Below are 57,671 nucleotides of genomic sequence, written 5' to 3'. Positions count from 1 at the left end.
ACGACGCCCGAGCCGTACAGATCGGCCGTCAGTTCGACCGGCTGGCCGATGCGCATGTGCTTGAGCTGCACTTCCTTGAAGTTCGCGTCGACCCACACGCCGTTAAGCGGCACGATGGCCATCAGCGGATTGCCCGGCGCGACGCGCTGGCCGACCTGCACCGAACGCTTCGCGACGTAGCCCGTGACCGGCGCGGGCAACGTGTTGCGCGCGTAGTTGATGTACGAGTCGCGCACCTTGGCGGCAGCGGCGAGCACGTTCGGATGGTCCGCGATAGTCGTGTTCGCCGTCAGCGACCGGTTCGAGGCCAGTTCCTGCTGGGCGGCGTCGAGCGCGGCCTGCGCGCTGCGCACGGCGTCGCGTGCGTGCGAGATTTCTTCCTGCGACACCGCGCCCGTCTGCGCAACCGTCAGGCGGCGGCGCAGGTCGTCTTGCGCGCGGGACAAGTCCGACTTGCGCAGCGCGACTTGCGCTTCGTACTGGTTGTTGTTGACGAAGAACGTGCGGACCTGCCGCACCGTCTGCGCGAGATTCGCTTCCGCCTGATCGAGCGCGACTTTGGAATCCGCCGGATCGAGCGCGACGAGCGGATCGCCGACCTTCACGGTCTGCGTGTCGTCGGCGTTCACGGACACCACGGTGCCGACCACTTGCGGCGTGATCTGCACGACGTTTCCGTTGACGTACGCGTCGTCCGTCGACTCGTGGAAGCGGGCGACGAGGAAGTAGTACAGGCCGTATGCGATGGCGGCGATGAGAATGACGAGAACGATCAGCGTCATCAGCATGCGGCGCTTGCCACTGCTCTGCTTCGGTGCGGGCGCGGCGGCGGTTTGTTGAGGGTCGCTCATGAAGGGCTCCGAAAATTCCGTATTGGTCTTGATGCGTGTTCTTTTGAGTCGCTCAGTGCGACGGCGCGGCTTGGTCTGCAGCCTGCCGTTGCCCGCTGCCGTCGATGGCGAGATTCGTGCTCGTGGCGTCGAAACCGCCGCCGAGCGAACGAATCAGCGCGATTTGCAGATCCGAGCGCTTCAGGCGCAGGTTCGTCACCGTCTGCTCGTTGGCGAGGCGGTTTTCGTCCGCCGTGAGCACTTGCAGTTGCGGCGAGAGGCCGGCCTTGTAGCGGATCACCGCCAACTGATAGGCGCTGGTCGCAGCAGCGAGCGCGCGTTGCGCGTCGGCCATTTGCCTGTCGAGCGAGCGGATCGACGAGATGTTGGTCGCTACGTCGTTCAGCGCGTTCACGAGCGTCTGATTGTAGTTGGCGACGACATTGTCGAAATCGGCGTAACGGCCTTTGAGCTGCGCGCGCAGCGCGCCGGCGTCGAAGATCGGCAGGTGAATGGCCGGTCCCGCCTGAATCTGCCGGCTGCTCGCCATCAGGAAGCGGCTCCAGCCGAACGCGTCGAAACCGAAACTCGCCGCGAGATTGATGTCGGGGAAGAACTCGGCCTTCGCCTCCGCGATGTCATGCGTGGCCGCTTCGACCTGCCAGCGCGCCGCGACGATGTCCGGGCGGCGCGAGATGAGGTCGGCCGGCACGTTGTCCGGCAGCGTCACGTTGACGTTGGGATCGATCACCGGATTGGCGATCTGCAAGCCGCGGTCCGGGCCCTTGCCGAGCAGCGCCGCCAATTGATAGCGCACCGACTGGATCTGCCCGTCGAGTTCGCTCAGGTTCGTCTGGCTCGTCGCCACGTTGCCTTCGGCCGTGCGGCGTTCGACGTTCGTATCGAGGCCCGCGGTCACGCGTCCGCTCGTGATGCGGCCGACGTCCTGGCGATTGGCGATCTCCCGCTGCGTGACGTCGCGCAGCGCGTAGAGCAGGGCGAGCTGGTTATACGTGCGCGCCACGGACGCCGCGAGCGTCACGCGCGCCTGCTGCATGTCCGCCTCGGCTGCCTTCTGCTGCGAGACGGCCATGTTCAGCCGCGAGCGGTTCTTTCCCCACAGGTCCAGGTCCCACGACGCGCTGGCGAGCACGTTGTTCTCGCTGAACCAGGTGCCGCCGTACGGCGGCGGAAAGAGCGCGTTGCCCGAATAGAGCTCGCGCGTCCATGAATACTGGGCGTTCACGTGCGGATAGAGCGTCGAGCGCGAGCTTTCGATATACGACGATGCCTTCGCGATGCGCGCCTGAGCCTGCGCGATGCTCGGATTGTCCGCGACGGCTTCGTCGATCAGTTGCGGCAACTGCGGATCGCCGAACTGCTTCGCCCAGTCGAGATTCGGCCACTGGCCGCCTTGCCCCGGCACGCTCTCAGTCGACTGCAAGGCGTCGGGCGTGGTGATCTGCTTGTCGCTCGAGATGCCCGCGTAATTCGCGCAGCCGGCGACCGCGAGCGCGGCCACGGCGGCCGCCACGGCGCTCTTCGCGCCGCGCAGCGCGCTTTTCGGCCTGCACGCGGACAAGGAAAGGTGTTTCATCGCTCGTCTCTTGAGATGAGTGTTAAAGATGGACGTTGCAACCAATTCTTGGGTGGTCAAGCTGGATTCCCCGGTCCATTTGCTTGTCAGCGCAATGGCATACCAGGCTTATCATTGCCGCCTGCGGGACACGCGGCAGGATCGCACGTATTGGCGAGAATGCGGCGGAGCATGCTCTTCAGAAAGCCGACTTCCTCGGGCGTGAAGCCCGCAAGCAACGCATCCAGCACACGCGTGAAGATGGCCGGCACCTTCTCCGCCATCGCGCGGCCGTCGGCTGTCAGCGCGAGACGCACGACGCGCCGGTCTTCCTCGCTGCGCACGCGCGAGAGCAGTCCGCGCTTTTCCAGACGGTCGATGAGGCGCGTGACCGCGCTCGCGTCGATGCCGTATTCCCGCGCAATATCCGCCGCCGTCAGGCACTTGCCGACCGCCAGCATGAAGACGATGCTCGCCTGCGTGCTCGTGATGCCGAGTTCGGACGTGGTGTGCTGCGTCACCATGTTCCACAGCGTCGAGCGCACGCGGCTCAGCAAATAGCCGACGCTTTCGCTCAACACGTAGTTGTCGATCGCCGTGGGTTTCGGAGCGTCGCTCATGAAAAATTTTGTGCGAGTGCAATAGTTGACTAGGCAGGATTATAGGGGCGTCAATCCGCCGCTGCAACAGTCTTTTCTGAGAATGCTTAACAACCGGCGCGGGAGCGCAGTGCTCTATCGATGCACTTCGATGCTGACACGTGCGCGTGCTATAATTTTCGGTTCTCACCGCGCCGGGCCCGAAGAGTCATTCCAGGCAGTCACGAAGCAGTCATGCGAATCGAAAGCGTGACGTGACGCTTATCCGAGGGTCTGCCGAGCCATCAGCCATTGAGCGTTCTGCTTGGCGGCCCTCGCTCCGACGGCGCACAACCAAGATACTCTTATGACTCGCGCCCTCCGCAATATCGCCATCATTGCCCACGTCGACCACGGCAAGACCACGCTCGTCGACCAGTTGCTCCGTCAGTCGGGCACGTTCCGGGAAAATCAACAAGTCGCCGAGCGAGTCATGGACTCGAACGACATCGAAAAGGAACGCGGCATCACGATTCTCGCGAAGAACTGCGCGGTCGAATACGAAGGCACGCACATCAATATCGTCGACACGCCGGGACACGCCGACTTCGGCGGCGAAGTGGAGCGCGTGCTGTCGATGGTCGATTCCGTGCTGCTGCTCGTCGATGCCGTCGAAGGCCCGATGCCGCAAACGCGCTTTGTCACGAAGAAAGCGCTGGCGCTCGGTCTCAAGCCGATCGTCGTGATCAACAAGGTGGACCGTCCGGGCGCGCGTATCGACTGGGTGATCAACCAGACGTTCGATCTGTTCGACAAGCTCGGCGCCACCGAAGAACAGCTCGACTTCCCGGTCGTCTATGCGTCGGGCCTGAACGGCTACGCGAGCCTCGATCCGGACACGCGCGAAGGCACCATGCGTCCGCTCTTCGAAGCCATCCTCGAACACGTGCCGGTGCGCCCGGCCGATCCGGACGGCCCGCTGCAGTTGCAAATCACTTCGCTCGACTACAACACGTACGTCGGCCGTATCGGCGTGGGCCGCATCGCACGCGGGCGTATTCGCCCCGGCATGCAGGTCGCGGTGCGCTCGGGGCCGGACGGCGCGATCCTGAATCGCAAGATCAATCAGGTGCTGTCGTTCCACGGTCTCGAGCGCGTGCAAGTCGAGGAAGCGCAGGCCGGCGACATCGTGCTGATCAACGGCATCGAGGAAATCGGCATCGGCGTGACGATCTGCTCGCCGGAGAATCCCGAGGCGTTGCCGATGATCACCGTCGACGAGCCGACGCTCACGATGAACTTCCTCGTGAACTCGTCGCCGCTCGCGGGCAAGGAAGGCAAGTTCGTGACGAGCCGCCAGATTCGCGACCGCCTCACGAAGGAGCTGAACCACAACGTCGCGCTGCGCGTGAAGGACACCGGCGACGAAACGACGTTCGAAGTCTCGGGCCGCGGCGAACTGCATCTGACGATTCTCGTCGAGAACATGCGCCGCGAAGGCTACGAGCTTGCCGTGTCGCGTCCGCGCGTCGTGCTGCAGGAAATCGACGGCGTGAAGTGCGAGCCGTATGAAAACCTGACGGTCGATATCGAAGACCAGCATCAGGGTGGCGTGATGGAAGAGCTCGGCCGTCGCAAGGGCGAAATGCTCGACATGACGTCCGACGGCCGCGGCCGCACGCGCCTCGAATACAAGATTTCGGCGCGCGGTCTGATCGGCTTCCAGAGCGAGTTCCTGACGCTTACGCGCGGCACGGGCCTGATGAGCCATACGTTCGATTCGTATGCGCCCGTCAAGGAAGGCTCGGTCGGCGAGCGCCGCAACGGCGTACTGATCTCGCAGGACGACGGCGCGGCTGTCGCCTACGCGCTGTGGAAGCTGCAGGATCGCGGCCGCATGTTCGTGTCGCCGGGCGATGCGCTCTATGAAGGCATGATCATCGGCATTCACAGCCGCGACAACGACCTCGTCGTGAATCCGATCAAGGGCAAGCAGCTGACCAACGTGCGTGCCTCCGGCACCGACGAAGCCGTGCGCCTCGTGCCGCCGATCCAGCTTTCGCTGGAATACGCGGTCGAATTCATCGACGACGACGAACTCGTCGAAGTGACGCCGCAGTCCATTCGCCTGCGCAAGCGTCACCTGAAGGAACACGAGCGTCGTCGCGCGAGCCGCGAATCGGCGGAGTAAATCGCCTCAGACGTTGCAGTCCAAAAAGCCGCCTTCGGGCGGCTTTTTGCATTCTCCGCGCCCGTTGCGTTAAAGAATGGCAAGCCGAGGCCGACAACGATGCATGGCACGCGCTCTTGCATCGGCCGGAAACGCCCGCACATGCCCGTTGCAGAAGGGCGAATGCGTGCGCAACGGTGCGACGTCCGGTCATATGACGAATGCATGTGTGCTATGCTATTCGGATTAGCTGTCGCTTTTTAGGTCCTTCCAAGCAGACTTGATTCGCGCAATCCGCTAAACGGTCAGGCCGTGTCGCGGAAGGTTTTGTAACCCGCACTTCCTCGAGAAACTCGAAGAAAGGTGAGCGTAAAATGATGAAGCAATTCCAGTCGAACTCTTATCTGTTCGGCGGTAATGCTCCGTACGTCGAAGAGTTGTACGAGGCATATCTCGATAATCCCGCGTCAGTGCCCGAGACCTGGCGAGCCTATTTCGACGCGTTGCAGAACGTGCCCGCGTCGGACGGCACGAACCACAACGACGTGGCCCACGGCCCGATCGTCGAGTCGTTTGCCCAGCGCGCGAAGTCCAACGGCTTCGTTCAGCGTGAAGGCGCCACCGAAGATCTCGCCACCGCGCGAAAGCAAGTCTACGTTCAGTCCCTCATCGGCGCGTATCGCTTCCTCGGCTCGCAATGGGCCAACCTCGATCCGCTCAAGCGCCGCGAGCGTCCGCATATTCCCGAACTCGAGCCTGCGTTCTACGACTTCACTGAAGCCGACATGGACCAGACGTTCAGCGCCACGAACCTGTATTTCGGTTTCGAGCGCGCAACGCTGCGCGAGATCGTCAAGGCATTGCGTGACACGTACTGCGGCACGATCGGCGCCGAGTACATGTACATCAGCGATCCGGAACAGAAGCGCTGGTGGAAGGAGCGTCTCGAGTCCATCCGCTCGACGCCGAACTTCTCGAACGACAAGAAAAAGCACATCCTGAACCGCCTGACGGCCGCCGAAGGCCTCGAGCGTTTCCTGCACACCAAGTACGTCGGCCAGAAGCGTTTCTCGCTGGAAGGCGGCGAGAGCTTCATCGCGTCGATGGACGAAGTCGTGCGTCACGCGGGCAAGAACGGCGTGCAGGAAATCGTCATCGGCATGGCGCACCGTGGCCGTCTGAACGTGCTGGTCAACACGCTCGGCAAGATGCCGGCGGACCTCTTCGCCGAATTCGAAGGCAAGCACGTGGACGACCTGCCGGCCGGCGACGTGAAGTACCACAAGGGTTTCTCGTCGGACGTCGCGACCGAAGGCGGCCCGGTTCACCTGTCGCTCGCGTTCAACCCGTCGCACCTGGAAATCGTCAACCCGGTGGTCGAGGGCTCGGCGAAGGCGCGCATGGATCGCCGCGGCGATGAAGAAGGCCTGCAAGTCCTGCCGGTGCAGATTCACGGCGACGCGGCCTTCGCGGGCCAGGGCGTCGTGATGGAAACGCTGAACCTCGCGCAAACGCGCGGCTACGGCACGCACGGCACGCTGCATATCGTCATCAACAACCAGATCGGTTTCACGACGTCGGACCCGCGCGATTCGCGCTCGACGCTGTATTGCTCGGACGTCGTCAAGATGATCGAAGCGCCGGTGCTGCACGTGAACGGCGACGATCCCGAAGCAGTCGTGCTCGCCACGCAGCTCGCGATCGACTTCCGCATGAAGTTCCACAAGGACGTGGTGGTGGACATCGTCTGCTTCCGCAAGCTCGGCCACAACGAGCAGGACACGCCGGCGGTCACGCAGCCGCTGATGTACAAGACCATCGCGAAGCATCCCGGCACGCGCGCGCTGTACGCGGAGAAGTTGGTGCAGCAAGGCGTGATCACCGCCGAAGACGCCGACAACTACGTGAAGGCGTACCGTCAGGCGATGGACGAAGGCCATCACACCATCGACCCGGTGCTCTCGAACTACAAGAGCAAGTACGCGGTCGACTGGGTGCCGTTCCTGAACCGCAAGTGGACCGACGCCGCCGACACCGCCGTGCCGCTCGCCGAACTGAAGCGTCTCGCTGAGCGCATCACGACGATTCCGGAGAACTTCAAGCTGCATCCGCTCGTCGAGCGCGTGATCAACGATCGTCGCGCGATGGGCCGTGGCGAAGCGAAGCTCGACTGGGGCATGGGCGAGCATCTCGCGTTCGCGTCGCTGGTGGCATCCGGCTATGCCGTGCGTCTGACGGGCCAGGACTCCGGCCGCGGCACGTTCACGCACCGCCACGCGGTGCTGCACGATCAGAACCGTGAACGCTGGAACGACGGCACGTACATTCCGCTGCAGAACATCGCGGACAACCAGGCGAAGTTCACGGTCATCGACTCGGTGCTGTCGGAAGAGGCGGTGCTCGGCTTCGAGTACGGCTATTCGACCGCCGAACCGAACACGTTCGTCGCGTGGGAAGCGCAGTTCGGCGACTTCGTGAACGGCGCGCAAGTGGTGATCGACCAGTTCATCTCGTCGGGCGAAGTGAAGTGGGGCCGCGTCTCCGGCCTCACGATGATGCTGCCGCACGGCTACGAAGGCCAGGGTCCGGAGCACTCGTCGGCGCGCATCGAGCGTTTCCTGCAACTGTGCGCGGACCACAACATGCAAGTGGTTCAGCCGACGACGCCGGCGCAGATCTTCCATCTGCTGCGCCGTCAGATGATCCGCCTGTTCCGCAAGCCGCTCATCATCGCCACGCCGAAGTCGCTGCTGCGTCACAAGGAAGCGGTGTCGGACCTGTCGGAGCTGGCGAAGGGCTCGTTCCAGCCGGTCATCGGCGAAGTGGACGAAAGCATCGACGCGAAGAAGGTCAAGCGCGTGATCTGCTGCTCGGGCCGCGTGTATTACGACCTCGTCGCGCATCGCCGCGAAGCGAAGGCGAACGACATTGCCATCGTGCGTATCGAGCAGTTGTATCCGTTCGCGCACAAGCAGTTCGACGCGGAACTCAAGAAGTACGAAAACGCGACCGAAGTGGTCTGGGTGCAGGACGAGCCGCAGAACCAGGGTGCCTGGTTCTACATCGAGCACCATCTGCGTGAAGGCATGAAGGAAGGGATGAAGCTGGCCTATAGCGGCCGTCCCGCTTCCGCCTCGCCCGCGGTCGGCTACTACGCGAAGCACTACGAGCAGCAGAAGGCGCTGGTTGAAGGCGCGTTCGGCCGCCTGAAGGGTGCGCAGACCATCGCGAAGTAATCGTTGCCTGATCGGACCGGCGTGCGGGAAGCGCGCCGGTTCCGACGCTCGTACACACAGAACGCATTAGGACAATACAGAAATGGCTATCGTAGAAGTCAAGGTTCCCCAGCTTTCCGAGTCGGTCTCGGAAGCCACCATGCTGCAATGGAAGAAGAAGCCGGGCGAGGCAGTCGCCCAGGACGAAATCCTGATCGAAATCGAAACCGACAAGGTCGTGCTCGAAGTGCCCGCGCCGTCGGCTGGCGTGCTCGCGCAGGTCATCAAGCATGACGGCGATATCGTCACCGCTGACGAGATCATCGCGAAGATCGACACGGAAGCGAAAGCAGGCGAAGCGCCCGCAGCCGCAGCCGCTGGCGACGCCGAAGTGAAGCCCGCGCCGCAAGCCGAGCCGGCCGTGGCGTCGTCGTCGGCGACCGCGCAAGCGACCGCCTCCGCGACGGGCGGTTCGGTCACGGGCGGCGCGGCATCGCCCGCCGCGACGAAGATTCTGGCCGAGAAGGGCGTGTCCGCCGACCAGGTGTCGGGCTCGGGCCGCGACGGCCGCATCACGAAGGGCGACGCGCTCGCCGCGCAAGCCGGCGCGCCCGCCGCCGCGAAGGCCCCGGCTCCGGCTGCCGCGCCCGCGAAGGCGGCGAAGCCTTCGCTGCCGCAAGTCAACGCGCCCGCATCGGCTGACCAGTGGCTGAAGGATCGCCCGGAACAGCGCGTGCCGATGTCGCGTTTGCGCGCGCGTATCGCCGAGCGTCTGCTCGAATCGCAGCAAACCAACGCCATTCTGACGACGTTCAACGAAGTCAACATGGCGCCGGTCATGGATCTGCGCAACAAGTACAAGGACCGCTTCGAGAAGGAACACGGCGTGAAGCTCGGCTTCATGTCGTTCTTCGTGAAGGCCGCCGTGCACGCGCTGAAGAAGTTCCCGCTCGTAAACGCGTCGATCGACGGTAACGACATCGTTTATCACGGCTACTTCGACATCGGTATCGCGGTCGGTTCGCCGCGCGGTCTGGTCGTGCCGATTCTGCGCAACGCGGATCAGATGAGCCTCGCCGACATCGAGAAGAAGATTGCCGAATTCGGCGCGAAGGCGCGCGACGGCAAGCTGTCGATCGAAGAAATGACCGGCGGCACGTTCTCCATCTCGAATGGCGGCGTGTTCGGCTCCATGCTCTCGACGCCGATCATCAACCCGCCGCAGTCCGCCATTCTCGGCGTGCACGCGACGAAGGAACGCGCTGTGGTCGAAAACGGCCAGATCGTGATCCGCCCGATGAACTACCTTGCGCTGTCGTACGACCACCGCATCATCGACGGCCGCGAAGCCGTGCTGTCGCTCGTCGCCATGAAGGACGCGCTGGAAGATCCGGCCCGTCTGCTGCTGGACCTGTAAGAACACCGTGCCTTCGGTGCGCGCGATAGGCTCGCGCGCACCGCTCGAAGGCGTCTCCGCAAGAGCGGGGTCTACTCAAGGAAAGTCATGTCCAAGGAATTTGATGTCGTCGTGATCGGCGCGGGCCCGGGCGGCTATATCGCGGCGATTCGCGCAGCGCAACTCGGCAAGACGGTTGCGTGTATCGAGAAGTGGAAGAACCCCGCCGGCGCGCTGAAGCTCGGCGGCACCTGCCTGAACGTGGGCTGCATTCCGTCGAAGGCGCTGCTCGCGTCTTCCGAAGAATTCGAAAATACGTCGAAGCATCTGGCCGATCACGGCATCAGCGTGTCCGACGTGAAGCTCGATGTGTCGAAGATGCTGGCGCGCAAAGACGGCATCGTCGAAAAGATGACGAAGGGCATCGAGTTCCTGTTCCGCAAGAACAAGATCACGTGGCTCAAGGGTCACGGCAAGTTCACCGGCAAGAATGCTGCGGGCGTGCAGATCGAAGTGTCGGGCGAAGGCGAAACGGAAACCGTCACGGCGAAGAACGTGATCATCGCGACGGGTTCGAAGGCGCGTCATCTGCCGGGCATTCCGGTCGACAACAAGCTGATCGCCGACAACGAAGGCGCGCTCTCGTTCGATTCCGTGCCGAAGAAGCTCGCCGTGATCGGCGCGGGCGTGATCGGTCTGGAACTCGGCTCGGTGTGGCGTCGTCTGGGCGCTGAAGTGACGGTGCTCGAAGCGCTGCCGCAATTCCTCGCCGCAGCGGATGAATCGCTCGCGAAGGAAGCCGCCAAGCAGTTCAAGAAGCAAGGTCTCGACATTCGCCTCGGCGTGAAGATCGGCGAAGTGGAGACGACCGGCAACGGCGTGTCGATCGCGTACACGGACAATCAGGGCAACCCGCAAACGCTGGAAGCGGACCGCCTGATCGTCTCCGTCGGACGCGTGCCGAACACGGACAACCTCGGTCTGGAAAGCATCGGCCTGAAGGCGAACGAGCGCGGCTTCATCGACGTGGACGATCACTGCGCGACGAGCGTGCCGGGCGTGTACGCGATCGGCGACGTCGTGCGCGGTCCGATGCTCGCGCACAAGGCGGAAGACGAAGGCGTGGCGGTGGCGGAAATCATCGACGGACAAAAGCCGCATATCGACTACAACTGCGTGCCGTGGGTCATCTACACGGAACCGGAAATCGCGTGGGTCGGCAAGACCGAGCAGCAACTCAAGGCCGAAGGCCGCGAGATCAAGACCGGTCAGTTCCCGATGATGGCCAATGGCCGCGCGCTGGGCATCGGCCGGGCGGAAGGCTTCGTCAAGATGATCGCGGACGCGAAGACCGACGAGATTCTCGGCGTGCATATCATCGCAGCGGACGCGTCGGATCTGATCGCGGAAGCGGTCGTCGCGATGGAGTTCAAGGCGGCGTCGGAAGACATCGGCCGCATTTGCCATCCGCATCCTTCGCTCTCTGAAGTGATGCGCGAAGCGGCGCTCGCCGTCGACAAGCGCGCGTTGAACATGTAATTCGGCTCGACTTCGGGCAACAAGCAGGGCATCGCACACGAAGGCGAGCGGATCAAACCGCTCGCCTTCGTCACATCGAACGGCAGAAGATGAACGTCACCGAATACTACGAAAACGAACTGCGCACGCGGGGCTACCAGTCCGACGAAGCGCAGCTGGCGGCGGTCGCGCGCCTGCAACGCTGCTACGAAGAATGGGTCGCGTACAAGGCGCGCCGCTCGAACGCGATCCGGAAGTTTCTCGTGCATCCGGAACTGCCGCGCGGTGTGTATATGTGGGGCGGCGTCGGGCGCGGCAAAAGTTTTCTGATGGACAGCTTCTATGCCGTCGTGCCGGTGCAGCGCAAAACGCGCCTGCATTTTCACGAGTTCATGCGCGAAGTGCATCGGGAACTCGAGGAACTGAAGGGCCAGGCCGATCCGCTCGACGAACTGGCGCGGCGCATCGCGAAGCGTTACCGGCTGATCTGCTTCGACGAATTCCACGTCTCGGATATCGCCGACGCGATGATCCTGTATCGGTTGCTGGACCGCCTGTTCAACAACGGCGTGCAGTTCGTGATGACGTCCAATTACCAGCCGGACACGCTGTATCCGGAAGGTTTGCACCGCGACCGGTTGCTGCCCGCCATCGAGTTGCTCAAGAAGAATCTCGACGTGCTGAATGTCGACGCGGGCACCGATTATCGCAAGCGCACGCTGTCGCAAGTGCAGGCGTATCACACGCCGCTCGGCGCGGCGGCGGACAAGGCGCTGCGCGCGGATTACGCGAAGCTCGCCGCCGTTCCTGACGAAAGCCCGATCCTGCATATCGAAAAGCGCGAGATCAAGGCGCTGCGCAAAGCGGATGGCGTAGTGTGGTTCGACTTCGCGACGCTTTGCGGCGGCCCGCGCTCGCAGAACGACTATCTGGAGATCGCGAACCGCTTCCACGCGGTCATCCTTTCGGACGTGCCGCAGATGTCGCCACGCATGGCGTCGGAAGCGCGCCGCTTCACGTGGCTCATCGACGTCTTCTACGACCACAAGGTCAAGCTGCTGATGTCGGCGGCGGTGCCGGCGGAGGACTTGTACGTGGAAGGGCCGATGGCGAACGAGTTCGCGCGCACGGTGTCTCGCATCGTCGAAATGCAGTCGCAAGAGTATCTGGAGGCGCCGCGGCGGCTCGCGAACATTTCGCTTACGTGAGCTAATACGAGAATCAAAAACAGGCGTCTAGCCAAACGGCATAAGGCTTTCGCCGGTTTTTCAAGATTAGGACCTCTCTGATTTGCCGGTTGAAGGGCACTCGGTATCGTTCTGCCAATTAATCAGCAGTTAATTGGAGAGAATGCCGTGAAACCCTACCGCGATATGTCCGACGAAGAATGGCAGATGGTCGCGCCGCTGCTTCCGGAATTGCGTCCGCGCTCGGAGCTGCGCGGCCGTCCGCTGGCCAACACGCGCGCTGTGCTGAACGGCGTGCTGTGGGTCATGTATAGCGGCGCGTCGTGGTCCACGCTGCCGCGCAAATATCCGTCGTATCAGACGTGCCATCGGCGCTTCAAGGCGTGGCATGAATCGGGCGTGCTGCTGCGCGTGATGACGCAGCTCTTCGGCCCAGCCGGTGAATCGCTGTACGGGCTCATGACGTCGCGCATGCGCGTGCCGGCCGAATTGCCGGTTGTGACAGCGCAAGCCTTGGAGCCGATGCGCGCCATCGCGGCGGCGCGCTCGCCGCAGGACGACGAGGCGGTTCGTCACGCTGCCTGAACTGCGCGCTGAACCAAAAGAAACGGGCGGAAGACACGCAGTCTTCCGCCCGTTTTTCTTTGCGCATTGCGAAGTGTTACTGCTGCCGCACCCAAGTCTGCGAGCGCCCGAGCAGCGACACGCCGATATAACCGCGCACCACCAGCTTCTGCCCGCCGTCTTCCAGCTTCATCTTGCACTTGTACAGCTTGCCGTTTTCCGGGTCCAGAATCTGGCCGCCTTCCCACGTATCGCCGTTCTGTTTCATGCCCGTGATGATGGTCATGCCTTTGACCAGTTGATCCTTCCGATCGTCGGTGCACGCGGTGCAGCGCCGGTCCGGATGATCGAATTCGCCGATGCCACGCACCACCTTGCCGGAGAGCTGCCCGCTACCGTCGTCGATGATCTGAATGATCGCCTTCGGCTTGCCGGTGGCGTCATCGATGGTTTGCCAGGTACCCGCGGGCGACGACGCCTGCGCGAACGCGCCCGCCGCCGACATCGCGATAAGCGCGCCAGCCGCGATGCGGACGAAGTGCTTCATAGTGCCTCCTTGTTTTTGTGATCGTGGCGCCCGGAGCCGTTGCCGGGCGCGTTGCCGACGCAGGATACGAGAAACCGTCCGTGGCGTCTGGGAGGAAAGGCTCTAGGCTCGCGCGCCGCCGCGCAGACCGGCTTCGAGCGTGGCGAACGTGCGCGAATCGGTGCGATCGAAATGCAGCGGCGTCACCGAGATGCGCTTGCTCGCGACCACGGCGGTCTCGCTGTCGGGCGCGTTCTTGCGCTGACCGCGCTGGAATCTCAGCCAGAAGTAGTCGATGCCGCGCGGATCGGTCTCATCGACCACGTCGATGCCTTCCACGAGCCCGACGCCTTGCCGCGTCACCGTGAGCGGACCCGCCGCGGATGCATCGCAGTCCGGGAAGTTGACGTTGAGACACGTCGGCGCGTCGTGCGAGATGGCCAGCAACTGACGGATCACGCCGGGCGCGAGCGCGCGCGCCGTATCCCAGCGCACGCTTTCACGGTCGGAGAACGTCTGACTGAGCGCAATGGAGGGCAGGCCGAGCAAAAGGCCCGTCATCGCCGCGCCTACGGTGCCCGAGAACATCGTCTCGACGCCGAGGTTCGCGCCGCGATTGATGCCCGACAACACGAGCGTCGGCGGCGCGTCTTTCATGAGATGCCGCGCGGCCATCACGACGCAATCGCCGGGCGTGCCCTGAACGCCGAAGCGCCGCTCGCCCTGACGCGAGATGCGCAGCGGCGAATGCAGGCTGATGGAGTGCGAAGTACCGCTCTGATCGTGCTCGGGCGCGACGACCCAGACTTCGTGCGCGAGCTCAGCGGCGACGGCTTCGAGCACGGCGAGGCCGGGCGCGTCGATGCCGTCGTCGTTGGTCAGCAGCACACGTTGAACGATGGGTTCCATGGCGGGCATCGCGAATCACTCCTCGGTCGGTTAAGAAGGTCGACCGATTATTACAGAGATCGCGACGGGAAGACGGGCGCTTACCTGACGCCCAAGCCGCGCAGAACGGCGTTGCCGTCTTCGGTGAGGCGCACCTTGGGACCGTCGGCGCCGGGCGAGACGATTTCCACGTAGCCGTACTCCTGCAGCGAGGTCACATCGGGCGGTGCGGCCATCGCGTCGATCGGCGCGTGCATCAGCAAGAGCAGCGTGGCGATTTCGTGATGACTCAAGAGCCGTTTGATGGCTCGCACGGGAGCCGAAGCAGAGCGGAGGTTCATGCGCGAACTCCTTGGTTACATGACGATTCGCGCCGCGGACAGGGCGGCGTCGTGGATGTCGATGATGAAGTGCGGCAAGCGTATCGGCCGAAACTTAGGCGAGACTTAAACGCGGCACGTCGGCAGGGATGCGCGTGTTACAGCGTGTGTCACGCAGTCAGCGCGCGCCTCAGAAGCGGTAGTCGGGGTTGCGTGGATCGAATGTCAGGCCGTCGAACGGCTTCGGCTCGATGTGCTCGAAGACGACGCTTTCGAACACTGTGCCTTCGTTGTCGAAGGATTCGACCGCGCGGATGAGCGGCGCTTCGAGATCGAGGTCGATCACTTCGCGCTTCGCATAGAAGTCGGGCTGCCCGGCCGGCGCGACATACGTCAACGCGACGACGCGCACGCCATTGACGGTCGCCACCGCGATATCCGACGGCTGCGTGATGCCGGCGTCGGCGAACTTCTTGCCTTCGTCGATAAACCGCTGCGTCACGGCATCGATGCCGAGTTCGCGGATCGAATGGTTCGATTGCGCGCGGGCGAGCGGTCCGTTCAGCGATGTCCACATCGGCACGACACCGAGCAAGCCGCCGGCATGGCCGTATAGCTCGTCGGGGCGCTTGGACTCGTCGTAGATGACTTCCTGGCCCGCATGGGCGCCATCGGGCAGCCATCTGGCGTAGATGCGCAGCGGCTCGCGCGTGACGCGTACGAGCATGTGGTCGGGCCGCTTCGGCCATTTTCCGCCGATGCGCTCGCGTCGAAGGATGGTGAATTCGCAGGACGCATAGCGGACCAAGCCGTCGCGCAGGTAGCGCGGCAGCGTCGCGAGATCGAGCGCGCGGAAGAGGGCGACGAGTTCGTCGTCGCTCAGGCGCGCGAGCGTGCCGTCGGCGGCGGCGCGTGCGAGCGATTGGGCTTGTTGGTCGGCGGTTTGCGTGGCGATTTCGTTGACTGCCGGCTGGGGAGTCGATCGCGCGGGTGCCGGGCTAGCGGTGATCGCCGCTGAGAGGGCGCACGCGAGCGTCGAGTAGAGGAGGCGACGGACGTGCGCTTGCGTCATGACTTGTCTTCCCGTTTGGCGGTGCCGGAGTGGTCAGGTGTAAACGGGGAATCGCGGGCATTCTTCCGTTCAGCGCAAGCGTGAGTCGTCGGTTGAGGCGTCCAACAGGTTTGCCGGACGCCCGCTAGCGAGACGCCAAGCCCTATCCCGTCGCCCCCACTTCCTCCGCCGACCGGGTCATATCGATCCCCCTGCGCTCGCGGCTAAAGAAAATCAACGCCGCAATGACCACCGCAACCGTACCCGCGACGATCGCCATCGCCATGCCGTAGTTGTTTCCGTGAGAAGTGGCAATCGACGCCTGCATCGTCGCATTGATTGCGGCCAGCAAATTGCCGAGTTGATACACGAGCCCCGGAAAAGTGGCGCGAATTTCATCGGGCGATATCTCGTTCAAATGCACCGGAATCACGCCCCACGCGCCTTGCACCGATATCTGCATCAAAAACGCGCCGATTGCCAGCGCAACCGGAGTCACCGAAAACGCCCACAGATAAAGCACCGGCAGCGCAATCAGTGCCGCGATAAAAATAGTCACACGCCGCCCGATTCGCTCAGACAACGACCCGAAAAACAATCCGCCGACAATCGCGCCGATATTCAGCACGATGGTAATGATGGACACCGTATGCGGATCGAAGTGATGCTGTTCGCGCAGAAACGTCGGATAAAGATCCTGTGTTCCGTGCGAGAAGAAATTGAATGCGGTCATCAGAACGATCGCATAGAGGGAGAGGGTCCAGTTCTGTTTGAGCGTCGAAAGCAGGCCGGGACGCTTGCGCTTTTCCATCGCTCGCCATGCGGGCGATTCGGGCACATGCGCGCGAACATAGAGCACGAGCAGCGCAGGCGCCACGCCGACGAAAAACATCCCGCGCCAGCCGACGAACTGGTACAGCACGCCGAATACGATCGATGCGAGCAGATAACCGCTCGGATAACCGGCTTGTAGCAAGCCGGACACGAAGCCGCGCGCCTTGGGCGGCACCGTTTCCATCGTGAGCGCCGAGCCGACGCCCCATTCACCGCCCATCGCGATGCCGAAAAGCGAGCGCAAGATGAGAAGCGTCGTCAGATTGGGAGAGAGGCCGGATAGTAACTCCAGCAACGAATAACACGCGATATTGACCATCAGCGTCGGACGGCGGCCGAACTTGTCCGCGAGCCGGCCGAATATCAGCGCGCCGATAGGGCGCATGGCGAGCGTGAGCGTAATGGCAAAGGCGACTTCGGGAATCTTCGTGTTGAATTCCGCGGCAATGTCCTTCAGGACGAAAACCATCAGGAAAAAATCGAATGCGTCCAGCGTCCAGCCGAGATACGCGGCAATCGTTACGTTTCTTTGTTCTCGCGTCCAACTCATCGCCTCGGTCTCCGAATCAGTGTTGATCAGCTTGATATGCAATGCGATTGCACGCGGCGGTCATGCGGCCACGCGGGCAGGACGAGTGTACGCCGCCGTTTAAGAGCGTGCTGATCGTTACTGATGGAGAAAAGACGATAACGCGGCCGATCCATTCATTTGGCTTTAATCCGAGTCATACGTCGAATAAAACCGAAAGCAAAGCGAAGCCGCTTATAAGCAGAAAAATCGCACGCAGAAAACAAAAAGCCCCACGTGCATGTGCGTGGGGCTCTTCGCGAGAAAGGGACCTTGGTGCCCAGGAGAGGACTCGAACCTCCACGGTGTTGCCACCGCTAGGACCTGAACCTAGTGCGTCTACCAATTCCGCCACCTGGGCCAAGGGGTACAGCGAGCCCGCTATTTTAGCGGGAAGCCGAGCCGTGTCAACTGCGCTTCACGACCGGCAGGAGCCGAAAAGCACGGTCTCCGCATAAAAAGAAAACGCCACCCGAAGGTGGCGTTTCCTGACATCTGGTGCCCAAGAGAGGACTCGAACCTCCACGGTGTTGCCACCGCTAGGACCTGAACCTAGTGCGTCTACCAATTCCGCCACCTGGGCAAGGGTGCGTTACTGCGTGGTTCTTTGCGTGCGTTCAGCAGCAAAGAACGCCATTATAGCGACTCGGGAACCGCTGTCAAGTATTTCGACGCGTCGCGAGGCGGGGCTGCGGTTTGCTTCCGTGTAAGGCGCGAGCGCCGGCCTGGCAGCCGGAGTCCACAATAGGCAGTGTTAGAATGATTTCAACGATTGCCGCTCGACTAACGGCAAAACACGGCGAAGTCCAGTCCAACGAGAAGAACTCTATTAAGCCCTTGAGCAAATATCCGTATCCGATTCCCAGCCGCGAAGAGATTCTCGGCGTGCTGCGCACGAGCGAAACGCCTCACTCCGCGAACGACATCGCCGAGGCCCTGTCGATCAAGCGCCAGGAGCGCGAAGGATTTTTCAAGCGACTGGCGGCCATGGAACGCGACGGGCAAATCCGGCTCGACAAGCGCGGCCATTATCAGCTCACGCATCCGTCGAACTTCGTCGCGGGGCGCGTGCAAGGTCATCGCGACGGCTTCGGTTTTCTGATCCGCGATGACGGCCAGGACGATCTCTTCCTGCCCAACGGCGAAATGCAGAAGGTCATGCACAACGACCGCGTGCTCGCGCGCATCGTCGGCTATGACCGGCGCGGGCGGCCCGAAGGGCATATCGTCGAAGTGACCGACCGCGCGAACAAGCGCATCATCGGGCGGCTGGTGAATGAAAACGGCGCGCTGATCCTCGTGCCGGAAGACAAGCGCATCGGCCACGACATTCTCATCACGCAGAACCCGAAGAAGGCGAAAGTCGGGCAGGTCGTGTCCGTCGATCTGACGGACTTTCCGAGCCGCCATTCGCAGCCGCTCGGGCGCGTGGTCGAAGTGATCGGCGATATCGACGATCCCGGCATGGAAATCGAGATCGCGGTGCGCAAGTACGGCGTGCCGCATCAGTTCAGCGACGCCGCGCTCGCCGCGGCCGCGAAGCTGCCCGACGAAGTGCGGCCGGTGGACATCCGTCATCGCGTGGATCTGCGCGACGTGCCGCTCGTCACGATCGATGGGGAAGACGCTCGCGACTTCGACGACGCCGTATATTGCGAGCCCGTCGCCGTCGGCCGCGGACAAGGCTTCCGTCTGCTCGTGGCGATCGCCGACGTGTCGCATTACGTGCGTCCGAACGAGCCGCTCGATGTCGACGCGCTGGACCGCAGCACGTCGGTGTACTTCCCGCGCCGCGTCATTCCGATGCTGCCCGAGAAGCTTTCGAACGGGCTGTGCTCGCTGAATCCGGACGTCGACCGCTGCGTGCTCGTGTGCGACATGATCATCACGGCGCGCGGCGAGATCAAGGCGTATCAGTTCTATCCGGGCGTGATGCACTCGGCGGCGCGGCTTACCTACACCGAAGTCGCGGCCGTGCTCGCCAACACCAAGGGCCCGGAAGCCGCGCGGCGCGCGGAACTGGTGCCGCAGTTGCAGAATCTGTATGGCGTCTTCAAGGCGCTGCACGCGGCACGGCAGAAGCGCGGCGCGATCGACTTCGACACGACCGAGACGTATATCGTCGTGAACTCGCAGGGCAAGATCGAGCAGATTCTGCCGCGCCATCGCAACGACGCGCATCGGCTCATCGAAGAGTGCATGCTCGCGGCCAACGTCTGCGCGGCGGACTTTCTGAAGCGCAACAAGCATCCGGGCCTGTACCGCGTGCACGCGGGGCCGACCGAGGAAAAGCTCGAGAACCTGCGGCAGTTTCTGCGCGGCGTCGGCCTGACGCTGACAGGCGGCGACAAACCGCACGCGAGCGACTATGCGGCGCTCATCGCCCAAATCCGCGACCGGCCCGATGCGCAGATGCTTCAGTCGATGGTGCTGCGCTCGATGCAGCAGGCCGTCTACAGCCCGGACAACATCGGTCACTTCGGGCTCGCGTACGAAGCGTACGCCCACTTCACGAGCCCGATTCGCCGCTATCCCGACCTGCTCACGCATCGCGCCATCTACGCGATTCTGCAGGGCAAGAAATACGTGCCGGATATTGGCCACGACGTTTCGCTGAGCACGGGCTTGACGAAAGCCGCGCGCGAAATGCAACTGGCCGACGACAGCGCGCGCAGCCGGTCGCGCAACAGCGTCGCGGTGTGGGAAGAACTCGGCCTGCATTGCTCGTCGAACGAGCGTCGCGCCGACGAAGCGTCACGCGATGTCGAAGCCTGGCTCAAGTGCTATTTCATGCGCGACAAGCTCGGCGAGGAATACGGCGGCATGGTGAACGGCGTGACGTCGTTCGGCATCTTCGTGCAACTCGATTCGCTCTTTATCGAAGGGCTCGTGCATGTGACCGAACTCGGCTCGGACTACTTCCAGTACGACGAGATCAAGAACGAGCTGCGCGGCGAGCGCACCGGTATCCGCTATCGCATGTTCGATCGCGTGCGCGTGCAGGTGGGCCGCGTCGATCTCGATGCGCGCAAGATCGACTTCCGTCTGGTGCGCGATACGCCGGTGAAGCCGTCGCCGCGTTCGTCGTCGGGCGCGGCCGATCACGGCGCCTCGGGCGCGAATGGCGCAACGGGTCCGCGCATTCGTCCGCTGAACGACGACGCGCCAAGCACGCGTCAGCGCGGCGGCACGAAGAAGGGCGCGTCGCCGGCGGCGCGCGGCGGCGCGGCGAAGAAACGCGGAGGGACGTCCAACTCGGCGTCGAAGTCGTCGGCGCAGGGGCGGCCGGCGCGCAAGAAACGCTAGCCGACGCTCATCGCGTCAACGAATACGCGCGGTCCGGTGCGCTTTGCACCGGGCCGCGTCGTGCTTTTCATGGTTATCACGAAGGTTCGAATCAGTCATGTCACGTCTCAAGGTTCTTTACGGTTTCCACGCGGTGACGGCGCGCGTGCGGGCGGATGCCTCGTCTATCGAGGAAGTGTTGTACGACCCCACGCGCAAGGACCGCCGCATGCAGGACTTCCTGCGTGCCGCGAAGGACGCGGGCGTGCGTCTGATCGCCGCCGACGAAGGGCGTCTTTGGGGCCTCGCGGGCAATATCCAGCATCAGGGCGTCGTGGCCCGCGCGCACGACTTGCCGCTCGCGCAGAACCTCGCCGAACTGCTTGACGGCATCTCGGGAACCCCCTTGCTGCTCGTGCTCGACGGCGTCACCGACCCGCATAATCTTGGCGCATGCCTGCGCGTCGCGGACGCGGCGGGCGCGCATGCGGTCATCGCGCCGCGCGATCGTTCGGCGGGCCTCAACGCGACCGCCGCGAAAGTGGCGAGCGGCGCGGCCGAAAGCGTGCCGTACATCACGGTGACGAATCTGGCGCGCGCGCTGCGCGAACTGAAGGATGCCGGCGTCTGGGTGATCGGCACGGCGGGCGAAGCGACGGCGAGCGTCTATGAGACGAAGCTCGACGGCCCGGTGGCGATCGTCGTGGGCGCGGAAGGCGAGGGCATGCGCCGCCTCACGCGCGAGACGTGCGACGAGATCATGCATATTCCGATGGCGGGCGCGGTGGAGAGCCTCAACGTGTCGGTGGCGAGCGGGGTGTGCCTGTTCGAGGCCGTGCGGCAGAGGATGGTGAAGAAGTAAGCGTGTCCAGCATGTTTCGCTTCGTCTTTATTGCGCTTGCCTGCGCAGTCATCACCGCCTGCACCCCCACCATGCAAAACCGCGGCACCTACATCGCCGACACGCAACACCACGCGAAAAACGCCGATTCGCGCGTGCGTTTCCTCGTCATGCACTACACGGAAATCGACGAAGCGCGTTCGCTCGCCGTCCTCACCGGCGATGAGGTCAGCGTCCACTACGTCGTGCCGGACGCGCCGCGCATCGAGAACGGCGAGCCGGTCGTCTATCAGCTCGTGCCGGAAGACAAGCGCGCGTGGCATGCCGGCCAGAGCTACTGGCAGGGCGCGACGGAGCTGAACGCGTCGTCGATCGGCATCGAGAACGTGAATCTCGGACCGATCAATACCCCCGCCGGACGCACCTGGCAGCCGTATCCGCCCGCGCAGGTCGATGCGCTCGTGAAGCTCTCGCGCGACATCGTCGAGCGTTACGGCATTCCGCCGACGCGCGTGGTCGGCCATAGCGACATCGCTCCGCAGCGCAAGATCGATCCGGGTCCGCTCTTTCCGTGGCGCACGCTGTACGAGGCGGGCATCGGCGCATGGCCCGACGACGCGACCGTCGCCGCGCATCTCGCCGGCCGCGATCCCAGGGCGCCGTGCGACGTGCGCGCGTTGCAGGAAAAGCTGAAGCGCTACGGCTACGACGTCGCCACCGACGGCATGCTCGACGAGAAGACGCGCCGCGTCTTCGGCGCGTTCCAGATGCACTTCCGGCCGTCGGACTACGCAGGCGACGCCGATGCGCAAACAGACGCCATCGCGCAAGCCTTGCTGGACAAATACTTCCCCTGACCGTTGCGTTAGACAAAAGAAGAAATGGGCGACTACTTCCTGCCGCTGCGCGCGCTCCATATGACGTGCGCGGGCCTGAGCATCGCTGGCTTCGTTGTGCGCTGGATCTGGATGCTGACGGACTCGCGCCTGCTCGCCACACGTGCGAGCAAGATCGTGCCGCATATCGTCGATACGCTCCTGCTCGCGAGCGCGATTGCGCTCGTCGCGATCATCGGCTTCGGGCCGAACGCGGCGTGGCTGGGCGCGAAGATCGCGGGCCTCGTCGTCTACATCGCGCTCGGCACCTTCGCCCTCAAGCGCGGCCGGACGAAGGGCGCACGCGCCGTCTTCGGCGTGCTGGCGATCATCGTGTTCGCGTTTATCGCGTCCGTCGCGCGCACGCACGATCCGCTCGGATTCCTGCACGGCATCCTCTGACCGCACGCGCAAAAAGCGCGGGAAGGCGGCGCGCGCTCCGATAAAATCGCGTTTTACCCTCACGCGCAGCACCATTTCCATGACTCAGGACGAACTCAAGCAGCGCGTCGGCCAGGCGGCGGCCGACTACGTGAACGCGCACGTGCCCGAAGGATCGATCATCGGCGTCGGCACCGGATCGACGGCGAATTGCTTCATCGACGCTCTGGCCGCCTCGAAAGGGCGTTATCGCGGGGCCGTATCGAGTTCGCTCGCGACGACGGCGCGGCTCGAATCGCACGGCTTCAAGGTGTTCGACCTGAACGACGTGGACACGCTGCCGGTGTATGTCGACGGCGCCGACGAAATCGACGCGAGCGGCGCGATGATCAAAGGCGGCGGCGGGGCGCTCACGCGCGAGAAGATCGTGGCGTCGGTGGCCGAGGTATTCGTGTGCATCGCGGATGCGAGCAAGCGCGTCGACGTGATGGGCACGTTCCCGCTGCCCATCGAAGTCGTGCCGATGGCGCGCACCGCGATCGGCCGCAAGGTCACCGCGCTCGGCGGCGTGCCGATCGTGCGCGTGACGCAGGACGGCATGCCGTTCATCACCGACAACGGCAACGAGATCATCGACGTGAAGGGTCTCTCCATCACGGACCCGCGCGGACTCGAAGCGCAGATCAACGCGTGGCCGGGCGTGGTGACGGTGGGTCTTTTCGCGGCGCGCGGAGCGGACCTGTGCCTGCTCGGCACGGAGCAGGGCGTCGGCCGCATCGACTACTGAAGCGCGTCGCCATAAGCACAACGGGCCCGGCAACGCGAGTCGCCGGGCCCGTTTTCGTTGCATGCAGCGCTCAGCGCTTAGTATGCGTTTCGTCCGATGAAGCCCTTGAACAGCGTCATCGCGACGATCTTGATGTCGAACCAGAACGACCAGTTGTGAATGTAGAACAGGTCGAATTTCACGCGGTTCTGCATCTTCTCGACCTTCTCGGTCGCGCCGCGATAGCCGTTCACCTGCGCCCAGCCGGTAATGCCCGGCTTGATGCGATAGCGGAACATGTAGCCGTAGACGAGATCCTTGTACAGATCGTCGTGTTCGATCGCATGCGGACGCGGCCCGACCACCGACATGTCGCCGAACAGCACGTTGATGAACTGCGGCAGTTCGTCGAGGCTCGTGCGGCGCAGGAACGCGCCGATCTTCGTCACGCGCGGGTCGTTGCGCGTCGCCTGCGTCACGTGACCCTTGGTTTCGCGATGCACGGCCATCGAACGGAACTTGTAGATCTTGAACGGCCGTCCGTCCGCGCCCTTGCGGTTCTGCGTGAAGAACACCGGCCCTTCCGATGTCGCCTTGATCGCAATTGCAATGGTGATCATGATCGGCGACAGCGCGAGCAGCGCGGCCGCGGCAAAGCAGCGGTCGAACAGCTGCTTCGGCCACATCTGTAAGGTGCTGACAGGCGATGTCGTCAGGTTGATGGTCGCGAGCCCCGCGACATCGGTCATCGAATGGTTGAAGAGCGAGATGCTGCGCGTGTCCGGAATCAGCCGCAGATTCACGAAGTCGTGCCGCAGCGCATGCACGAAGCGATAGATCGTGTGTTCCTGCGAAAGCGGCAGCGCGAGCCACACTTCGTTGATGTCCTCGGCGCGCACTTTTTCGACGAGTTCGTCGAAGTCGTTGAGCACCGGCAGGCGCATGGACGCGCCGGGCCGGCTGCCGAGGCCGCTTGCATGGAGTTCTTCGTCGCCCGTCGTGTCGAGCAGACAGACGGGCGTGAAGCCTTGCTCGGGCGTGCTGGACAGATGCGCGAGCAGCGTGCGCGCGAAGCCCTGCGCGCCGACGATCGCCACCGTGCGCTGATTGAAGCCGCGGCCGCGCATGATGCGCAGGCTCGCGTACACCGCGCATTTCGCGAGCACGATGAGCGCGCCGGAGATGAGCGTCGAATACGCGAACCAGAGCCGCGACACGGCGTCCATGCGATGCAGCGTGAAGGCGAGCAGAAGCGCCGCGGCGGCCACCGTCATCCAGGCGAGCGTGACGCGCGCCAGCATCATCGGAAGCGGCTTGCCGCGCCAGGCTTCGTACACGCCGAACGTCGGGAACAACAGCAATGCCAGCACGCTATTGAATGCGATCAGGAGCTTCTCGATATCGCTGAATTCGAGCGAGGAAAAGCGCATGGAATGCGCGATCACCCCGCCCGCGATAACGAAGAACACGTCCAGACAGCGCGCCGTCCAGCCGAACATATCGTGACTTTTATTGTGCATCCGCATCTCAGACACTGGAGGCCGAAGCCGTCTCCTGCGCGCGCAGACGCGGCAGCAGGCGGTCGAACTCACGTTTGACGAGGCCGTAGCATTCGCACGCGCGCGCTTCCAGCCCTTCGCGATCCACCACTTTGATGCAGCCGCGGCTATGGTGGATGAGGCCCGCATCGTGCAGCTTGCCGGCCGCTTCGGTCACGCCTTCGCGACGCACGCCGAGCATGTCCGCGATCAGTTGCTGCGTGACTTGCAGTTCGTTCGACGCGGTGCGGTCGATTTCGATCAACAGCCAGCGGCAAAGCTGCTTGTTCAGCGAATGATGACGATTACACGCTGCGGTCTGCGCGACTTGCGTGAGCAGCGCCTGCATGTACAGGAGCATCAGGCGGCGCAGAAAGTCCGAACGTCCGAACTGTTCGCGCAGCGCCTGGGCGCTCATGCGGTACGCGAAGCCCGGGCACTGCACCTGGACACGCGTGGGCATGGTTTCGCCGCCGGTCAGGACCGGCACGCCGGTCATGCCTTCACGGCCGACTGCGGCGATTTCGACCGAGCCGCCGTCTTCCATCGTATGCAACAGAGAGATGATGGCGGTCGTCGGGAAGTACACGTGATGAATACGTTGGCCCGAATCGCAGAGCAGTTGCTCGGTGCGGAGTTGAACCAGTTCGAGATGCGGAGTCAGAGCTTGCCACTCATGTGCCGGAAGGGCGCCGAGGAGGTGGTTGCCGTGCAGGTCGGACTGAAGGGTCAGCATGTTTGTTCTCTCGTAACTTCGCGCGTTGCGCTTCACTTTTTTCTTTACTGGTGTGATCGTTCTCGGGTCGCGTCTTTCGCGGCTATGAAAACGTCTCACACCAGCCCCGTTAGCAGCCCGTGCTCGCTTGAGTTGATTTAGTAGATCGCGTCGCTTCGGGTTGCGCGACTCTTTTAGCGAGGACTGTGCCAATGCGGCGAACGTCAATGCTGGTGGGGCCTCACTGCTCGAACCCCTGCTGTGATGCGGCGCAGCGTCGCTATTTTGTTTCAGTCTTGAACATTGCTGGTCTTAGGAATCCCCATACGCCCGGAGGGGTATCGTCAGCGCAAACGGCTCGCGGACGGGGCCGAGCTTCGACGATCACCGTGCGATAAGCCTCAGAGGCCCGCGTCACACTGCGAGAACCCCTCCTTTTGTAGGGACATTGAAAATTGATTCATCTGTGTTCCATCATGTTCGTGGCCTAACGAACGTGCTGCCGGCGCGAGACCTCTTGCTTCCCGCCAAAGCCTTGCCGCATAAGGCTTTGCGCGGAGTGAAGAATGTGTTCCATGGCAATTTCGCAAACGGCTAAACGTTGCGCCTGCTGCACGAAACGGCTCGTCTGTGGGCCATGCCGCGCCCGAATGCGTGAATCGTGCCCGCGAGAAGGCGTGAGTTGCCCCACATAGGGCGCGCGAGCGATTCGTTTTTCCCCCGAAAACCGCGATCGACGTGTCAAACGTTTGCGCTGCGCACGGCGATGCCGAGGTTCGACGCGATACCGGAAGGTCCCCGCCGAACGTATGGAACGCGCCATTACGCGGTGCGGAAATGTTTCATCGGGGACAATAGGGTGCATGCCGCACGTCGCATCTCACCATGCGAGCGTGAAATGCGCATGACGCGACGTGCGATCATCGCGATGTCATACGCGCATGCATTGCGCATGCATTGGGCATGCATCGCGCACCACGCATTGGAATGATCAACAGACGATAGCCGCGAGCGTGGGCACCACGCGCTCGTACGCGGCTTCCATGATGTCGAACGAGGCGTCGCAGAGATCCGCCTGCCCGTCTGCGAGCGCCCGCGCGAGCCGGCATTGCAGCGCCATCGCTTCGCTTGCTATCGCGCGAGCGGCCACGTGCGTCGTCACGGGAATATCGAAGCCGTGTTCGCGCATCCATTCGAGGTAATGCGCGAGCAGTTCGAAGTTCGCGCCCAACTGACGCATCACATGACACCCATAGGGCCGCGCATACGCTTCTTTGCGCTCGAGCATCGTATCGACGTGCGCGGGAAACGCGCTGCGCCAGCGCGATATCGGGTTGTGCATCGGACGGCGCAGCAGATGCGCGCATAAGAGGTCCGCCGATCCTTCCGCAAGCGCTGTCCCGCCGAGCGATTCGCCCACGCGTTTGATGAACTCCACATGCGGGAATAGTGCTTGCCCATGCGTTGTGCCCGCTGCACCGGATAACGTCGTATCGTGCGCGGCCTTGGTTCCGAGCACGCCGTCGTAGTCGTCGCCGTGAAGCAGGTGATAACCGCTGTGATGAAAGTAACCGAGCCGTCGCGCGTTGGGATCGATCACATCAATGCCGATGGTGGTCTTCACATGCTCGCGTCGATAGTGCGTCGCGCGCATGTCGGGCAGAAAGAACGCATCGACTTCGACGAGGACCGTATTGCCGCGGCGCGTTTGCACGAGCGCGCGTTCTTCGAGCGAGCCGAACAGAGCGAGTTCATGCACCTGCAAGCCGTAGAGCTTTTCGATGTCTTCACAAGGCGGACGGCCGAGCGTGAACTGATCGTCTTCGAAGTCCTGCGTGACCGTGTAGGCCAGCATCGCATGCGGTTCGAGTCCGTTGCCATGCAAGAGCTCGATCCACAGGTCGACGGGGCCTGCGCCATCGCGCCAGATGCGTTCGGCGCGATGCAGCGCATGCGCGCGATGACGTTTCGCGCGCATGCGCAAGGGATCGAGTGAAACGACGCGTGAACGACTGACGCCGGAACTCGTCATACCGCTGGTATGAAACGCGCTCATGGGCTTACCTCGGGCCTGAAAAGCCGGCAACCGATACCGCGTGCGCGCCGAAGCATTCGTTGTTTTTACCTGCGTTTTTATCGCTTGCGCTTTTATCGCTTTCTAAGGCGCCGCGTTCAATGGCGGGTTGCATTGTGATTTTCCCATGAAGGTGCGCAACGACGCGAGTGCTATCGCGGCACGTGCACGAGCCTTCCGCGCGTGGCGCAGGACTCGGGTGACATGTCGTGATGGATCTCGTGAAGGCGTCCTTTTCCCCGAAGACGCCTTCTTGTGTGGTTGGCCTTATTTGACGGGGCTGCAAGCCCTGGAGTCGGTGCGCCCCCGCACTGAAAGCTTGTTTCGCGGGACGTAACGTTCAATCGTCGCAACGCCGGTGAGAAACCGGCAGCAAGGAGAACAACCAATGAATTGGAAGACCCTGGATTTCGAACAGCTCACTGCGCGCGAGCTTTATCTGATTCTGCGTGCGCGCAGTGCGGTGTTCGTCGTCGAGCAATCGCATGTGCATCTCGATGCGGACGGCCGCGATGAAACCGGCGTGCACGTCTTCGCCACGGATGACATGACGCGCCCGATGCCGGTGCTCGCTTACGCCCGCATTCACGAAGGCGATCTCGAAGATCCCGAAGTCGTCGTAGACAAAATCCTGACGAGTCCGCTGCGTCGTGGCGATGGCACCGCGCACGCGCTCATCGAACGCGTGCTCAACGTGTGCGCCGAACGTTGGCCCGGCCGCGCCGTGCGGCTCACGGCGCCCGTGAGTCTGCGCGCGTTTTACGAAGCGTTCGGTTTTCGCAAGACGGAAGGACCGTTCCTCGAACACGGCATGCCTTATATCGGTCTGACAAGAAAAGGCCGCACGACGCGCGAAACGAGCGCAAGCAAGTTGCAGCAAGCGGGCGTCAACGCGTTCGCCAATACGTACGAACTGCTTTGAAGCGCGACGCGCGCCGCATGTCTTCGGCGCGCGCGTGTCTGCGATACCCATAGCTCTTCTTCATAACGATAACGAACCGCGCGGCCGGCGTAATCACGCATGCCGGCACGCGCGCAACCGGCACCCTCATGCGAATAGTCCATCTCGCCAACCACGCGCAGATCATCGGCAACGGCACCGTCAACATGATGGTCGATCTCGCATGCATGGAGGCGCGCATGGGACACGACGTGGTCGTCGCTTCATCGGGCGGCGGCTTCGAGCCGCTGTTGCGGCGTCATGGCATCACGCACATTCCGTTGCAACAGTCGAGGCAGCCCTGGCGCGTGCCGTCGATGATCGCGGGCTTCAATCGTCTCATCGATCGTTTCGATCCCGACATCGTTCACGCGCACATGATGACGGGCGCGCTCATCTCGCGATTCGGCAGCATGCGCCGCCGCTTCGCGCTCGTGACCACCGTGCATCACGAATTGCAGAAGAGCGCGTCGCTCGTGCGCGCGGGCGATCGCATGGTCGCCGTGAGCGATGCCGTTGCACGCACGCTGGAGGAGCGCGGCATCGGGCGCGAGCGCGTGTCGGTCGTGCTCAACGGCGCGGTCGGCGCGCCGCGCCTCACGTGTCGTCCTGCGGCGCGTCCGGTGCACATGAAGCGGCCGAGCGTCGTCTGCGTCGCGGGAATGTATCGGAGAAAAGGCATTGCGGATCTTCTGAAAGCCTTCGCGATCGTGCGGGAACAAACGGCGCATCAGCGCGACTTCATCGCGGAGCCGCACCTGTATTTGATCGGCGATGGTCCCGAGCGCGAGTCGATGGAAGCGCTCGCCGCGGAACTCGGTCTGCAATCGGCTGTTCATTTCACGGGCTTCGTGACCGACCCGCGCCCTTATCTCGCGAACGCCGACGTCTTTGCGCTCCTGTCGCATCAGGACCCGTGTCCGCTTGTGATCGCCGAGGCGCGCGAGGCGGGCTGCGCGATTCTCGCGACGCGCGTGGGCGGTATCCCCGAACTGCTCGATGGCGGCGGCGCGGGCGTGCTCGTCGCGCCGGGCGATCCGGCGCAGGCCGCCGCGAAGTTGCGCTGGCTGCTGCTCGATTCGCAAGCGCGCAGTCAGTATGCGGCGCGCGCGCGGGAAGACATTCAGCGGCTTTCGGTCGAAAGAGTCGGCAGCGACTACGTCGCCATCTACCAGCAGACGCTTGCGGAGCGCGAGGCGCTGCAACGCCGCGATCAACGCATGCATGCGAGGCGTCCGCGCGCCTCCGACGGTGCCATGTAAGCGCCCCAATACGCCGCGCAAAACGATGCGACGGCGTTTGAAAGCCGCATTCTCATGAACTAAGCACTGCATGAGAATTTCGGTAATCGCGTCATACAATAGCCGCCCCCGCGCGGGCGAGCGTTCGCGTTCGCACAGAAAGCCTACGAGATGCTTGCTCAAATGAGTGCATGAACGGCTGACGATTTCCGGCCGAAAAATCACACAATAAAACGCCGCGCTGCGACGCTGTCATTCATCAGTTTCCCTGATGAACGACGGCGCCCGCGCGGCGCGAGCGCAGGAATTGAGCGTACGAATACTCAATCGATAGGGCAATTAATAGGGCAACGAATGGTAACGGCGGCCAACGAAGGCGGCTCGTGTGCGGCGATCAGAGGGAATACCCTGTCAGGAAATTCCTCACTGGTTTTCAGCGCGACGAAGACGCAACGTGTAGTGCGACGAATGGATGTTCGCAAATTCCTCGCCCTGGCCGCCGCAGGGCGCGTGAGAGAACGCGCGCAGACACACATGGGCTACGGACAGGCGGATAGGGGAGAAGCGTGATGGATGAAAACAAAGAGCGGTCGCTGGTGGCGAAGGTCATGGACGGGCTGGTCTCGGGGATCGTCGAGCAGAAGTACGGCGCGATACTGCCGCCGCAAGACATCCTTTCGAAAGAGTTCGACGTGAGCCGCACCGTCATGCGCGAAGCGCTCTCGATGCTGCTCGCCCGTCATATGCTGGACGTGCGGCCGAAAACCGGCACGCGCATCCGGCCGATGAGCGACTGGCGTCTCATCGACGAAGACGTGGTGTCGTGGCGTTTTCGCGCGAAGCCGGACCAGACTTTCTTGCGGGATGTAATCGAATTCCGCATGTTGATCGAGCCGCGCGCCGCCGCGCTCGCCGCCGCGCGCGCGACGCCCGATGAGATCGCCGGCATCCGCGACGCGTTCGATACGCTCTCGCGCCTTCAGGTTGGCGAGCCCGAGTATCAGGCAGCGGACGAAGTGCTGCATACGCGCATCGTCGCCGCCAGCGGCAACCAGTTCTTCCGGCAGATGACGGCCATCGTGCGCGGCGCGCTCGTGACGGTGAATCCGATCGTGGATGGCATCGAGTCCGTGCGCGAGGCGACGCTCGCGGCGCAGCGCAGCGTCGTCGAGGCGATCGAGGCGAAAGACCCGGCAGCCGCCGAACGCGCGACGCGCTCGCTCGTCGATCTCGCGGCGGAGGAAGTTGGGCGCGCGTTCTCGCTCGAACGCATGATTCAGCCGAGCCAGCCGGTCTCGCCCCCGGACGTGAACGCGTCGGCCGGAGCCTGAGCGGTCTCTAGCGCTGCCGCTGTCGGTGCGAAGGCGCGGCGCGATCGCATCGTCCGATGAAAGCCGGGCCTCGTGCCCGGCTTTGTCTTTTTCGCGCGGCGCATTCAGGCACAATCCCCGCACGACCCAATATCCGGAGGCAAACTGCATGGAATCGATACGCTGGGGCATCGTCGGCGCGGGGCGCATCGCGCGGCGCTTTGCCGAGAGCCTGCAACACGTCGAGGGCGCGACGCTCGCGGGCGTGTCTTCGCGTCGGCCGGAGTCGGCGCGCGCGCTCGCCGAGCCGTTCGGCGCGACCGCATTCGATGACTTCGATACCTTGCTCGCCAACATCGACGCGCTCTACGTCGCGACGATGCAGGACAGCCATCCGCACTATGCGTTGCGCGCGTTCGCCGCGGGCAAGCCGGTGCTATGCGAGAAGCCCGCCGCCGTGAACGCGCGCATTTTGCAGCAGATGATCGACGCAGCGCGTGGCGCGAAGGTCCTCTTCATGGAGGCGATGAAGCCGCCGTTCTACCCGCTGTATCGGCGCTTGCGCGAGCATCTGCAGGCCGATCCGATCGGCGATATCGGCCTCGTGCGCGCGGGCTGCTCGATGGCGAACGTGCCGGCGGATCATCCGTCCTTTTCACTCGAAGCGGGCGGCGGCGCGTTGCTCGATATCGGCATCTACGAGGCGTTTCTCGCCGTCGACTGGCTCGGCGAGGCGCTCGATGTGCAGACGATCGGCCGCGTCGGCGCGACGGGCGTCGATGTCTTCGCGAGTCTCAACGTGCGGCACGAGCGCGGCATCGCGCAGCTCTTCTGCGGAATGGACCTGCAAGGACGCGGCGACGCGCTCATCGGCGGCACGAAAGGCACCGTGGTGATTCACGAGAACTGGTGGAACCCGTCTCGCGCGACCATCGCCTATACGGACGGCCGCAAGGTGGAACTCGACGAGCCGTTTTCAGGCGGCGGCCTCAACTACGAGACCGCGCACTTCTGCGAGCTGCTGCGCGCGGGTGTAACCGAAAGTCCGGTGATGCCGCATGTCATGTCCATGCGGATGATGGCGATCATGGACGCCGCGCGGCGCGATCTGCGCGTGCGCTTCCCGTTCGAGGAAGACTGAACGAGGCGCGCGCGTTAGTGCCGGCCGGGCAGCGCGAGCCGCCGCTCGAACACGCGCTGCACGACTTCCAGCACGCTGCACAGCAGCCAGTAGACGAAGGCCGCCGCCAGATAGAGCGGCAGCGGCTGATACGTCGCCGCGATCACTTCCTGCGCGCTACGCAAAAGCTCCGTCACCGTGATGACGGAAACGAGCGACGTGTCCTTGATAAGGCTGATGAGGCTGTTCGAAAGACTCGGCACCGCGATGCGCAGCGCTTGCGGCCCGATCACGTAGCGCAGCGTCTGCGTGCGCGACAGGCCGAGGCTGTACGCCGCGAGCCATTGTCCGCTGTGAATGCCGAGAATCGCGCCGCGCATGCTTTCTGACAGATACGCCGCCACGTTCGCCGATAACGCGATGACGCCCGCGGGCGTCGGTTCGAGCGAAATGCCGAGGCTCGGCAAGCCGTAATAGATCACGAAGATCTGCACGAGGAGCGGCGTGCCGCGCATCACGCTGACGTAGACGCGGCCGATGCCGACGAGCGCGCGGTTGCGGCTGATGCCCATCAGCGCCAGCACCGTGGCCGCGATGAGGCCGAAGAACATCGAGTACAGCGCGAACTTGATCGTCAGCAGCGCGCCTTGCGCCAGCACCGGCGCCGATTGAACCAGCAGGGAAGTGGTCGACATGAACGGGAAAACGTAAGCGGAAAGCGCGCGGATGGAAACGAAGAGCCGGGCGGCGCGCGAAAGCGCACATCATAAACCGGGCGCGAAAAAGAGAAGGGCGGCACCGTGAGACGATGCCGCCCGATCATGCGTGCGCTCGCGTGTCTGCGTGCTTACTTCGCCGGCTTCGTCACGTCGATGCCGAACCACTTGTCGGAGATCTTCGCGAAGGTGCCGTCCTGTTCGAGCTGGGTCATCGCGTCGTCGATCGCCTTCGCGAACTTCGGATTGCCCTTCTTGAACGGAATGCCCGACGGATTGCCCGCGCCGACATTCGCACCCGTGCGCAGCGGCAATTGCGAGTTCTTGAGCAGGTACGCGAGCATCAGGCGGTCGTTGAGCGCGGCGTCCAGACGGCCCGCGGCCAGATCGCGCAGATATTCCGGCGCGCCCGGATACGTCTTCACGTCGATGCCGGGCACCGACTTCGCCATGTCCATGTAGTTCGTGCCGAGGCCGACGCCGAGCTTCTTGCCCTTCAGGTCTTCGAGCGACTTAAAGTCACGCTTGTCGTCGGCGCGCTGGATCAGCTGCGCGTTCGAGTACGTGTACGCCGGCGAGAAGTCGAGCGTTTCCTTGCGCTTGTCGGTGATGCCGACCTGGTTCACGATCACATCGAACTTGCCCGCCTGCAGGCCCGCGATGATGCCGCTCCACTCCGTCGTGACGAACTCGGGCTTCACGCCGAGCTTGGCGGCGACGGCCTTCGCGATATCCACGTCGAAGCCGACGAGTTCGCCCGACGGCGCCTTCGAGTTGAACGGCGGGAACGTGCCTTCCAGACCGACGCGCAGCGTGCCGCGCTGCTTGACCTGATCGAGCAGGTCTTCTGCGTGCGCCGTGGCGGTGACCGCGGTGAACGCCGCGCCGATCAGGCTGGCGGCAACGAGCTTCTTGAGCGTGGACAGGTTCATCGTGTTGTTCTCCTCGTGTTGGCAAAGTGGCGCGCCGCTTCTTCCAGCGCCGCGCCCGATAGGTGCGGCATCATAGAGAAACTGCAACCGGCGCGTAAGATCGTTTGCTTATGTCTATATTCCCTGCGCGAGCGACTCGACGCATTCGGTGACGAGCGCCGGCCCGCGATAAATCAGCCCCGTGTAGATCTGCACGAGCGATGCGCCCGCCGCGAGCTTCGCGCGCGCATCCGCGCCGGAGAAGATGCCGCCCACGCCGATGATCGGCACTTCCGTGCCCACTTCCGCGCGCAGTTTGCGGATCACCTCGTTCGATGCATCGAACACCGGACGCCCCGACAGGCCGCCCGCTTCGTCGGCGTGCGCCATGCCCGCGACGGCCGCGCGCGACAGCGTCGTGTTGGTGGCGATCACGCCGTCGATGCGATGCGCGAGCAGGGTGCCCGCGATCGACTTGATCTGCTCGTCGTCGAGATCGGGCGCGATCTTCAGCGCGAGCGGCACGAGCTTGCCGTGCAGGTCCGACAAACGCTGCTGCTTGTCCTTCAGCGCGCCGAGCAGCGCATCGAGTTCGCCCGCGCCCTGAAGTTGCCGAAGGTTCTTCGTGTTCGGCGACGAAATGTTGATCGTCACGTAGCTCGCGAACGGATACACGCGCTCCAGACAGTACAGATAGTCTTCGGCTGCGCGCTCCATCGGCGTATCCGCGTTCTTGCCGATGTTGAGCCCGAGCACGCCGCGATAACGCGCGGCCTGCACATTCGCGACGAACTGATCGACGCCGCCGTTGTTGAAGCCCATCCGGTTGATGAGCGCGCCGGCTTCCGGCAAACGGAAGATGCGCGGGCGCGGGTTGCCCGGCTGCGCGCGCGGCGTCACGGTGCCCACTTCGATAAAGCCGAAGCCGAGCGCCGCGAGCCCGTCGATGCACGCGCCGTCCTTGTCCAGTCCCGCCGCGAGGCCGACCGGATTCCTGAACGTGAGGCCCATCACGGTGCGCGGCGAATCGGGGCCGCGCTTGCCGAGCACGCCGGCGAGTCCGGTGCGGCCGGCCGCGCGGAGCATGCGCAAGGTCAGGTGATGCGCGTCTTCCGCGTCCATGCGAAAAAGGCGCGAACGCGCGAGCGGGTAGAGAGAACTGAACACGGATGAGCGCCGGCGACGGCAAATTTTTTTAAGACCGCTATTTTAGCGGCTTTGTGACGTGCGCCCGGAGCCGGATGACATGCGCGTGGACGCCGTTATTTCGGCTGGCCCGGCCCTGTGCTGCGGCCCGGCATCGGCAGGGCGCCGGCCGAGTGCGTCGTCGCGGGATCGAGCACGGACCAGCGGCCATCGACGAGCCCTTCCAGCGGCCGGAAATTGGCCTTGTACGCCATCTTTTCGCTCTCGCGTATCCAGTAGCCGAGATACACGTGGGGCAAGTCGAGGCTTCGCGCCTGTTCGATCTGCCACAGGATGTTGAACGTGCCGTAGCTCGTCTTCGGCAGGTCGGGCTCGAAGAACGTGTACACGGACGAAAGCCCGTCACCGAGAATGTCGATCATGCTGATCATGCGCAGCGCGCCGGGCGCATCCGGCGTGTCCGGCGAGGCCGGTTCGCGGAACTCGACGAGCCGCGAGTTGATCCGGCTCTGCAGCAGAAACTGCTCGTACTGATCGCGGCTGTCGCGGTCCATGCCGCCGCCCGCGTGCCGCGCCGACTGATAGCGCATGTAGAGCGCGTAGTGTTCCTCGTCGTAATGCAGGGGCGCCACGCTCGCGATCAAATTGCCGTGCTGCTTCCACACGCGCCGCTGCGCGCGGTTCGGCGCGAAGCGCGCGACGGGCACGCGCACCGGCACGCAGGCGCGGCAGCCGTCGCAGTACGGGCGATACGTGAAGACGCCCGAGCGCCGGAAGCCCGCCTTGACGAGTTCCGTGTAGACGTCGGAGTTGATCAGGTGGCTGGGCGTCGCGACTTGCGAGCGCGCCACGCGCCCTTCCAGATAACTGCAAGGGTAAGGCGCTGTTGCATAGAATTGCAGCGCGGAAAGCGGTGACAGTGGCAGCTCGTTCGGATGTGTCACTTTGGCGGCTCTCGCAGGCGTCGTCTCTTCATTGCCGCGTGCGCATCGCTGTTGGCGAAGGCGTGCGCGGCGGATCGTGCGTGTCTGAGTACTCGTGTCGCAAACGGTGCGCCCGGCGCGGGTTCAGGATGATCGGGGCGCGGCCGTGCCGGTGAGGTCGATGAGCACGGACTTGTCGAAGCGCCACGGGATCGGCGCTTCGGCGACCGCGCGGCGCAGATGCGCGACGAACGCGCGGCGAGGAATCTCGCGGCCGCCCAGCGACGCCAGATGCGACGTGTTCTGCTGGCAGTCTATCATCTCTATTTTGTGGCGGCGCAAGTGTCCGACAAGTGCCGCGAGCGCGATTTTCGAGGCATCCGTTTCGTGCGCGAACATGGATTCGCCGAAGAACATGCGCCCGAACGACACGCCATACAGCCCGCCCACGCGCACGCCGTCGCGCCACGTTTCGATGCTGTGCGCCTCGCCCGCGCGATGCAGCGACGTATAAGCCTCCACGATATCCGCCGTGATCCAGGTGCCGCGCTGGCCTTCGCGCGGCGTGTCGGCGCAGGCGCGCATCACGGCAGGAAAGTCGTGGTCGACGCGCACTTCCCACGCATCGTCGCGAAGGACGCGCTTCAACGTCTTGCGCAGCGAATGCGACACCTTGAACTCGGCGGGCACGAGCACCATGCGGGGATCGGGGCTCCACCACAGCACGGGCTGTCCGTCCGAATACCACGGGAAGATGCCGCGCCGGTAGGCGTCGACGAGCCGCGAGGGCAGCAGATCGGCGCTCGCGGCGAGCAAGCCCGGCGCGCCGCTCGATGCGCCGAGCGCGCGCTCGACCGGCGGAAACGGATCGTCGTGGGCGAGCCAGGGGACCATGATCGTCCTGCGCCGTTCAACCTTCGCGCAGCGTGCGGAAAATGTCGCCGGTATGCAGCGTGAAGTTGCCGGCGGCGCGGTCGGCGAAGAAAAAGCGCAGCGTCTGGCCGACGGTCGGGAACGCGATCTCGTCCCACGGAATTTCGCTCTCCTCAAAGAGCCGCACTTCCAGACTTTCTTCGCCGGGGTCCAGTTCGATATCGAGCAGCCGCGCGAGATAGAACAGATGCACCTGATGCACGTGCGGCACGTTCAGCAGCGTGAAGAGGCTCTGGATTTCGACGCGCGCGCCGGCTTCTTCCAGCGTTTCGCGGGCGGCGCCTTCGCTCGTCGTCTCTTCCATTTCCATGAAGCCGGCGGGCAGCGTCCAGTAGCCGTAGCGCGGCTCGATCGCGCGGCGGCACAGAAGCACCTTGTCGTCCCACACGGGCACGGTGCCCACGACGTTGCGCGGGTTCTGATAGTGCACGGTGCCGCAGTTGTTGCAGACGAATCGCTCGCGGTTGTCGCCGGGCGGAATGCTCAGGCCGACCTCGTGGCCGCAGACGGAACAGAATTTCATGGAAATGGACGCTGGAAGTGTGCTGCGAGTGTATCACTGGGGCGGGGCAGCTTTCGCGTGCGGCGGCGCGTGTCGGGTGCCGCGCGACGAGTCGCTACAATAGTTGCCGATAGCCTCATTTTTCCATTCCTTCAGCGCGCCGCGCTCCCAGCGAAGCCATGTCCTCTCCGTCAGCCGGTTCCTCTCGTCCTCCGATGCTCGCCACAGCCGATGCCCTCGGTCGTCTGCTCGACGCCGCGCGCCCGGTGACGGACACCGAGCGTATCGACACGCTCGACGCCCTCGGGCGCGTGCTCGCCGCCGACGTGACTTCGCCGCTCGACGTCCCGCCGATGCACACGAGCGCGATGGACGGCTACGCGGTCCGCGCCGCCGATCTCGCCGCCGCCAGCGACGCCGCGCCGGTCGCGCTGCGCGTCTCGCAGCGCATCCCGGCCGGACACACGGCCGAGCCGCTCGCGGCAGGCACGGCGGCGCGCATCTTCACGGGCGCGACGGTGCCGCCGGGCGCGAATGCCGTCGTGATGCAGGAAATGGCGCAGGCGTCCGACGATGGCACCGTTGCGTTCACGCAGCCGCCCGCCGCAGGCGAATGGATCACGCGGCAGGGCGCGGACATCGAGCGCGGCTCGGTCATTCTGCGCGCCGGCACGCGGCTGACGCCGCAGGCGCTCGGTCTCGCGGCGTCGGTCGGCTGCGCGGCGCTGGATGTGACGCGTCGCGTGCGCGTCGCGATTTTCTTCACCGGCGACGAACTGCGCATGCCCGGCGAGCCGCTCGCGCCCGGCGCCATCTACAACTCGAACCGCTTCACGCTGCGCGCGCTGCTCGCGAAGCTCGGCTGCGACGTGACGGACTTCGGCATCGTGGCCGACCGGCTCGACGCCACACGCGACACGCTGCGCCGCGCCGCGCTCGACCACGATCTGATTCTGACCTGCGGCGGCGTTTCCGTCGGCGAGGAAGATCATGTGAAGCCGGCGGTCGAAGCAGAAGGGCGCATCGCGATGTGGCAGATCGCGATGAAGCCGGGCAAGCCGCTCGCGTTCGGCGCGGTCCGGCGCGGCGAAGGCGGGCAGGAGGCGTTCTTCATCGGCTTGCCGGGCAATCCTGTTTCGAGCTTCTGCACGTTCTTGCTGTTCGTGCGGCCGTTCGTGCTGCGCCTCGCGGGCGTTGAGGATGTCGCGCCGCGCGTCTACTCCATGCGCGCCGACTTCACGCAGAAAAAGGGCGATCGGCGCAACGAGTTTCTGCGCGCGCGCGTGAACGACGGCGGCGGCCTCGATCTCTTCCCGAACCAGAGTTCGGCGGTACTGACGTCCACCGTCTGGGGCGACGGCCTCATCGACAATCCGCCGAATCACGCGATCAGCGCGGGCGAGACGGTGCGGTTCATTCCCTTTTCAGAGTTGATGCGGTAAGGAACGAAGTCCCATGAAAGTCGAACTGAGATTTTTTGCGAGCGTGCGCGAGGCGCTGGGCGTCGCGAACGAGACGGTGAGCGTGCCGGATACGGTCGTCAATGTCGGCGACGTGCGCGCGTGGCTGCGCATGCGCGGCGGCGTGTGGGCCGAGACGCTCGCGGAAGGCCGCGCATTGCGCATGGCCTGCAATCACGTGATGACGAACGCCTCGCAGCGCATCACCGATGGCTGCGAAGTCGCGTTTTTCCCGCCGGTCACGGGTGGCTGACATGGGAACGCATGCGAAAGTCCGCGTGCAGGAAGCCGATTTCGACATCAGCGCCGAAGTGGCCGCGCTGCGCGCCGACAATCCGAAGGTCGGCGCGGTCGCGTGCTTCGTCGGCACGGTGCGGGATCTGAACGAAGGCAGCGCCGTCGAGACGATGGAACTGGAGCACTACCCCGGCATGACCGAGAAGTCGCTCGAAGCGATTGCCGATCAGGCGCGCGAACGGTGGCGCGGCTCGGACGTGCTCATCGTGCATCGCGTGGGCAAGCTCAAGCCCCTCGATCAGATCGTGCTCGTCGCGACGACCGCGATGCATCGCGCGGAAGCGTTCGAATCTTGCGCGTTCGTGATGGATTATCTGAAGACGCAGGCGCCGTTCTGGAAGAAGGAAAAGACGGAGCAGGGCGAGCGCTGGGTCGACGCGCGCGAATCCGACGACGCAGCCCTTGCGCGATGGACGCCGCCGCAAGGCTGAGGAGCGGCGTTCGAACTCGTCGACGACGTGGTTTTTGCCTGCCGAACGCGCCGCGCAGTTTAGACGCGCGTCAGTCTTCGTCGGCCGGCTTGCCGACGAACTTCGCCGGGAACGGCTCGCCTGCCGGGCGCTCGGGGAAACGCGGCTCATCGCGGTCGCCGGTGCGCTGGCGCTTGAGCGCCGCGAGCAGGGCTTCCTGCGCCTCGGGAATCCGGTAGTCCCAGCCGAACTTGCTCAACTGGAGGCTTTGCGCGATGCGCAGCGCCGGCTCCATGAACTGCACCGCCGCGCCGGGCTCATAGCGCGCTTCGACGGTGTTCAGAAACAGCGACAGCCAGCGCGCGAAGTGCTGCGGCTCGATGCCCTCCAGCGGCCGATGCGCCTCCTGCACGTTCCCCCGATACTGCTTAGAGCCGAGCACGAGGCTCGACCAGAACGTCGTCATCTTCGCGAGATGCTCGTCCCAACGGCCGGTCAGTTGCCGCGCGAAGATCGGGCCGAGCAGCGGATCGTCGTCCACGCGGCGATAGAACGCCTCGACCAGCGCGCGGATATTCGTTTCCGTGGGCTCGCTCTCGCGGGTGATGGCGTTACTCGTTTCGTCTCGGTTCATGGCTGAAGACTTCATGGCTGCAAACAGTAAGGCTGCAAACAGTAAGGCTGGCGTCCGAGGCCGAATCATCGCGAATCTGGCTGACGCAAAGCACCCAAGTGGCGCAAAATGTTGAGCAGTGCTCTGGCGCGTGACGGTTCTGTCGCGACTGCCGCGAGCGGATATTAGACCCTGTGACGCTCGCGCGGGCGATGGCCCCGGCCGCCGCGCGGATTTGTCCGGCTTCGTTCGCCCGTCAGTCGATTCACGCAACCTCGGCTTTTTTCCACTCCGCCGTCCGACGCACCGAGGCCATGCGACTGACCGACTACACCGATTATGCGCTGCGGGTGCTGCTGTATCTGTCGGTGCGGCCGGCGCGGCTCTCGACCATCCGCGAGATCTCCGACGCCTACGGCATCTCCAAGAATCACCTGATGAAGATCGTCCAGCAACTCGGCGACCTCGGCTGGGTGGAAACCGTGCGCGGACGTCACGGCGGCCTGCGGCTCGCGGCGCGCTCGCGCGGGCTGACCATCGGCGACATCGTCAGGGAAACCGAGAGCGACTTCGCGCTCGTCGGCTGCTTCGGCCCGCAGACGGACGGCCGGCATTGCGCGATTCAGCCGGCTTGCCGCCTGCGCGGCGTGCTGGCGGCGGCGCGCGATGCCTTCCTCGCCGAACTCGACAAGCACACGGTCGGCGAGTTGTCCGAGCCCGCGAGCGAGCTCGCGCGGCTGCTCGGCATCGCGCCCGTCGATGCTCCGTACGCCACTGCGCTCGTCCCGCGCGCCGCTTCGTCCTGACCGACACTTCCGCACGATCACGCGGCACTGAACGAAACCTGCACAGCGCGGTCTTTCGAAGGCGCCGCCGCGCGTTTCGGACGCGGCCAATCCTGCAAAAAATCCCCGGAATGAGCGGTTTGCGCGCTTGAAACCGCCCGAAAGCGCCTCATTTTGGTTGTATTCGAATTGGAGCTCACCAAAAATGAGAATCGACAAACTCACCACCAAATTTCAGGAAGCACTGTCGGACGCGCAAAGCCTGGCTGTCGGCAACGACAATCAGTACATCGAGCCCGTGCATCTGCTTTCCGCGTTGATCGCGCAACGCGATGGCTCCGCGCGCTCGCTGCTTTCGCATGCCGGCGTGCAGGTTCAGGCGCTGCAAGCCGCGCTCAACGAGGCGATCAGCCGCCTGCCGCAAGTTCAGGGCACGGACGGAAACGTTCAAGTGAGCCGCGACCTCGCCGGTCTCTTGAACAACGCCGACAAGGAAGCGCAAAAGCTCAACGACACCTACATCGCGAGCGAAATGTTCCTGCTCGCCGTGGCGGACGACAAGGGCGAAGCGGGGCGCATCGCCAAGCAGCACGGGCTCACGCGGCGCGCGCTGGAAGCGGCCATCAATGCCGTGCGCGGCGGCGCGCAGGTGAACAGCCAGGACGCCGAGAGCCAGCGCGAGGCGCTGAAAAAATACACCGTCGATCTGACCGAGCGCGCCCGCGCTGGCAAGCTCGACCCGGTGATCGGCCGCGACGACGAAATCCGCCGCTCGATCCAGATCCTCCAGCGCCGCACGAAGAACAATCCGGTGCTCATCGGCGAGCCGGGCGTCGGCAAGACGGCCATCGTCGAGGGCCTCGCGCAGCGCATCGTCAACGGCGAAGTGCCGGAAACGCTCAAGGGCAAGCGCGTGCTGTCGCTCGACATGGCGGCGTTGCTCGCGGGCGCGAAGTATCGCGGCGAGTTCGAGGAGCGGCTGAAGGCCGTGCTGAACGACATCGCGAAGGACGAAGGGCAGACCATCGTCTTTATCGACGAGATTCACACGATGGTCGGCGCAGGCAAGGCCGAAGGCGCGATGGACGCGGGCAACATGCTGAAGCCGGCGCTCTCGCGCGGCGAGCTGCACTGCATCGGCGCGACCACGCTGGATGAATACCGCAAGTACATCGAAAAGGACGCGGCGCTCGAACGACGCTTCCAGAAAGTGCTGGTCGATGAACCGTCGGTGGAAGCCACTATCGCGATCCTGCGCGGCTTGCAGGAGAAGTACGAGCTGCACCACGGCGTCGAGATCACCGACCCGGCTATCGTCGCGGCGGCGGAACTGTCGCATCGCTATATCACGGACCGCTTCTTGCCGGACAAGGCCATCGACCTGATCGACGAAGCTGCGTCGCGCATCAAGATGGAAATCGATTCGAAGCCCGAAGAGATGGACAAGCTCGACCGCCGCCTCATTCAGCTGAAGATCGAGCGCGAGGCCGTGAAGAAGGAGAAGGACGAAGCATCGCAGAAGCGCCTGCAACTGATCGAAGAGGAAATCGACCGGCTGAATCGCGAATATTCGGACCTCGAAGAGATCTGGACCGCTGAAAAGGCGGCGGTGCAGGGCAGCGCGCAACTGAAGGAAGAGATCGAGAAGGTGCGCGCCGACATCGCGCGTTTGCAGCGCGACGGCAAGCTCGAAAAGGTCGCCGAGTTGCAATACGGCAAGCTGCCCGAACTCGAAGCGCGGCTGAAGCAGGTCACGCAGGCGGAATCGGAGGAGCAGAACAACCCGACGCGCCCGCGTCTTCTGCGCACGCAGGTCGGCGCCGAGGAAATCGCGGAAGTGGTGTCGCGTTCCACCGGCATTCCGGTGTCGCGCATGATGCAGGGCGAGCGCGAGAAGCTCTTGCAGATCGAGAGCAAGCTGCACGAGCGCGTCGTCGGCCAGGACGAGGCGATCGGCGCGGTCGCGGATGCGATTCGCCGTTCGCGCGCCGGTTTGTCGGACCCGAACCGTCCGTATGGATCGTTCCTGTTCCTCGGGCCGACGGGCGTCGGCAAGACCGAGCTGTGCAAGGCGCTCGCGGCGTTCCTGTTCGATTCGGAAGATCATCTGATCCGCATCGACATGAGCGAGTTCATGGAGAAGCACAGCGTCGCGCGGCTGATCGGCGCGCCGCCGGGGTACGTCGGCTACGAGGAAGGCGGTTATCTGACCGAAGCCGTGCGCCGCAAGCCGTATAGCGTGATCCTGCTCGATGAAATCGAGAAGGCGCATCCGGACGTGTTCAACGTGCTATTGCAAGTGCTCGACGACGGCCGCATGACGGATGGCCAGGGCCGCACGGTGGACTTCAAAAACACGGTGATCGTGATGACCTCGAACCTCGGTTCGCAGGTGATTCAGGGCATGGTCGGCGAGCCGCAGGAAGCCGTGAAGGACGCGGTCTGGGAAGAAGTGAAGCTGCATTTCCGGCCCGAGTTCCTGAACCGTATCGACGATGTCGTCGTGTTCCACTCGCTGGATCGCGCGAATATCGAGTCCATCGCGAAGATTCAGTTGCAGCGTCTGCACGACCGGCTGGCGAAGCTCGACATGCAGCTGGACGTGTCCGATGCGGCGCTGGAACAGGTCGGCAAGGTGGGCTACGACCCGGTGTTCGGCGCGCGGCCGCTGAAGCGCGCGATTCAGCAGGAGATCGAGAACCCGGTCGCCAAGCTGATTCTCGCCGGGCGCTTCGGACCGAAGGACGTCATTCCGGTCGATGTCCGGGACGGCGAGTTCGTGTTTGATCGCGTGGTCCATTAAGGCCCACTAAGGCGCAGTGTCTTTCGAAGGCAACGAAGCGATTCGTTGCCTTTTTTATTGCCCGCGATGTGCGAGCGGCTGCTTCGTAAGCAAAAGCAAAAAGCAAAAGCCCCGCGCCGGCGTGAGCCGGGCGCGGGGCGAAGCGTGCGACAGGACGATCGCGCTTATCCCTGCTTCGGCTCCTCGCTCTTGCCGAACAGACCGGCGAGACCGCCGAGCGAGCCGAGCACGCCCGTCAGGTCGAGCTTGCCTTCGGGCGGGACTTCGCCGTTGGGCGTCGCGCGATCGACGATATGCGGCAGCACCGCCGCCAGCATGCCGGAGAGCTGATCGCCCGACACGCCCGCCTTCTGCGCGAGCGCGCCGACGTTGTCCGCGCCGAGCACGTTGGTCAGGAGGCCCGGGCTGATCGGCTTGTTTTCGCCGTTGCCGATCCACGACGAGACGATATCGCCCGCGCCGTTCTGATGGAAACGCTGAATCAGCCCCATGATGCCGCCGGGCTGGCTGTTCACGAATTCGAGCGCCGCCGCGATCAGCGCAGCCTGGCCGGACTGACCCGGCTGACCAGTCTGGCCGCCTTGTTGCGACGAATTACCGAGGGAAGAGGCGAGGATATCGAGTAGGCTCATGGCAGTCTCAGTACTAAAGGTTGCAGATGAATTACAGGCTGGCAGCCGACGCGCTCGCCGCCTTGTCTTTCTTTCGCTTCGGTTTCGAAGGCTTCGCGTCGCTGGTGGCTGCCGCAGCCGTGGCGCCCGACTTCTTGGCCGAAGCAGTGGTGGAAGCCGAAGCACCCGCCGGGCCCGATGCCGGGGCGACGGCCGGCGTCTGCGCGGTCGTGGCCGCGGGCGATGTCGCAGCGGTCGCCGCCGCCGATGACTTGATGGTCGAGTTCGGCGCGGCCGCGCCGTGAGAAGCCGTCGCGGCGGGCTTCGATGTCTTGCCGGTCGGCGGCAGCGAAGACCCGCCGATCGTCAGACCGTTTTCTTCCAGCTTGGCGACCGACTTGGCGCCGAGGCCTTTCACGCGATTAGCGAGATCGTCCGCGTCCTTGTACGGGCCGTTCTTCGTGCGTTCGTCGACGATCGCCTTCGATTTGACCGGCCCGAGGCCCTTGACCGAATCGAGCGCGGCTTGATCGGCGGTATTGACATCGACGGCAGCGAACGCCGCGCCGATGGACAGCGTGAACGCGAGGCACAGCATCAACAGCTTTCTCAGCATGACGACACTCCAGGCAGATTGACGGAACGAAAGAAACGAAGGAAGCGAAGGCCGCACGGTCCGGCAAACGGACGATGCCGTAAAGGATAGGACAAATCCGTGTTTCGAACGCGGGCCGTCTGCATTGTGCATGAGGCCGGGGAGAGCGCTCCGTCGGCGCACAATCTTTAACGTTACATGTCGTGCGACGAACGGCCGGATTGTGTCCGCGAGCAAATGAATTGTTGAAACGCTTCGTCGTGCCAACGGTGCGCCAGCGCCGGCAGCTATTTCGCGGCAGGCGCGGCAGTTTTCGCGAAGGCGCCGCGCACTTCGAAGTTGACCGAGTCGATCACCTCGCCGCGCGCATCGACGAGTTGGAGCCGATGACGGCCCGGCCACGGCAGCCACGCGGCGCGGGCGTGGCGGCTGAACGGCTTCCCATCGAGCCGCCAGCCGAGCTGCCCGCTGCCGCCCGTGCGCTCGAACCACACGCGCTGGCGCGCGGGCGGAATGTCGGGATCGAGTGCGAAGATGGTGCCGTCGGTCGGCGCGCCGATCCTGGCCGGGCTCGCGTCGGAGCTTGCCACGTCCCGCAAGCGTTCGCGGCGGCGAGCGTGCGCATCATCGGCTTCCGTTCCCGCCGCTGCATTCGCCGTCAGACCGATCTTGTTCATCTCCGTGCCGCGCAGAAACCATTCGTCGCGCGCCGGCTCCACGTCGTTCTGATACGCGACGCGTGTCTTCACGACGCCCGGCGGCGCATCCGGCGCGCGGCTGTTCGCGCGGCGGGTCAGATAATTGACGATCGCATTCCACGCCGGGGCCGCGCCGGTGACGCCGGAGACGTCCCACATCGGCGCGCCGTCCGCATTGCCGACCCACACGCCCACCGTATAGCGCGACGTGAAGCCCACCGCCCAGTTATCGCGCATGTCCTTGCTCGTGCCGGTCTTCACCGCGCTGAACGTGCGCGTCGCGAGCACGCTGTCGAAGCCGAACGTGCGCGTGCGGGCGTTGTTGTCCGCGAGGATGTCGGTGACGATGAAGCTCGCCTGCGGACTGAACACGCGCTGGCCGGCAGGCGCGGCAGCGTGGCCCGCGAGATCGAAAAACGGCCGCGCGATGCCGCCGTTCGCGAGCACCCGATACGCGTTGGTCAGCGCAGCCAATGTCACATCGGCGCTGCCGAGCGCGAGGCTGAAGCCGTAGTAGTCGCCGGTGCGCGTGAGCGGCAGGCCGAGCGCCACCAGCGTGCGCGCGAACCGATGCGGCGTGACGAGCACGAGCGCGCGCACGGCCGGCACGTTCAGCGACGAGCCGAGCGCCGTTCTCACGCTGACCCAGCCTTTGAAGTCGTGATCGTAGTTCTGCGGGATGTAGAGGCCGCCGCCCGTGGCGAGATTGAGCGGCGCGTCGTCGAGCAACGTCGCGGCAGTCAGGCGCTTTTCGTCGATGGCTTGCGCATAGAGAAAAGGCTTGAGCGTCGAGCCGGCCTGACGCGCGGCGAGCACCGCATCGACTTCCGGCGCATTCGACAAACCGCCCGCCGATCCGACCCACGCCAGCACGTCGCCCGATGCGTTGTCGATGACGATCGCCGCCGCGTCGTGCACGTTGCGCGGATGCGCGCGGGCGTTGAGCTCGGCGAGCGTGCGCGAGAGCGTATCGCGCGTGAAGCGTTGCAGGCGCGCGTCGAGCGTCGAGCGCACGCGGTCGCCCGCCGCCGGATGCGCTTCGCCGGCGATGCGCCGCGCGAGATGCGGGGCGAGCGCCTCGTCGCCGGAAGCGAGCGCCGGCGCGGCGGCGCTGCGCGTGAGCGTCAGTTGCGCGTAGCTGTCGAGATTGGCGCACGGGTCCGCGTCACGCGAAGGGCCCGGCGCGCGCAAGCCGTTCATGTCGCGCAGAATCACGCACGCGCGCGCGGCGACCTTTGCGTACGACGCGTTCGGCGCGCGCACGAGCGCCGCGGCCAGCGCAGCTTCGCGTTCGTCGAGGCCGGAGGGTGCCTTGCCGAAAAGCGTCTGCGAAAGCGCCGACAGCCCGACGATTTCGCCGCGAAACGGCACGAGGTTCAGATACGCCTCCAGAATCTGATCCTTGCGCCACGTGCGTTCGAGCCACAGCGCGCCGACCGTCTGCTGCGCCTTCTCGCCGATACTGCGCCGTCCGGCGGGCTTGCGGCCTTCATCGCCGATTAGGCCGGTCAGCTGCATGGTGACGGTCGATGCGCCGCGCGTGCGCGTATTCCACAGATTCGCCCAGGCGGCGGCCGCCGCGCCGCGCCAGTCGACGCCCGCGTGCTCGTAGAATCGTTTGTCCTCCGAAACGACGATGGCTTCGCGCAAGGCCGGCGATACGTCTGCCAGCGCGACCCAGTCGCCGCGCCGCGCGCTCGCGTCGATGCGCGTGCGTTGCAGTGTTTCGCCGTTGCGGTCGAGCAGCAGCCAGTCGGAACTGCGCCATTTCGCGCGCACGTCGCTGAAGCTGGGCGCGGCGTGCGCCGCCGCGCTCAGCAGGCATGCGACCACTAAACAGGCGGCGCGTCTCATCGCGTCATCTCGCGGCGAGCGGCTTCACGACCATCCGCGCACTGGGCAGCGCGCCGAAGGTCGACGGCGCATAGAGCGCCTCCACGCGCGTCGGCGGCAGGCCGAAGCTGCCGGCGTTGTTCAGGCGCATCGTGTATTCGACATGAAGCTTGCCCTTCGGCAGATAGTCGTAATACGCGCGATAACCGTCGAACGCGCGCTCCACGTACATCGGCCATTGGCCGCTGCTTCGCTCGCCTTGCGTGGCGGATTCCGAATCGCGGCCGAGCCCGGAACCGAGAATCGTCGCGCCGGCGGGAATCGGATCGTTGACGACGACCCATGTCATGTCGCTTTGAGCGTCGATGTCGAGACTCACGCGCACGATATCGCCACGCCAGAATGCGCCTTTTACGGCCGGTTCGACCGGCGTGATGGTCTTCGCGATCCGATAGCCGGCCGCAAGCGGCGCTTTCATATCGACGGCGGCGAGGCTCTCGATGGTCGCCCACGGTTTGCCGGTGCCTTGCTGCGTGAGCGCAAGCGAGCCGGTGGACCACGGCAGCATCACGCTGCGCGTGTTTGCGGTGCGTGTGATCGGCGTGGCGGACGCCATCGGCGCGGGCGCGGCGGCGGCCCAGTCCACCGTTTTCGACGACGCGCCGAGGCGAATGTCCGTGCTGCCCGTGACCGGCGTGCTTTCGAACACGCGCGAGAACCGCGCGACCGCGAGCGAGCCCCACAGGTTGGCCGTCGTGGTGGACCATGCGCCGTTCGTCTGCAACGCGAGCAGGCCCGCGACGAGGCGCGGCATCTCGTCCTTCCAGCCGGGCGCGTCGGCGAAGAGTAGCGCGGTGCGCGCGGCGTTGGTCTCGACGCCGGTCATGAACCACCAGAGATCGTCGTCCGACGCGGTCGAGAACGTCAGGCGCGTGCCCTGATAGGTGAGCCGCGCCCGGATGATCTGCTCGGCTTGCGCGCGCTTCACTTCGCGGTCCGGAATGCCATCGACGCGCGAGAGGATCGCGTAGTAATCGAGCACAGCGGAAGTCGGCCACTGATTCGGCGCGATGGTGATCGAATCCAGCATGCGCGGCTGCGCGACGCCATAGCGCGACAGGGCTTCGATGGCCGCGAGCTTCTCGAAGTCGAAACCGTTGCGCGGAGCCCAGAAATTGCGTTGGATCTTGCCGTCGACGACGTTCGCCAGCGCTGCCGTGAGCCTGTCGCGCAGGTCGGCGGGCAGCGCGAAGCGGCGGTCCGTTTTGGCCGCTTCGTCGGTCACGGCGAGCAGGTAGGCCGTGAGCGTCGGACTGCCGGTCGCACGGGAGTCGTCGTACGGCGGGAAGTAGTTCGCGAGGCCATCGGCATCCAGATACGTGGCCATATGCGCGAGCACCGCTTGCCATTGCGCCGCGTCCATCAGCCCGAGCGCGCGCGAAGTCTGCTGCTCGAGGCAGTTGTACGGATAGTTGAGGAACCAGCGGCGCACGCCCGGCAAGCCGTCCGCGAGCTTCGGCTGCAACGACACCGCGATGCCGCCGCGCACCGTGCCGGCAGCCGTCTTCGTAGCGTCGGCGGGCGGCGCGACCGGCACGTTCAGCGTGCCGTCGACTTGCGCGATGGTCGCCTGCTGCACCGTGACGGGAATCGCCGCGACGATGCGCTGCGTGAGCTTGAGCGCATCGCTGGCCTTGCCGGTGCCTTGTTCGACGGCGCTCACGTTCCACGCGAGGCTCGCCGACGATTCCCCGCCGGGCATATCCGGCGGCGTCACATCCCATGCGACTTCCTGCGACGACTCCGCCGCGAGGGAAACTGTGCGCGCATCGAGCGCGAGCGATCCGGCGCGCGGCGTCACGAGCACGCGCATCGCGCGGGGCGTGGTATTGCGCAGCGTGAACTGAGCGCGGAACGTATCGCCGACGCGCACGAGCGGAGGCAGCCCCGAGACCAGTTGCAGGTCCTGGCTCGTCTGGATCGATGCGCTGCCCGTGCCGAAACGACCCGCGCCGACCGCCGCGATCGCCACGATCCGAAAGCGCGTGAGCGAATCGTTGAGCGGAACGTCGAGCGTTGCCTCGCCGTTCGCATCCAGCGTCACGCGCGGATTCCAGAGCAGCAGCGTGTCGAAAAGCTCGCGCGTCGGGCTATGGCCGCCGCCGCCGCCCGCAGGCACCGCCTTGCGCCCGAAGTGCCGCCGCCCGATGATCTCCATCTGCGCCGTCGATGTCTCGACGCCATACGCGCGCTGCTGCAGCATCGCGTCGAGCACGTTCCAGCTTTGATTCGGCATGAGTTCGAGCAACGCTTCGTCGACCGCTGCGACGGCGATTTGCGTGCCCGCTGGCGCGGGCTTGCCGTCGGGCAGGGCGACTTTCACTTTCACGCGCGCCTTGCCGCGCACCGCATACGACTTCGCGTCCGGGCTCACGCTGACCGCGAGCTTGTGCGACGCGATGCCGACCTTGATCGACGCCAGTCCATAGCGGAACGCGGGCTTCGACAGATCGACGAGCGGAGTCGGCGCCTGATACTGACGGCCTTCGTACCAGAACGCGCGCGCCCATTCGACCGGCGCCTTCCAGCCCCAGGTGAAGAACGAGTACCACGGCACTTCGCGCAAGCGGCCGCGCAGCGCGAGCACCGACACATAGACGTTCGGCCCCCACGCATCCTGCACCTTCAGGTCGATGGTCGGGTCCTTGCCGTTCAGCTCGACGACATGCGTTTCCACGATGCCTTCGCGTTCGACTGCGACGAGTGCCGTCGCGGAGCGGAACGGCATGCGCACCTGGAACCGCGCGGTCTCGCCCGGCTCGTAGCTGCTCTTTTCCGGCAGCACGTCGATGCGGTCGGTGTTCTCGCCGCCGAACCACAGTTCGTCTTCGCGCGTGACCCAGACGGACGTCGTCGCGTTGGCTTCGCGGCCGTCGCCGTCTTTCGCGACCGCTATCAGATCGATATTGCCCGGCTGCTTGAGCTTCGCTTCGCACGACAGCAGGCCGTGGTCGTCGCTCTTGCCGCTGCACAGCGTGCCGAGATCGTTCGTCTCAGTGTGATTGTCGTAGGCATAGAAGCCGCCGACCATGCGCTTGCGCGAGCTCGTCATCGCGTGGACGATGCCCTTGATCTGCATCGGCACGCCGGCGCGCGGCTTGCCTTGCAGATCGAGCGCGATGGCCTGCACCGGCACCGTGCTGCCGACCGACACCCACGAGCCCGACTTCAGGCCGACCGCCACGGCGGCGGGCCAGAGCATCGCGTTGCCGCTGATGGTCTGCACTTCGCCGTTCGGATCGGCGAAAGTGGCTTCGAGCGCGAGGCGCTTCGGTGCATCGACGGCGGGCAGCGGGGCGACCGTCAACTTGCCGACGCCGTCGCGGTCGAGCGTGATGCGCTCCTTGTCGGCGACGAGCTTCGTCGTGGCATCGCTTTGCTGCTGCTGCGCTTCGTCGTCGTCGTTCTGGTCCTCGGCGGGCGCGCTCGCGCCGTCGTTGGCCGGCTTACGATACGGCGCGAAGCTGAAGGCGTCGTATTGAGAAGCGAAGGGCGGCGCGATGTCTTTCACGAGCGCCGACACCGCGACCGGCACCTTCGACGCCGCGCCGCCCTGCACGTATTCGAGCCGCACCGAGACGGGCGCTTCGCGCGCCGCGATCAGTCCGGCCGACTTGCTGTCGCCGGCAGAAATCGAGCCTTTGAACACCGGCAGCCGGAATTCCTCGACGCGAAAGCTCCCGGTTTCGTACGACTCCGTGACGCGGGCGTCGTCGTCATCGCTCGTGCCTTGGGCGGTGCCGTCGTCGAGCGAGACGCTGTACTCGCCGAGTTTCGCCGCCGTCGGCACAGTAAAGGTCGAGTCGGCGCTGTGATCGGCCGCCCACGTCAGCGGCAAATGCCACGTCTGTCCGCTGCCGACATGGCGAATGGTCACGCGTGTCGGATAACGCTTGGGAAAAGCGAGGCCGCCGAGCGTCTCGACGCGCATCAGATGCTTCATCGACACGGTTTCGCCCGCGCGCAGTAGCGTGCGGTCGAATACCGTGTGCGCGCGGGCGGTGCGCGTGCTACTCATGTCCGTTGGGACGTTGAAGCGCCACGATTCGATGCCGCGGTTCCAGTCCGACATCACGAAGGCCATGTCGGGACCGGTCGCGGGATCACTGACGCGTGCCGAGACGAAGAAGCCGCCGTAGGCGAGGCTGGTTCCGTTGCACTCGTGCAGCGGCGCGAGCGACTTGCCGATTCTCGCGATGCCTTCTGCATCGGTGACGCCGGCGGCGACCTGTTCGCCGTTGCAGTCGGTCACGCGCACTTGCGCGTTCGGCACGGGCTTGCCCTTGTCGAGCGTCGTGACCCACACGAGGCTGTTCTCGCGCCCCTGCTTCAGATGCACGCCGAGGTTCGTGACGAGCACGGAGGTGCGCACGTACATCGCCTGATGCTTCGCCATCAGCGATGCGCCAAGCGCGGGCGACGCCAGTTCGACCACATAAAAGCCGGGTTTGCTAAGCGGAATGCCGACGACTTCAAACGGCCGCAGCGCCTTCGGATCGGCCGCCGGCAGCGTCAGCGTCTCGACGCCCGCGTGCTTGCTCAGAAGCGAGAGCGAGCGCGCGTCGAAGTACACACCGTCTGTCGTGTTCGTGACGATCGGCGCGATGCCGTTGGTCAACGCATGCGGCGCGAGCGATTCCACGGTTCTTTGATTGATCGACATACCGCCGAATGCTTCGACGGTTTTCATCCATTGACGGATGTCCGTGTCTGCATCGACCCGGAGGCTCGTGATCTTCGACGTGCCCGAATTCAGCCCTTGCACATGCAGATCCGCTTCGACATGACGCAGCGTGACGGGCAGCATCGCGGGCATGTTCGGTTCCGCGAAGCGTTCGATGATGCCGAACTCGCCCGAAGAGAACTTCGCGAGCGGCGGCATCGGCGCGGTCTGCGTTCTGAGCGGGAAGAAATCCGCGTTGGCGAGCTTGCGGCCGCTCACGTCTTTCAGATCGGCGGGCGCTTCGATCGTGAGGCTCGCGCGCTCGGGCAGCGGCGCGGCAAAATCCACGTCGCTCACTTCGTCGTCCTTGTTGTCGGGATCGAAGTGCGGCGCGGCGGTGCCTTTCGGTCCGCGCAGAACGAACTTCTGCGCGTCGGCGCGGCTGATCGGCGCGGTGAAGGTGACGCGAAGCGGCCGCAGCGGCGTACACGGTGCCTGCGCGTTCTCGCGCTCGCACGTGAAGCCTGCCTTGAACGGCTCGCGCACCTTGAACTCGAAGCGCCGCTCGGCATCGTTCGGAATGCCGCTCGGTCCCGTCACGCCGACGCCGTAGACGAGCTGCATTCTAGTCGCGGAGGGCAGCGTCTGCTGGCACGCGAGCGTCAGTACGCGGTCGCTTTCTTTCTCGTAGTGAAATTGCTTGAGGATCGCGCCGCGCGCGGCGGAGTCGAGCATGCGCACCGGGATGCGATTGCCGATCGCGTTCGATTCGCACCACACATGATCGAGCACGGAAGCCTGCGTCGCCGGACCGTTCAGGTGCAACACGAACGCCTGGTCTTCCTCGATGTCGCCGTAGTCCGGTTGAATGGCCGTCACGAACGGCCCGCCGGTCTCGAACGTGAAGTGGCTCGGCCCCGCGAGCGCGTTGCCTGCGGCGGATTTCAGGCCGGCGTCGAGGTCAATCGAGCAGCGCACGCCGGGCGGCAGATCGGCGGCGAAATCGAAGGCCCACGTCTTCTGGTCGATCCAGCGGGCGCTGCCCGCGGTGGCCGACGCCGGCGCGCCGCTACACGAGACGTTGCCGGGCGCGGCCGCGGCGGGATTGCCGAACGCGGTCATCGGCTCGTCGAACTTGACGACGACTTGTCTCGCCTGCGTGACCTTGCCTTGGGGCGAGACGCTGGCGGCACGCGCGGCATCGGCACGATGCGCGGCGGCGCTCAGGCCAAGCGCTGCCAGCACGGTGGTTGCGGCCAGGATCCATTTTTGTGTGTTCGTAACGCGGCTCATCCACTCGCTCCGAGATTCCTCGGGCGGGATTTTACGGGACTCCTACCGAATTCCGTCTATGCGGCACGGCCATCGACGCTTTTCGACGCTTTCTCCCGCTTTTGATGACACGCGCTCGCTCAGTCCGCGTCCACCGTATCGAGATGCCGCACGCTCACGCGCCGCCAGTAGAGGAACAGTCCGACGCCCGCCACGCCGAGGCTCAGCGAATTGGCGATCCAGAATCCGCGCGCGCCTTGCAGCCACGCGGGCACCGCGCCGCCGACATCGAAGCCCAGCAGATAACCGCCGCCGAGCCCGATGCCCCACAGCGCGATTGCATAAATCACGGTAGGCACGAGCGTGACCTTGTACGCGCGCAGAATGAAGGCGGTGGTGATCTGCAACGCGTCGCAGAGGTGATAGAAGACGATGATGAAGACTAGCGGCATCGCAGCCGCGATGACGTTCGCATCGGGCGTATAGGCCGCGATGATGTGCGGCCGCGCGGCGAGCAGGATCACGCCGTACACGCACGCCAGCACGCACGCCATGCCGATGCCGTGCCGCGAGATCGACGCGGCGTCGTCGAAGCGCCGCGCGCCGAGCGCCTGCGATACCAGCGTGGACGAGGCAATGCCGATGGCAAGCGGCGTCATGTAGAGCACCGCGCCGAGGTTGCCCGCGATCTGATGGCCCGCGAGCGTCGTCGTGCCGAATCGCGAGATGAAGAGCGCCATGAACGTGTACGACGTCACTTCGATCAGATAGGAAAGCCCCATCGGAATGCCGAGCCGCAAGAGCGCGACTTGCCGCCTGAATGCGGGCCACGAAAAGCGCGAGAAGATGCCGAACGGGCGGAAGAACTCGAACTTGACGAGCACCGTCATGCCGACCGCCGCCAGCACCCAGTTGATGAGCGTGCTCGCGAGCGCGCAGCCGGGGCCCCCGAGCGCCGGCACGCCCGCGCCGCCGAAGATGAACCACGTATTGAGCGGAAACTTGAGAATCAGGCCGCCGACTTGCAGAAACATCACGAGCCGGGGCTTGCCGACCGCGTTGGTCAGTGAACTGTAGACGCGAAACGCGAGGCTCGCGGGCAAGCCGAACGACAAGATGCGCAGATACTGCACCGTGCGTTCGTGTAGCGCGGGCGGCGCCTTCGCGAGACTCAGAAGCGGCTCGGGGAAGAACAGCAGCACGAAGCCGATCACCGTCAGCGCCACCGCGAGCCATAGCGCCTGACGCGTCTCCTCGCCGATCTCGCTCTCGCGTCCCGCGCCGAAAAGCTGTCCGGCAATCGGCTGAAGCGCGACGAGAATGCCCGTCAGGCCGATGTAGATGGAGATATAAACCGACGAGCCGAGGCCGAGCGCGGCGAGGTCGGTGGCGGAGAAGCGGCCGACCATCGCGGTGTCGATCACGCCGAACGCGATCACCGCGAGCTGGCCGATCAGCACCGGCCACGCGAGCGCCGCGATGGTGCGTACATCGCGCCACATGCCGGCCTGGCCGTTCGGGATCGGGAGCTTCGGGAGCATGGCCTTACTGTGTCCGGCGCAGGGTTCGCGGGCGCAACGGTTTCTTCGCAGGCGGCGCGGGGCGCTGGATGCGCACGTAGAGGCGGAAGCGTTCGTCGCGGTCGGCGGCGCGGCGGCCTTCCCACACGAGCTTCCACTGGAACGTCGAGATGGACGGCGGATCGCCGTAATCGGCGCGGTCCTGTCGGAGGATCACATCGCAATCTTCGTCGAACGCGAAATGCATGCCGCCGAAATAGGCGAAGGTCGCGATCTGCGCATCGCCGAGACGCACGGGCGAAATGCAGGTGTAGTCAGGCGGAAGATGATCGGCGATCTGCTCCGCGACGTCGCGATACGTGCGGCTGTAGTTGACGACAGGCAGCCAAAGCGTCATGAGCAGCACCCACATCAGCGTGGTGCCCGCGCTCGACAACACGACGCTGCGCCACAGCACCTTCGGATGCCGCGCAAGCCGCCAGCGAGCGAGCAGGAACCAGCAGACCGTCACCGCCACCGCGCACACGAAGGAAATGAGCTTGAACTCGGGATGAAAGCCCGGCACGAGACGCGCGAGGTTGCGCGCCATCGGCGCCGGGAAGCCGATCATGCCCGCCGTCCACACGAGCCACACCAGCGAGCCGATGATCGTGAAGCTGAGCATTGCGAACCAGTCGATCGCGTTGATCGCGCCGCGCTTGAGCGTCGGCAGCGCGAACGTCGCGAGCACGGAAAGCGGCGGCAAAAGCAGCAGGAAGAGGCGGTTGGTCTCGTGCGCCTGCAACACGACGAGCACCAGCAGCGGCCCGATGATCGACAACGGCACCGCCACGTGCGGCGAGCGGCGCATGCCGCCCCAGCTCACGAACGCCCAGATCGCGAGCGGCCACGCGGGCCACGCGAAGAGCGGCAGGTTCTTCATCGCGTAGCCGAAGACGATCGACGGCGGCCCGGAAAACGTATAGAAGCTCGTGCGCCACCATTGGCGCAGCCACCACTCGCCGTCGTCGGGAAAGAAGTGCAGCGTCGGCCACACCCATGCGGCGATCAGCACGACGGCGACCGGCAGGCCGTAGATCAGCAAGGGCGCGGCGCGCACCTGACGCACGATGATCGTCATGGCGAGCGTGCAGAGCAGCAGCGCGAAGACGAGCACCGGCGAGCTCGACAGCCCGACGACGCCGATCGCCGCACCCCACACCAGCGCGCCGTGTACCGGCTTGTCGAGGCTGCGCACGAGGCCGTAGATGAGCATGGCCGTGCCGGCGAACTGCGCGAGCTGCGGCGTGGTTTCGTGGCCGCGCTCGGCGAGGCCGAAGCACGCGAGCAAAATCAGGAGCGCGCCGTCGGCGAGGGTGCGGCCATAGTCGCGCGGTTCCGGCTCGCCGCCGAACGCGTACTTGAAGGGCTGCGCTTCTTCGCGGCGGCCGAGCAGATACGTCGAGTACCAGACGAACGCGCACGCGAGACAGAAGAGCAGGCCCGTCACGACGCGCGACGCGTTGCTCGCATCGACCCACGGGCTCAGGAGGCGAATGAACGTCGCGCCGAGCCAGTACATCAGCGGTCCGTCGGCGGTCGGCGCCTTGCCGAGCAGATTCGGCAGGAGCCAGTCGCGGGCGTCGCCGTTGGCCATCGTCCACATCACGCCGAAGCCCGCTGCGTCTTCGTTCTTCCAGGGATCGCGGCCGAAGAGGCCGAACGACGCATACGTGATGCAGATGGCGAGCAGGAGCCAGCGCGGCAGGGCGCTGGTGGCGGAGGCGGTCAGACGAACGACAGATCGCATGCGAGAAGGCTTGATGGAGAGACGGGCCGCCGGACGTGCGCAAAAAAGCGCGGCGGGGCCGGAGCATCCGGCATTGTAGTCGGGCAGCGGCTTCTGTAGCGTCTTGCCTCGTCGGCATGTAACCGCGCGCAACAACGCCCGCCGAAGGTGCGACGACAGATGCAGCGACAGAAGACGCAGGGACAAAAAAGGGCAGCCAAAGCTGCCCTTTTTGCTGAACCCTGAAGTCCGACTTACTTCTTGGTGGAGAAGCGCGCGAACTTGTTGTTGAACTTCTCGACGCGGCCGGCCGTGTCCATGATCTTCTGCTGGCCGGTGTAGAACGGGTGCGATTCCGACGACACTTCGATCTTCGCGAGCGGGTACGTCTTGCCGTTGTACTCGGCGGTTTCGCGCGTCTGGATGGTCGAGCGGGTCACGAACTTGAAGTCGTTCGACATGTCGACGAACAGGACTTCGCGGTAATCCGGGTGAATGCCTTCTTTCATGATCTTTCCTGGTATCTGGCGGTAGCCAACCCGCTGCACCGTTCACGGTGGCTTTAGCGAGTCACTTGCCTGGGGGTCGAAAAACGAAGATTATGCCAGAAAATCAGTCGGTTGTTACTTTTTCCGAGACGTTCGCGGCACTCAACCGGCCAGCGCGCCCACGTTCGCCGGGTCTTGACGGTAATAACGCGCGAGCAGCCGATACAACTCGGGATACTCGGCCTCGAAAGCCTGCGGCGTGACGAAGAGCGCCTCGCTGCATACCGCGAAGAATTCCGACGGATGGTCCGCCGCATACGGATCGATCAGCGATTCGCGCTCGAAGCGCGCCCAGCG

The 57,671-nt window shown here is 64.6% G+C and carries 46 protein-coding genes and 2 tRNA genes (2 of these 48 cut by a window edge); 20 read left to right on the top strand and 28 right to left on the bottom strand.

Annotated elements, in window-relative coordinates:
- The 3 genes from HWX53_RS09540 to HWX53_RS09530 all read right to left on the bottom strand — a co-directional run.
- Positions 1 to 851, bottom strand: partial view of an HlyD family secretion protein gene (locus tag HWX53_RS09540; protein ID WP_175940498.1) — the 5' portion only. The gene continues 400 nt to the left of window position 1, outside the view; 851 of the gene's 1,251 nt are visible here — the first part of the coding sequence; its start codon is at positions 849 to 851; its stop codon lies off the left edge, out of view.
- Positions 852 to 903: 52 nt separating this feature from the next.
- On the bottom strand, positions 904 to 2,427 hold the full coding sequence (locus HWX53_RS09535) for an efflux transporter outer membrane subunit (RefSeq protein WP_175940497.1): 1,524 nt from the start codon (positions 2,425 to 2,427) through the stop codon (positions 904 to 906).
- A gap of 86 nt (positions 2,428 to 2,513) precedes the next feature.
- The gene (locus HWX53_RS09530) at positions 2,514 to 3,026 is read right to left on the bottom strand and encodes a MarR family transcriptional regulator (protein WP_175940496.1); all 513 of its coding nucleotides are present in this window, start codon (positions 3,024 to 3,026) and stop codon (positions 2,514 to 2,516) included.
- 325 nt (positions 3,027 to 3,351) lie between these two features.
- Between HWX53_RS09530 and typA the strand changes: the two genes are divergently transcribed.
- From typA to HWX53_RS09500, 6 genes are all read left to right on the top strand, one after another.
- Positions 3,352 to 5,175: a translational GTPase TypA gene (typA, locus tag HWX53_RS09525; RefSeq protein ID WP_175940495.1), complete on the top strand. Its 1,824-nt coding sequence runs from the start codon at positions 3,352 to 3,354 to the stop codon at positions 5,173 to 5,175.
- A 353-nt stretch (positions 5,176 to 5,528) separates the two neighbouring features.
- Positions 5,529 to 8,390, top strand: coding sequence for a 2-oxoglutarate dehydrogenase E1 component (locus HWX53_RS09520; RefSeq protein ID WP_175940494.1), 2,862 nt, complete (start codon positions 5,529 to 5,531; stop codon positions 8,388 to 8,390).
- 82 nt (positions 8,391 to 8,472) lie between these two features.
- Positions 8,473 to 9,786 (top strand): 2-oxoglutarate dehydrogenase complex dihydrolipoyllysine-residue succinyltransferase, encoded by a 1,314-nt coding sequence (gene odhB / locus HWX53_RS09515; RefSeq protein ID WP_175940493.1) that lies wholly within the window; start codon positions 8,473 to 8,475, stop codon positions 9,784 to 9,786.
- Positions 9,787 to 9,873: 87 nt separating this feature from the next.
- Complete coding sequence (gene lpdA, locus HWX53_RS09510) at positions 9,874 to 11,304, top strand: dihydrolipoyl dehydrogenase (RefSeq protein WP_175940492.1); 1,431 nt, start codon at positions 9,874 to 9,876, stop codon at positions 11,302 to 11,304.
- Positions 11,305 to 11,393: 89 nt separating this feature from the next.
- A complete protein-coding gene (zapE, locus tag HWX53_RS09505; RefSeq protein WP_175940491.1) occupies positions 11,394 to 12,491 on the top strand; it encodes a cell division protein ZapE in 1,098 nt (365 codons plus the stop codon).
- 147 nt (positions 12,492 to 12,638) lie between these two features.
- Positions 12,639 to 13,055 (top strand): transposase, encoded by a 417-nt coding sequence (locus HWX53_RS09500; protein ID WP_175940490.1) that lies wholly within the window; start codon positions 12,639 to 12,641, stop codon positions 13,053 to 13,055.
- A gap of 76 nt (positions 13,056 to 13,131) precedes the next feature.
- Here the strand turns inward: HWX53_RS09500 and HWX53_RS09495 are convergent, their stop codons facing one another.
- From HWX53_RS09495 to HWX53_RS09465, 7 genes are all read right to left on the bottom strand, one after another.
- Complete coding sequence (locus HWX53_RS09495; protein ID WP_175940489.1) at positions 13,132 to 13,581, bottom strand: DUF2147 domain-containing protein; 450 nt, start codon at positions 13,579 to 13,581, stop codon at positions 13,132 to 13,134.
- Positions 13,582 to 13,683: 102 nt separating this feature from the next.
- Positions 13,684 to 14,478: a 5'/3'-nucleotidase SurE gene (gene surE, locus HWX53_RS09490; RefSeq protein WP_175940488.1), complete on the bottom strand. Its 795-nt coding sequence runs from the start codon at positions 14,476 to 14,478 to the stop codon at positions 13,684 to 13,686.
- Positions 14,479 to 14,549: 71 nt separating this feature from the next.
- A complete protein-coding gene (locus HWX53_RS09485; RefSeq protein ID WP_175940487.1) occupies positions 14,550 to 14,789 on the bottom strand; it encodes a hypothetical protein in 240 nt (79 codons plus the stop codon).
- Positions 14,790 to 14,958: 169 nt separating this feature from the next.
- Complete coding sequence (locus tag HWX53_RS09480) at positions 14,959 to 15,840, bottom strand: DUF1571 domain-containing protein (protein ID WP_175940486.1); 882 nt, start codon at positions 15,838 to 15,840, stop codon at positions 14,959 to 14,961.
- Positions 15,841 to 15,982: 142 nt separating this feature from the next.
- Positions 15,983 to 17,203, bottom strand: coding sequence for an MFS transporter (locus tag HWX53_RS09475; RefSeq protein ID WP_175940485.1), 1,221 nt, complete (start codon positions 17,201 to 17,203; stop codon positions 15,983 to 15,985).
- A 292-nt stretch (positions 17,204 to 17,495) separates the two neighbouring features.
- Positions 17,496 to 17,582: transfer RNA gene (locus HWX53_RS09470), tRNA-Leu, on the bottom strand.
- A 135-nt stretch (positions 17,583 to 17,717) separates the two neighbouring features.
- Positions 17,718 to 17,804, bottom strand: a tRNA-Leu gene (locus HWX53_RS09465).
- Between the two features lie 254 nt (positions 17,805 to 18,058).
- On the opposite strand from HWX53_RS09465, the gene rnr reads away from it, so the two are divergent.
- The 5 genes from rnr to rpiA all read left to right on the top strand — a co-directional run bounded on the left by rnr (position 18,059) and on the right by rpiA (position 23,390).
- A complete protein-coding gene (rnr, locus tag HWX53_RS09460; RefSeq protein WP_175940484.1) occupies positions 18,059 to 20,527 on the top strand; it encodes a ribonuclease R in 2,469 nt (822 codons plus the stop codon).
- A gap of 97 nt (positions 20,528 to 20,624) precedes the next feature.
- On the top strand, positions 20,625 to 21,368 hold the full coding sequence (rlmB, locus tag HWX53_RS09455; protein WP_175940483.1) for a 23S rRNA (guanosine(2251)-2'-O)-methyltransferase RlmB: 744 nt from the start codon (positions 20,625 to 20,627) through the stop codon (positions 21,366 to 21,368).
- A gap of 11 nt (positions 21,369 to 21,379) precedes the next feature.
- On the top strand, positions 21,380 to 22,204 hold the full coding sequence (locus HWX53_RS09450; RefSeq protein WP_175940665.1) for an N-acetylmuramoyl-L-alanine amidase: 825 nt from the start codon (positions 21,380 to 21,382) through the stop codon (positions 22,202 to 22,204).
- A gap of 24 nt (positions 22,205 to 22,228) precedes the next feature.
- Positions 22,229 to 22,624 carry a SirB2 family protein gene (locus tag HWX53_RS09445; RefSeq protein ID WP_175940482.1) on the top strand — a complete coding sequence of 132 codons (396 nt, stop codon included), beginning with the start codon at positions 22,229 to 22,231 and terminating at the stop codon, positions 22,622 to 22,624.
- Between the two features lie 79 nt (positions 22,625 to 22,703).
- Positions 22,704 to 23,390: a ribose-5-phosphate isomerase RpiA gene (gene rpiA / locus HWX53_RS09440; RefSeq protein WP_175940481.1), complete on the top strand. Its 687-nt coding sequence runs from the start codon at positions 22,704 to 22,706 to the stop codon at positions 23,388 to 23,390.
- Positions 23,391 to 23,467: 77 nt separating this feature from the next.
- Here the strand turns inward: rpiA and HWX53_RS09435 are convergent, their stop codons facing one another.
- From HWX53_RS09435 to HWX53_RS09425, 3 genes are all read right to left on the bottom strand, one after another.
- On the bottom strand, positions 23,468 to 24,868 hold the full coding sequence (locus HWX53_RS09435; RefSeq protein WP_175940664.1) for an undecaprenyl-phosphate glucose phosphotransferase: 1,401 nt from the start codon (positions 24,866 to 24,868) through the stop codon (positions 23,468 to 23,470).
- 28 nt (positions 24,869 to 24,896) lie between these two features.
- On the bottom strand, positions 24,897 to 25,643 hold the full coding sequence (locus HWX53_RS09430; protein ID WP_159836384.1) for a Crp/Fnr family transcriptional regulator: 747 nt from the start codon (positions 25,641 to 25,643) through the stop codon (positions 24,897 to 24,899).
- A 970-nt stretch (positions 25,644 to 26,613) separates the two neighbouring features.
- The gene (locus HWX53_RS09425) at positions 26,614 to 27,600 is read right to left on the bottom strand and encodes a DUF1839 family protein (protein ID WP_244140022.1); all 987 of its coding nucleotides are present in this window, start codon (positions 27,598 to 27,600) and stop codon (positions 26,614 to 26,616) included.
- 484 nt (positions 27,601 to 28,084) lie between these two features.
- On the opposite strand from HWX53_RS09425, the gene HWX53_RS09420 reads away from it, so the two are divergent.
- The 4 genes from HWX53_RS09420 to HWX53_RS09405 all read left to right on the top strand — a co-directional run bounded on the left by HWX53_RS09420 (position 28,085) and on the right by HWX53_RS09405 (position 32,328).
- Positions 28,085 to 28,618 carry a GNAT family N-acetyltransferase gene (locus HWX53_RS09420; RefSeq protein ID WP_175940479.1) on the top strand — a complete coding sequence of 178 codons (534 nt, stop codon included), beginning with the start codon at positions 28,085 to 28,087 and terminating at the stop codon, positions 28,616 to 28,618.
- Between the two features lie 128 nt (positions 28,619 to 28,746).
- Positions 28,747 to 29,898: a glycosyltransferase family 4 protein gene (locus HWX53_RS09415; protein ID WP_175940478.1), complete on the top strand. Its 1,152-nt coding sequence runs from the start codon at positions 28,747 to 28,749 to the stop codon at positions 29,896 to 29,898.
- Between the two features lie 548 nt (positions 29,899 to 30,446).
- Complete coding sequence (locus HWX53_RS09410; RefSeq protein ID WP_175940477.1) at positions 30,447 to 31,208, top strand: FCD domain-containing protein; 762 nt, start codon at positions 30,447 to 30,449, stop codon at positions 31,206 to 31,208.
- 148 nt (positions 31,209 to 31,356) lie between these two features.
- A complete protein-coding gene (locus HWX53_RS09405; RefSeq protein ID WP_175940476.1) occupies positions 31,357 to 32,328 on the top strand; it encodes a Gfo/Idh/MocA family oxidoreductase in 972 nt (323 codons plus the stop codon).
- A 14-nt stretch (positions 32,329 to 32,342) separates the two neighbouring features.
- On the opposite strand, the gene HWX53_RS09400 is transcribed toward HWX53_RS09405, so the two are convergent.
- The 6 genes from HWX53_RS09400 to HWX53_RS09375 all read right to left on the bottom strand — a co-directional run bounded on the left by HWX53_RS09400 (position 32,343) and on the right by HWX53_RS09375 (position 37,459).
- The gene (locus tag HWX53_RS09400) at positions 32,343 to 33,002 is read right to left on the bottom strand and encodes an amino acid ABC transporter permease (RefSeq protein WP_175940475.1); all 660 of its coding nucleotides are present in this window, start codon (positions 33,000 to 33,002) and stop codon (positions 32,343 to 32,345) included.
- 152 nt (positions 33,003 to 33,154) lie between these two features.
- Entirely contained in the window at positions 33,155 to 33,955 is an 801-nt protein-coding gene (locus HWX53_RS09395; protein ID WP_175940474.1) for a cystine ABC transporter substrate-binding protein, read from the bottom strand.
- 114 nt (positions 33,956 to 34,069) lie between these two features.
- Complete coding sequence (locus tag HWX53_RS09390) at positions 34,070 to 35,101, bottom strand: quinone-dependent dihydroorotate dehydrogenase (RefSeq protein WP_175940473.1); 1,032 nt, start codon at positions 35,099 to 35,101, stop codon at positions 34,070 to 34,072.
- A 95-nt stretch (positions 35,102 to 35,196) separates the two neighbouring features.
- Complete coding sequence (locus tag HWX53_RS09385; protein WP_175940472.1) at positions 35,197 to 36,024, bottom strand: arginyltransferase; 828 nt, start codon at positions 36,022 to 36,024, stop codon at positions 35,197 to 35,199.
- 123 nt (positions 36,025 to 36,147) lie between these two features.
- A complete protein-coding gene (gene aat, locus HWX53_RS09380; protein WP_175940471.1) occupies positions 36,148 to 36,897 on the bottom strand; it encodes a leucyl/phenylalanyl-tRNA--protein transferase in 750 nt (249 codons plus the stop codon).
- A 16-nt stretch (positions 36,898 to 36,913) separates the two neighbouring features.
- Positions 36,914 to 37,459: an NUDIX hydrolase gene (locus tag HWX53_RS09375; RefSeq protein ID WP_175940470.1), complete on the bottom strand. Its 546-nt coding sequence runs from the start codon at positions 37,457 to 37,459 to the stop codon at positions 36,914 to 36,916.
- A gap of 158 nt (positions 37,460 to 37,617) precedes the next feature.
- Here HWX53_RS09375 and glp point away from each other — a divergent pair, with 158 nt between their 5' ends.
- Genes glp through moaE form a run of 3 tightly spaced genes read left to right on the top strand, consistent with a single transcriptional unit; the run spans position 37,618 to position 39,626 of the window.
- Positions 37,618 to 38,880, top strand: a complete 1,263-nt coding sequence (glp, locus tag HWX53_RS09370; protein WP_175940469.1) for a gephyrin-like molybdotransferase Glp — start codon at positions 37,618 to 37,620, stop codon at positions 38,878 to 38,880.
- 13 nt (positions 38,881 to 38,893) lie between these two features.
- Positions 38,894 to 39,151, top strand: a complete 258-nt coding sequence (gene moaD, locus HWX53_RS09365) for a molybdopterin converting factor subunit 1 (RefSeq protein ID WP_035970519.1) — start codon at positions 38,894 to 38,896, stop codon at positions 39,149 to 39,151.
- 1 nt (position 39,152) lies between these two features.
- Positions 39,153 to 39,626 carry a molybdopterin synthase catalytic subunit MoaE gene (moaE, locus tag HWX53_RS09360; RefSeq protein ID WP_175940468.1) on the top strand — a complete coding sequence of 158 codons (474 nt, stop codon included), beginning with the start codon at positions 39,153 to 39,155 and terminating at the stop codon, positions 39,624 to 39,626.
- 70 nt (positions 39,627 to 39,696) lie between these two features.
- Here moaE and HWX53_RS09355 read toward each other — a convergent pair whose 3' ends face one another.
- Positions 39,697 to 40,239 (bottom strand): group III truncated hemoglobin, encoded by a 543-nt coding sequence (locus HWX53_RS09355; protein ID WP_175940467.1) that lies wholly within the window; start codon positions 40,237 to 40,239, stop codon positions 39,697 to 39,699.
- A 293-nt stretch (positions 40,240 to 40,532) separates the two neighbouring features.
- Here HWX53_RS09355 and HWX53_RS09350 point away from each other — a divergent pair, with 293 nt between their 5' ends.
- Complete coding sequence (locus tag HWX53_RS09350) at positions 40,533 to 41,024, top strand: Rrf2 family transcriptional regulator (protein ID WP_175940466.1); 492 nt, start codon at positions 40,533 to 40,535, stop codon at positions 41,022 to 41,024.
- Positions 41,025 to 41,208: 184 nt separating this feature from the next.
- Positions 41,209 to 43,806, top strand: a complete 2,598-nt coding sequence (gene clpB / locus HWX53_RS09345) for an ATP-dependent chaperone ClpB (protein ID WP_175940465.1) — start codon at positions 41,209 to 41,211, stop codon at positions 43,804 to 43,806.
- A 164-nt stretch (positions 43,807 to 43,970) separates the two neighbouring features.
- On the opposite strand, the gene HWX53_RS09340 is transcribed toward clpB, so the two are convergent.
- The 8 genes from HWX53_RS09340 to HWX53_RS09305 form a co-directional block, all read right to left on the bottom strand.
- Complete coding sequence (locus HWX53_RS09340; protein ID WP_175940464.1) at positions 43,971 to 44,438, bottom strand: YidB family protein; 468 nt, start codon at positions 44,436 to 44,438, stop codon at positions 43,971 to 43,973.
- Positions 44,439 to 44,469: 31 nt separating this feature from the next.
- Positions 44,470 to 45,033, bottom strand: a complete 564-nt coding sequence (locus HWX53_RS09335) for a helix-hairpin-helix domain-containing protein (RefSeq protein ID WP_175940463.1) — start codon at positions 45,031 to 45,033, stop codon at positions 44,470 to 44,472.
- A gap of 266 nt (positions 45,034 to 45,299) precedes the next feature.
- Positions 45,300 to 47,564 (bottom strand): penicillin-binding protein 1C, encoded by a 2,265-nt coding sequence (gene pbpC / locus HWX53_RS09330; protein WP_175940462.1) that lies wholly within the window; start codon positions 47,562 to 47,564, stop codon positions 45,300 to 45,302.
- Positions 47,565 to 47,568: 4 nt separating this feature from the next.
- Positions 47,569 to 53,559 (bottom strand): Ig-like domain-containing alpha-2-macroglobulin family protein, encoded by a 5,991-nt coding sequence (locus HWX53_RS09325; protein ID WP_175940461.1) that lies wholly within the window; start codon positions 53,557 to 53,559, stop codon positions 47,569 to 47,571.
- Between the two features lie 119 nt (positions 53,560 to 53,678).
- Entirely contained in the window at positions 53,679 to 55,040 is a 1,362-nt protein-coding gene (locus tag HWX53_RS09320; RefSeq protein ID WP_175940663.1) for an MATE family efflux transporter, read from the bottom strand.
- 43 nt (positions 55,041 to 55,083) lie between these two features.
- On the bottom strand, positions 55,084 to 56,847 hold the full coding sequence (locus HWX53_RS09315) for a glycosyltransferase family 39 protein (RefSeq protein ID WP_175940460.1): 1,764 nt from the start codon (positions 56,845 to 56,847) through the stop codon (positions 55,084 to 55,086).
- Positions 56,848 to 57,080: 233 nt separating this feature from the next.
- Positions 57,081 to 57,335, bottom strand: coding sequence for a type B 50S ribosomal protein L31 (locus HWX53_RS09310; RefSeq protein WP_175940459.1), 255 nt, complete (start codon positions 57,333 to 57,335; stop codon positions 57,081 to 57,083).
- Between the two features lie 141 nt (positions 57,336 to 57,476).
- Positions 57,477 to 57,671, bottom strand: the 3' end of a protein-coding gene (locus HWX53_RS09305) for a M90 family metallopeptidase (RefSeq protein WP_175940458.1). Its footprint extends 633 nt past the window's final position; 195 of the gene's 828 nt are visible here — the last part of the coding sequence; the start codon falls outside the window, past its right edge — the gene reads right to left on this strand; its stop codon occupies positions 57,477 to 57,479.

It is taken from the genome of Caballeronia sp. BCC1704, from assembly GCF_902833455.1.
Lineage (GTDB): Bacteria > Pseudomonadota > Gammaproteobacteria > Burkholderiales > Burkholderiaceae > Caballeronia.
The sequence above is the reverse complement of the archived record's forward strand: the minus strand, read 5'-3'. Positions and strand labels throughout refer to the sequence as shown.

Coding starts and splice junctions, on each gene's coding strand:
- HWX53_RS09395 (WP_175940474.1), bottom strand. CDS start 33,955: ATGAACCTGTCCACGCTCAAGAAGCTCGTTGCCGCCAGCCTGATCGGC.
- surE (WP_175940488.1), bottom strand. CDS start 14,478: ATGCCCGCCATGGAACCCATCGTTCAACGTGTGCTGCTGACCAACGAC.
- typA (WP_175940495.1), top strand. CDS start 3,352: ATGACTCGCGCCCTCCGCAATATCGCCATCATTGCCCACGTCGACCAC.
- HWX53_RS09450 (WP_175940665.1), top strand. CDS start 21,380: ATGTTTCGCTTCGTCTTTATTGCGCTTGCCTGCGCAGTCATCACCGCC.
- HWX53_RS09480 (WP_175940486.1), bottom strand. CDS start 15,840: ATGACGCAAGCGCACGTCCGTCGCCTCCTCTACTCGACGCTCGCGTGC.
- HWX53_RS09420 (WP_175940479.1), top strand. CDS start 28,085: ATGAATTGGAAGACCCTGGATTTCGAACAGCTCACTGCGCGCGAGCTT.
- HWX53_RS09335 (WP_175940463.1), bottom strand. CDS start 45,033: ATGCTGAGAAAGCTGTTGATGCTGTGCCTCGCGTTCACGCTGTCCATC.
- HWX53_RS09415 (WP_175940478.1), top strand. CDS start 28,747: ATGCGAATAGTCCATCTCGCCAACCACGCGCAGATCATCGGCAACGGC.
- moaD (WP_035970519.1), top strand. CDS start 38,894: ATGAAAGTCGAACTGAGATTTTTTGCGAGCGTGCGCGAGGCGCTGGGC.
- aat (WP_175940471.1), bottom strand. CDS start 36,897: ATGGTCCCCTGGCTCGCCCACGACGATCCGTTTCCGCCGGTCGAGCGC.
- pbpC (WP_175940462.1), bottom strand. CDS start 47,564: ATGAGACGCGCCGCCTGTTTAGTGGTCGCATGCCTGCTGAGCGCGGCG.
- zapE (WP_175940491.1), top strand. CDS start 11,394: ATGAACGTCACCGAATACTACGAAAACGAACTGCGCACGCGGGGCTAC.
- HWX53_RS09485 (WP_175940487.1), bottom strand. CDS start 14,789: ATGAACCTCCGCTCTGCTTCGGCTCCCGTGCGAGCCATCAAACGGCTC.
- HWX53_RS09530 (WP_175940496.1), bottom strand. CDS start 3,026: ATGAGCGACGCTCCGAAACCCACGGCGATCGACAACTACGTGTTGAGC.
- rlmB (WP_175940483.1), top strand. CDS start 20,625: ATGTCACGTCTCAAGGTTCTTTACGGTTTCCACGCGGTGACGGCGCGC.
- HWX53_RS09350 (WP_175940466.1), top strand. CDS start 40,533: ATGCGACTGACCGACTACACCGATTATGCGCTGCGGGTGCTGCTGTAT.
- HWX53_RS09445 (WP_175940482.1), top strand. CDS start 22,229: ATGGGCGACTACTTCCTGCCGCTGCGCGCGCTCCATATGACGTGCGCG.
- odhB (WP_175940493.1), top strand. CDS start 8,473: ATGGCTATCGTAGAAGTCAAGGTTCCCCAGCTTTCCGAGTCGGTCTCG.
- HWX53_RS09475 (WP_175940485.1), bottom strand. CDS start 17,203: ATGAGTTGGACGCGAGAACAAAGAAACGTAACGATTGCCGCGTATCTC.
- HWX53_RS09520 (WP_175940494.1), top strand. CDS start 5,529: ATGATGAAGCAATTCCAGTCGAACTCTTATCTGTTCGGCGGTAATGCT.
- HWX53_RS09340 (WP_175940464.1), bottom strand. CDS start 44,438: ATGAGCCTACTCGATATCCTCGCCTCTTCCCTCGGTAATTCGTCGCAA.
- HWX53_RS09430 (WP_159836384.1), bottom strand. CDS start 25,643: ATGCTGACCCTTCAGTCCGACCTGCACGGCAACCACCTCCTCGGCGCC.
- HWX53_RS09405 (WP_175940476.1), top strand. CDS start 31,357: ATGGAATCGATACGCTGGGGCATCGTCGGCGCGGGGCGCATCGCGCGG.
- HWX53_RS09315 (WP_175940460.1), bottom strand. CDS start 56,847: ATGCGATCTGTCGTTCGTCTGACCGCCTCCGCCACCAGCGCCCTGCCG.
- HWX53_RS09425 (WP_244140022.1), bottom strand. CDS start 27,600: ATGCGCGCGAAACGTCATCGCGCGCATGCGCTGCATCGCGCCGAACGC.
- HWX53_RS09435 (WP_175940664.1), bottom strand. CDS start 24,868: ATGTTCGGCTGGACGGCGCGCTGTCTGGACGTGTTCTTCGTTATCGCG.
- moaE (WP_175940468.1), top strand. CDS start 39,153: ATGGGAACGCATGCGAAAGTCCGCGTGCAGGAAGCCGATTTCGACATC.
- HWX53_RS09320 (WP_175940663.1), bottom strand. CDS start 55,040: ATGTGGCGCGATGTACGCACCATCGCGGCGCTCGCGTGGCCGGTGCTG.
- HWX53_RS09355 (WP_175940467.1), bottom strand. CDS start 40,239: ATGAACCGAGACGAAACGAGTAACGCCATCACCCGCGAGAGCGAGCCC.
- rpiA (WP_175940481.1), top strand. CDS start 22,704: ATGACTCAGGACGAACTCAAGCAGCGCGTCGGCCAGGCGGCGGCCGAC.
- lpdA (WP_175940492.1), top strand. CDS start 9,874: ATGTCCAAGGAATTTGATGTCGTCGTGATCGGCGCGGGCCCGGGCGGC.
- HWX53_RS09410 (WP_175940477.1), top strand. CDS start 30,447: ATGGATGAAAACAAAGAGCGGTCGCTGGTGGCGAAGGTCATGGACGGG.
- HWX53_RS09375 (WP_175940470.1), bottom strand. CDS start 37,459: ATGAAATTCTGTTCCGTCTGCGGCCACGAGGTCGGCCTGAGCATTCCG.
- HWX53_RS09535 (WP_175940497.1), bottom strand. CDS start 2,427: ATGAAACACCTTTCCTTGTCCGCGTGCAGGCCGAAAAGCGCGCTGCGC.
- HWX53_RS09325 (WP_175940461.1), bottom strand. CDS start 53,559: ATGAGCCGCGTTACGAACACACAAAAATGGATCCTGGCCGCAACCACC.
- HWX53_RS09400 (WP_175940475.1), bottom strand. CDS start 33,002: ATGTCGACCACTTCCCTGCTGGTTCAATCGGCGCCGGTGCTGGCGCAA.
- clpB (WP_175940465.1), top strand. CDS start 41,209: ATGAGAATCGACAAACTCACCACCAAATTTCAGGAAGCACTGTCGGAC.
- HWX53_RS09310 (WP_175940459.1), bottom strand. CDS start 57,335: ATGAAAGAAGGCATTCACCCGGATTACCGCGAAGTCCTGTTCGTCGAC.
- HWX53_RS09495 (WP_175940489.1), bottom strand. CDS start 13,581: ATGAAGCACTTCGTCCGCATCGCGGCTGGCGCGCTTATCGCGATGTCG.
- glp (WP_175940469.1), top strand. CDS start 37,618: ATGTCCTCTCCGTCAGCCGGTTCCTCTCGTCCTCCGATGCTCGCCACA.